General features: G+C 65.2%; 60 protein-coding genes (2 of these 60 only partly in view). 49 read left to right on the top strand and 11 right to left on the bottom strand.

Features of this window, described 5'->3' with window-relative positions:
• Positions 1-234 carry the final stretch of a MerR family transcriptional regulator gene (locus CH293_RS15680; RefSeq protein ID WP_094720734.1) on the top strand. The gene continues 546 nt to the left of window position 1, outside the view, so the window shows 234 of its 780 coding nt (coding positions 547-780); its start codon lies off the left edge, out of view; it ends in the stop codon at positions 232-234.
• A gap of 1 nt (position 235) precedes the next feature.
• Positions 236-1,261, top strand: a complete 1,026-nt coding sequence (locus tag CH293_RS15685) for an alpha/beta fold hydrolase (protein ID WP_037114100.1) — start codon at positions 236-238, stop codon at positions 1,259-1,261.
• Positions 1,262-1,274: 13 nt separating this feature from the next.
• Here the strand turns inward: CH293_RS15685 and purU are convergent, their stop codons facing one another.
• The gene (purU, locus tag CH293_RS15690; RefSeq protein ID WP_094720735.1) at positions 1,275-2,162 is read right to left on the bottom strand and encodes a formyltetrahydrofolate deformylase; all 888 of its coding nucleotides are present in this window, start codon (positions 2,160-2,162) and stop codon (positions 1,275-1,277) included.
• 12 nt (positions 2,163-2,174) lie between these two features.
• The gene (locus tag CH293_RS15695) at positions 2,175-3,005 is read right to left on the bottom strand and encodes a class I SAM-dependent methyltransferase (protein WP_094720736.1); all 831 of its coding nucleotides are present in this window, start codon (positions 3,003-3,005) and stop codon (positions 2,175-2,177) included.
• A 45-nt stretch (positions 3,006-3,050) separates the two neighbouring features.
• Between CH293_RS15695 and deoC the strand changes: the two genes are divergently transcribed.
• On the top strand, positions 3,051-3,713 hold the full coding sequence (deoC, locus tag CH293_RS15700; RefSeq protein ID WP_094720787.1) for a deoxyribose-phosphate aldolase: 663 nt from the start codon (positions 3,051-3,053) through the stop codon (positions 3,711-3,713).
• A 32-nt stretch (positions 3,714-3,745) separates the two neighbouring features.
• Here the strand turns inward: deoC and CH293_RS15705 are convergent, their stop codons facing one another.
• The gene (locus CH293_RS15705; protein WP_037114106.1) at positions 3,746-4,480 is read right to left on the bottom strand and encodes a DUF2993 domain-containing protein; all 735 of its coding nucleotides are present in this window, start codon (positions 4,478-4,480) and stop codon (positions 3,746-3,748) included.
• A gap of 132 nt (positions 4,481-4,612) precedes the next feature.
• Between CH293_RS15705 and CH293_RS15710 the strand changes: the two genes are divergently transcribed.
• Positions 4,613-5,200, top strand: coding sequence for a type IV toxin-antitoxin system AbiEi family antitoxin (locus tag CH293_RS15710; RefSeq protein ID WP_037114109.1), 588 nt, complete (start codon positions 4,613-4,615; stop codon positions 5,198-5,200).
• On the opposite strand, the gene CH293_RS15715 is transcribed toward CH293_RS15710, so the two are convergent.
• The 3 genes from CH293_RS15715 to CH293_RS15725 all read right to left on the bottom strand — a co-directional run bounded on the left by CH293_RS15715 (position 5,197) and on the right by CH293_RS15725 (position 7,132).
• Complete coding sequence (locus tag CH293_RS15715; RefSeq protein ID WP_094720737.1) at positions 5,197-5,898, bottom strand: class I SAM-dependent methyltransferase; 702 nt, start codon at positions 5,896-5,898, stop codon at positions 5,197-5,199. The genes CH293_RS15710 and CH293_RS15715 overlap by 4 nt on opposite strands.
• A gap of 208 nt (positions 5,899-6,106) precedes the next feature.
• Complete coding sequence (locus tag CH293_RS15720; protein ID WP_020112541.1) at positions 6,107-6,610, bottom strand: DUF2505 domain-containing protein; 504 nt, start codon at positions 6,608-6,610, stop codon at positions 6,107-6,109.
• Positions 6,611-6,625: 15 nt separating this feature from the next.
• Positions 6,626-7,132 (bottom strand): DUF2505 domain-containing protein, encoded by a 507-nt coding sequence (locus CH293_RS15725; protein ID WP_037114115.1) that lies wholly within the window; start codon positions 7,130-7,132, stop codon positions 6,626-6,628.
• 56 nt (positions 7,133-7,188) lie between these two features.
• Here CH293_RS15725 and CH293_RS15730 point away from each other — a divergent pair, with 56 nt between their 5' ends.
• The 3 genes from CH293_RS15730 to CH293_RS15740 all read left to right on the top strand — a co-directional run bounded on the left by CH293_RS15730 (position 7,189) and on the right by CH293_RS15740 (position 11,161).
• Positions 7,189-8,205, top strand: coding sequence for a UDP-N-acetylmuramate dehydrogenase (locus CH293_RS15730; RefSeq protein ID WP_037114117.1), 1,017 nt, complete (start codon positions 7,189-7,191; stop codon positions 8,203-8,205).
• 70 nt (positions 8,206-8,275) lie between these two features.
• Entirely contained in the window at positions 8,276-9,826 is a 1,551-nt protein-coding gene (locus CH293_RS15735; RefSeq protein WP_037114119.1) for an MBL fold metallo-hydrolase, read from the top strand.
• A 138-nt stretch (positions 9,827-9,964) separates the two neighbouring features.
• The gene (locus CH293_RS15740) at positions 9,965-11,161 is read left to right on the top strand and encodes an Ig-like domain-containing protein (protein ID WP_170945251.1); all 1,197 of its coding nucleotides are present in this window, start codon (positions 9,965-9,967) and stop codon (positions 11,159-11,161) included.
• Between the two features lie 61 nt (positions 11,162-11,222).
• Here the strand turns inward: CH293_RS15740 and CH293_RS15745 are convergent, their stop codons facing one another.
• Positions 11,223-11,978 (bottom strand): SDR family NAD(P)-dependent oxidoreductase, encoded by a 756-nt coding sequence (locus CH293_RS15745; protein WP_037114121.1) that lies wholly within the window; start codon positions 11,976-11,978, stop codon positions 11,223-11,225.
• A 373-nt stretch (positions 11,979-12,351) separates the two neighbouring features.
• Here CH293_RS15745 and CH293_RS15750 point away from each other — a divergent pair, with 373 nt between their 5' ends.
• The 17 genes from CH293_RS15750 to CH293_RS15830 all read left to right on the top strand — a co-directional run bounded on the left by CH293_RS15750 (position 12,352) and on the right by CH293_RS15830 (position 32,900).
• Complete coding sequence (locus tag CH293_RS15750; RefSeq protein ID WP_255122875.1) at positions 12,352-13,593, top strand: ROK family transcriptional regulator; 1,242 nt, start codon at positions 12,352-12,354, stop codon at positions 13,591-13,593.
• Between the two features lie 33 nt (positions 13,594-13,626).
• Positions 13,627-14,499, top strand: coding sequence for an alpha/beta fold hydrolase (locus CH293_RS15755; RefSeq protein WP_037114123.1), 873 nt, complete (start codon positions 13,627-13,629; stop codon positions 14,497-14,499).
• A 34-nt stretch (positions 14,500-14,533) separates the two neighbouring features.
• The gene (gene mshA / locus CH293_RS15760) at positions 14,534-15,859 is read left to right on the top strand and encodes a D-inositol-3-phosphate glycosyltransferase (RefSeq protein WP_037114380.1); all 1,326 of its coding nucleotides are present in this window, start codon (positions 14,534-14,536) and stop codon (positions 15,857-15,859) included.
• Positions 15,856-16,353, top strand: coding sequence for a YbjN domain-containing protein (locus CH293_RS15765; protein WP_037114124.1), 498 nt, complete (start codon positions 15,856-15,858; stop codon positions 16,351-16,353). Before mshA ends, CH293_RS15765 begins: the two co-directional genes overlap by 4 nt.
• A 34-nt stretch (positions 16,354-16,387) precedes the next feature.
• A complete protein-coding gene (locus tag CH293_RS15770; RefSeq protein WP_094720738.1) occupies positions 16,388-17,830 on the top strand; it encodes a nucleobase:cation symporter-2 family protein in 1,443 nt (480 codons plus the stop codon).
• A gap of 138 nt (positions 17,831-17,968) precedes the next feature.
• Complete coding sequence (locus CH293_RS15775) at positions 17,969-19,066, top strand: BMP family protein (protein WP_255122876.1); 1,098 nt, start codon at positions 17,969-17,971, stop codon at positions 19,064-19,066.
• A gap of 1 nt (position 19,067) precedes the next feature.
• Positions 19,068-20,570: an ABC transporter ATP-binding protein gene (locus CH293_RS15780; protein ID WP_094720740.1), complete on the top strand. Its 1,503-nt coding sequence runs from the start codon at positions 19,068-19,070 to the stop codon at positions 20,568-20,570.
• Positions 20,563-21,783 carry an ABC transporter permease gene (locus CH293_RS15785; protein WP_241483952.1) on the top strand — a complete coding sequence of 407 codons (1,221 nt, stop codon included), beginning with the start codon at positions 20,563-20,565 and terminating at the stop codon, positions 21,781-21,783. Before CH293_RS15780 ends, CH293_RS15785 begins: the two co-directional genes overlap by 8 nt.
• Positions 21,780-23,045 (top strand): ABC transporter permease, encoded by a 1,266-nt coding sequence (locus CH293_RS15790; protein WP_094720741.1) that lies wholly within the window; start codon positions 21,780-21,782, stop codon positions 23,043-23,045. Before CH293_RS15785 ends, CH293_RS15790 begins: the two co-directional genes overlap by 4 nt.
• Before the next feature lie 85 nt (positions 23,046-23,130).
• On the top strand, positions 23,131-24,720 hold the full coding sequence (locus CH293_RS15795) for an AMP-binding protein (RefSeq protein WP_037114135.1): 1,590 nt from the start codon (positions 23,131-23,133) through the stop codon (positions 24,718-24,720).
• A gap of 106 nt (positions 24,721-24,826) precedes the next feature.
• Positions 24,827-26,302, top strand: coding sequence for a carboxylesterase/lipase family protein (locus CH293_RS15800; RefSeq protein WP_094720742.1), 1,476 nt, complete (start codon positions 24,827-24,829; stop codon positions 26,300-26,302).
• A gap of 73 nt (positions 26,303-26,375) precedes the next feature.
• The gene (locus tag CH293_RS15805) at positions 26,376-27,818 is read left to right on the top strand and encodes a cytochrome ubiquinol oxidase subunit I (protein ID WP_037114384.1); all 1,443 of its coding nucleotides are present in this window, start codon (positions 26,376-26,378) and stop codon (positions 27,816-27,818) included.
• 9 nt (positions 27,819-27,827) lie between these two features.
• Positions 27,828-28,862: a cytochrome d ubiquinol oxidase subunit II gene (gene cydB / locus CH293_RS15810; RefSeq protein ID WP_037114142.1), complete on the top strand. Its 1,035-nt coding sequence runs from the start codon at positions 27,828-27,830 to the stop codon at positions 28,860-28,862.
• Positions 28,863-29,006: 144 nt separating this feature from the next.
• A complete protein-coding gene (locus CH293_RS15815) occupies positions 29,007-30,167 on the top strand; it encodes a low temperature requirement protein A (RefSeq protein ID WP_037114144.1) in 1,161 nt (386 codons plus the stop codon).
• Positions 30,164-30,919 (top strand): phosphoglyceromutase, encoded by a 756-nt coding sequence (locus tag CH293_RS15820; RefSeq protein ID WP_037114146.1) that lies wholly within the window; start codon positions 30,164-30,166, stop codon positions 30,917-30,919. The genes CH293_RS15815 and CH293_RS15820 overlap by 4 nt, the downstream gene beginning before the upstream one ends.
• Before the next feature lie 119 nt (positions 30,920-31,038).
• Positions 31,039-32,214, top strand: coding sequence for a cell wall metabolism sensor histidine kinase WalK (locus CH293_RS15825; protein WP_094720743.1), 1,176 nt, complete (start codon positions 31,039-31,041; stop codon positions 32,212-32,214).
• Positions 32,211-32,900 carry a response regulator transcription factor gene (locus tag CH293_RS15830; RefSeq protein ID WP_037114149.1) on the top strand — a complete coding sequence of 230 codons (690 nt, stop codon included), beginning with the start codon at positions 32,211-32,213 and terminating at the stop codon, positions 32,898-32,900. The genes CH293_RS15825 and CH293_RS15830 overlap by 4 nt, the downstream gene beginning before the upstream one ends.
• 61 nt (positions 32,901-32,961) lie before the next feature.
• On the opposite strand, the gene CH293_RS15835 is transcribed toward CH293_RS15830, so the two are convergent.
• Positions 32,962-33,762, bottom strand: coding sequence for a hypothetical protein (locus tag CH293_RS15835; protein WP_037114152.1), 801 nt, complete (start codon positions 33,760-33,762; stop codon positions 32,962-32,964).
• A gap of 33 nt (positions 33,763-33,795) precedes the next feature.
• Here CH293_RS15835 and CH293_RS15840 point away from each other — a divergent pair, with 33 nt between their 5' ends.
• The 10 genes from CH293_RS15840 to CH293_RS15885 all read left to right on the top strand — a co-directional run bounded on the left by CH293_RS15840 (position 33,796) and on the right by CH293_RS15885 (position 42,047).
• Positions 33,796-34,749 (top strand): Ppx/GppA phosphatase family protein, encoded by a 954-nt coding sequence (locus CH293_RS15840; RefSeq protein ID WP_094720744.1) that lies wholly within the window; start codon positions 33,796-33,798, stop codon positions 34,747-34,749.
• Positions 34,746-35,837, top strand: a complete 1,092-nt coding sequence (locus CH293_RS15845; protein ID WP_094720745.1) for a hypothetical protein — start codon at positions 34,746-34,748, stop codon at positions 35,835-35,837. Before CH293_RS15840 ends, CH293_RS15845 begins: the two co-directional genes overlap by 4 nt.
• Positions 35,838-35,848: 11 nt before the next feature.
• Positions 35,849-36,685 carry a sugar phosphate isomerase/epimerase gene (locus CH293_RS15850; protein WP_176460026.1) on the top strand — a complete coding sequence of 279 codons (837 nt, stop codon included), beginning with the start codon at positions 35,849-35,851 and terminating at the stop codon, positions 36,683-36,685.
• A gap of 39 nt (positions 36,686-36,724) precedes the next feature.
• A complete protein-coding gene (locus tag CH293_RS15855; RefSeq protein WP_094720746.1) occupies positions 36,725-37,555 on the top strand; it encodes a thioesterase family protein in 831 nt (276 codons plus the stop codon).
• A 40-nt stretch (positions 37,556-37,595) separates the two neighbouring features.
• The gene (proC, locus tag CH293_RS15860) at positions 37,596-38,411 is read left to right on the top strand and encodes a pyrroline-5-carboxylate reductase (protein ID WP_037114162.1); all 816 of its coding nucleotides are present in this window, start codon (positions 37,596-37,598) and stop codon (positions 38,409-38,411) included.
• A 127-nt stretch (positions 38,412-38,538) separates the two neighbouring features.
• Positions 38,539-38,775 carry a helix-turn-helix domain-containing protein gene (locus tag CH293_RS15865; protein ID WP_019666513.1) on the top strand — a complete coding sequence of 79 codons (237 nt, stop codon included), beginning with the start codon at positions 38,539-38,541 and terminating at the stop codon, positions 38,773-38,775.
• A gap of 285 nt (positions 38,776-39,060) precedes the next feature.
• A complete protein-coding gene (locus tag CH293_RS15870) occupies positions 39,061-39,162 on the top strand; it encodes an AURKAIP1/COX24 domain-containing protein (RefSeq protein ID WP_003402602.1) in 102 nt (33 codons plus the stop codon).
• A 145-nt stretch (positions 39,163-39,307) separates the two neighbouring features.
• Complete coding sequence (locus CH293_RS15875; RefSeq protein WP_170945252.1) at positions 39,308-40,420, top strand: NAD-dependent epimerase/dehydratase family protein; 1,113 nt, start codon at positions 39,308-39,310, stop codon at positions 40,418-40,420.
• Positions 40,417-41,541 (top strand): lysophospholipid acyltransferase family protein, encoded by a 1,125-nt coding sequence (locus CH293_RS15880; protein ID WP_037114168.1) that lies wholly within the window; start codon positions 40,417-40,419, stop codon positions 41,539-41,541. The genes CH293_RS15875 and CH293_RS15880 overlap by 4 nt, the downstream gene beginning before the upstream one ends.
• 17 nt (positions 41,542-41,558) lie before the next feature.
• On the top strand, positions 41,559-42,047 hold the full coding sequence (locus CH293_RS15885; RefSeq protein ID WP_037114170.1) for a GNAT family N-acetyltransferase: 489 nt from the start codon (positions 41,559-41,561) through the stop codon (positions 42,045-42,047).
• Positions 42,048-42,068: 21 nt separating this feature from the next.
• Here the strand turns inward: CH293_RS15885 and CH293_RS15890 are convergent, their stop codons facing one another.
• Positions 42,069-42,995, bottom strand: a complete 927-nt coding sequence (locus CH293_RS15890; RefSeq protein WP_241483961.1) for an HAD family phosphatase — start codon at positions 42,993-42,995, stop codon at positions 42,069-42,071.
• A 339-nt stretch (positions 42,996-43,334) separates the two neighbouring features.
• On the opposite strand from CH293_RS15890, the gene CH293_RS15895 reads away from it, so the two are divergent.
• From CH293_RS15895 to CH293_RS15955, 14 genes are all read left to right on the top strand, one after another.
• The gene (locus CH293_RS15895; RefSeq protein ID WP_094720747.1) at positions 43,335-43,607 is read left to right on the top strand and encodes a glutaredoxin family protein; all 273 of its coding nucleotides are present in this window, start codon (positions 43,335-43,337) and stop codon (positions 43,605-43,607) included.
• 187 nt (positions 43,608-43,794) lie between these two features.
• The gene (locus CH293_RS15900) at positions 43,795-44,712 is read left to right on the top strand and encodes a redox-sensing transcriptional repressor Rex (RefSeq protein WP_094720790.1); all 918 of its coding nucleotides are present in this window, start codon (positions 43,795-43,797) and stop codon (positions 44,710-44,712) included.
• A complete protein-coding gene (locus CH293_RS15905; protein WP_037114176.1) occupies positions 44,709-46,091 on the top strand; it encodes a glutamyl-tRNA reductase in 1,383 nt (460 codons plus the stop codon). The genes CH293_RS15900 and CH293_RS15905 overlap by 4 nt, the downstream gene beginning before the upstream one ends.
• A complete protein-coding gene (hemC, locus tag CH293_RS15910) occupies positions 46,088-47,083 on the top strand; it encodes a hydroxymethylbilane synthase (protein WP_094720748.1) in 996 nt (331 codons plus the stop codon). Before CH293_RS15905 ends, hemC begins: the two co-directional genes overlap by 4 nt.
• Positions 47,084-47,242: 159 nt before the next feature.
• Positions 47,243-48,805 (top strand): bifunctional uroporphyrinogen-III C-methyltransferase/uroporphyrinogen-III synthase, encoded by a 1,563-nt coding sequence (locus CH293_RS15915; protein ID WP_020112525.1) that lies wholly within the window; start codon positions 47,243-47,245, stop codon positions 48,803-48,805.
• A 5-nt stretch (positions 48,806-48,810) separates the two neighbouring features.
• On the top strand, positions 48,811-49,785 hold the full coding sequence (gene hemB / locus CH293_RS15920; protein WP_037114180.1) for a porphobilinogen synthase: 975 nt from the start codon (positions 48,811-48,813) through the stop codon (positions 49,783-49,785).
• Positions 49,782-50,390: a hypothetical protein gene (locus CH293_RS15925; RefSeq protein WP_037114183.1), complete on the top strand. Its 609-nt coding sequence runs from the start codon at positions 49,782-49,784 to the stop codon at positions 50,388-50,390. Before hemB ends, CH293_RS15925 begins: the two co-directional genes overlap by 4 nt.
• Before the next feature lie 299 nt (positions 50,391-50,689).
• Positions 50,690-50,848, top strand: a complete 159-nt coding sequence (locus CH293_RS28215; protein WP_170945253.1) for a hypothetical protein — start codon at positions 50,690-50,692, stop codon at positions 50,846-50,848.
• Positions 50,849-50,916: 68 nt separating this feature from the next.
• On the top strand, positions 50,917-51,351 hold the full coding sequence (locus CH293_RS15930; protein WP_094720749.1) for a hypothetical protein: 435 nt from the start codon (positions 50,917-50,919) through the stop codon (positions 51,349-51,351).
• Positions 51,344-51,823 (top strand): hypothetical protein, encoded by a 480-nt coding sequence (locus CH293_RS15935; protein ID WP_094720750.1) that lies wholly within the window; start codon positions 51,344-51,346, stop codon positions 51,821-51,823. The genes CH293_RS15930 and CH293_RS15935 overlap by 8 nt, the downstream gene beginning before the upstream one ends.
• Positions 51,820-52,059: a hypothetical protein gene (locus CH293_RS15940; protein WP_094720791.1), complete on the top strand. Its 240-nt coding sequence runs from the start codon at positions 51,820-51,822 to the stop codon at positions 52,057-52,059. The genes CH293_RS15935 and CH293_RS15940 overlap by 4 nt, the downstream gene beginning before the upstream one ends.
• A gap of 16 nt (positions 52,060-52,075) precedes the next feature.
• The gene (locus CH293_RS15945) at positions 52,076-52,357 is read left to right on the top strand and encodes a metal-sensitive transcriptional regulator (RefSeq protein WP_019666495.1); all 282 of its coding nucleotides are present in this window, start codon (positions 52,076-52,078) and stop codon (positions 52,355-52,357) included.
• A gap of 31 nt (positions 52,358-52,388) precedes the next feature.
• On the top strand, positions 52,389-52,592 hold the full coding sequence (locus CH293_RS15950) for a heavy-metal-associated domain-containing protein (RefSeq protein WP_255032869.1): 204 nt from the start codon (positions 52,389-52,391) through the stop codon (positions 52,590-52,592).
• Positions 52,593-52,667: 75 nt separating this feature from the next.
• Positions 52,668-53,846: a sorbosone dehydrogenase family protein gene (locus CH293_RS15955; protein WP_094720751.1), complete on the top strand. Its 1,179-nt coding sequence runs from the start codon at positions 52,668-52,670 to the stop codon at positions 53,844-53,846.
• 96 nt (positions 53,847-53,942) lie between these two features.
• Here CH293_RS15955 and CH293_RS15960 read toward each other — a convergent pair whose 3' ends face one another.
• Positions 53,943-55,907, bottom strand: a complete 1,965-nt coding sequence (locus tag CH293_RS15960; protein ID WP_037114191.1) for an acyl-CoA dehydrogenase — start codon at positions 55,905-55,907, stop codon at positions 53,943-53,945.
• Positions 55,908-55,937: 30 nt separating this feature from the next.
• Positions 55,938-56,144, bottom strand: coding sequence for a hypothetical protein (locus tag CH293_RS15965; protein WP_033188642.1), 207 nt, complete (start codon positions 56,142-56,144; stop codon positions 55,938-55,940).
• A gap of 83 nt (positions 56,145-56,227) precedes the next feature.
• On the opposite strand from CH293_RS15965, the gene CH293_RS15970 reads away from it, so the two are divergent.
• A protein-coding gene (locus CH293_RS15970; RefSeq protein ID WP_094720752.1) for an adenosylmethionine--8-amino-7-oxononanoate transaminase crosses the window boundary here: on the top strand, positions 56,228-57,098 show its 5' portion. The gene runs 395 nt beyond the window's last position; only the first 871 of its 1,266 coding nucleotides appear in the window; its start codon is at positions 56,228-56,230; the stop codon falls past the right edge of the window.

Consider the following 57,098-nt stretch of genomic DNA (forward strand, 5'->3'; position numbering starts at 1 on the left):
AAATTCGTCGGCGAGGGCAAGGATCCGTTCGACACCGACGCGCTGACCGTAGGGCAACTGGCAACGCTGATCGACAGGCTTCGACCGTTGACGCATCGCGTGGTCGGGGCGTTGTTCAGGGAAGCAATGGAACACCGAATCACGTTGACGATGGAAGAGATAGTCGCGCAGTTCAGCGCGGCAGGCGGTACTGCGTCGGAAGGCGGCGCGCTGTCGCAGACAGGGGAGGCTTGAAGTGGTTACACGCAAGGCAGTCGAGGCAGCGATTCTCGGAGTCGGAGGTCTCGCGGCAGTGGCCGGCATCGGCGCCCTCGTCCGTAGGAACCGCCACGCGAACAGCTTCGTTCGTGCGGCGGACAGTCGACCCGACGAACTGCTGCACCGTCCGACACACGTTCCTCGTACCGTCCCCGTCGTCACCGACGACGGCGCGCAACTGCACGTGCAGATCTACGGTGACCCCGACGCACAGCCGATCGTGTTCAGCCACGGTTGGACGTGCTCGGTGGACTACTGGACACCGCAGATCAACGCCTTCGCGGACAACTACAAAGTCATCGTCTACGACCAGCGTGGCCACGGACGCAGCGACGTCGGCACCAGGCCGCTCGGCCCCGACGTTCTCGCCGACGACCTCGCGGACGTTCTCGCCGCAACCGTCGACGAATCCGACAAAGCAGTACTGGTCGGCCACAGCATGGGCGGAATGTCGGTCATGGCCTGGGCGGGACGGTACCCCGAGCAGGTCGACCGTCTGGTGAGCGCAGTCCTGCTCGCCTCGACCGCCACCGACAGCCTGGTCCGTGAGACCACGGTGATCCCGCTCCCTCAGCGATTCCCGCGCGTGCCCGTGCCCGTCGGGCGGGTGGTCCTCAAATCCGCGGTCCCGCTACGACCGTCGTCGGTCACCCGCCACGCCATCAAGTACGTGTCGATGGCGCCGGGATCGACGCCTGCCGAGGTCGCGTTCTGCGAGAAGATCGTGCTCGAGTGTGCGCCGCGAACTCGCGGAATCTGGGGCGCTGCACTGACCGATCTCGACATCCACGAGGCGCTGAAGAACCTCAACGTGCCGACGACCGTGCTCGTGGGAACCGCGGATCGCCTCACTCCTCCCGTGCACGCGCGCAAACTGGCCGAAGCACTCGAGGCCCACGACCACCTCAGCGCCCTCGTCGAAATCCCCGGCATCGGCCACATGAGTTCGGTCGAGGCCATCGACGAGTTCAACGCCGAAGTGGCGCGCCTACGCAACTTGTGACGCCCGCGTAGAGCTAGCTGAAGACCACTGTCTTGCGGCCGTGCACCAGGACACGGTCCTCCAGATGCCACCGGAGGCCACGGGAGAGAACGAGCTTCTCGATGTCGCGGCCCTGACGCACCATGTCGGTGACCTCGTCGGAGTGGTCGACGCGGATGACGTCCTGTTCGATGATCGGGCCGGCGTCCAACTCGGCCGTCACGTAATGGCACGTCGCCCCGATCAGCTTCACGCCACGGGCGAACGCCTGGTGGTACGGCCGTGCGCCGACGAACGACGGCAGGAAGCTGTGGTGGATGTTCAGCGCACGGCCCGCCCAGTGCTCGCACAGCTCCTCCGGCAGCACCTGCATGAACCGCGCGAGAACGACGGCGTGGGGATCGTAGGAATCGACCAGTTCGCGAACCCGATCGAACGCCGGGCCGCGTTCGGCCGGGTCCTTCGCGAACTCGACGTGGTGGAACGTGATCCCGTGCGCTTTCGCCACCGGTTCCAGTGACTTGTGATTACCGATCACGGCCGAGATCTCGGCAGGTAGCTCGCCTCCCGCCGCGCGGCCCAGCAGATCGTGCAGGCAATGCGCTTCCTTGCTGACGAGAAGTACGACGCGCTTACGCTCGCCGGAATCCTGGAGCGTCCACTCCGTCTCGGGGCCGATGTCGTCGGCGACTTCCTGGAATCGTGCGCGCAGATCCTCGATGCTCATGTTCACCGACGACGCTCGGACGGCCTGGCGCGTGAAGAACCAGCCCGTGTCCGGATCGGCGTGATACGCGGCTTCGACGATCCAGCCGCCGACGTCCGCGAGGAACGTGGAAATCCTGGCAACGATGCCGGTGGTGTCGGGGCACCCGAGGGACAGAACGTAGCGACGGTCGTCGGCTACAGCAGCGGAACTCATGCCTCGATTCTCTCAGGCGGCCCTGACGCCGGTTGCGACCAGTGTGGTGGCGTCGACGAAATCGATACCGCGCTCGGTCAGCAGCTCGCCGAACTCTCGTCGGATCGCGAGTGTGGTGGACTCGTCGAAGTTGCTCAACGCACCACGAAAGCCGCTGCCCAACACGAAGTTCCACACGAACTCCTCGGTGGCGGGAACGTGACTGGACAGTTCCTGAACCTGTACGTCACTGCACCCCTCGGACTGCAGCCAGTCGGCCAAGGAGTCCGCTGTCTCCACCCGTCGGATGGGGTTGGTGTCGTAGTTGCTCCTCGACCGAGGACCGTTGTGCGCGACGTCCGGCGCGTAGCGGGCAACGACGTCGAAGAACGCGTTACCGAACGCCTCCACTGCTCCCTTGCGCCACACGGTGACGCCGACACGGCCGCCAGGTCGAACCAAGCGAACCAACCGCGCGAAGGAGATGTCCATGTCCGGAAGAAAGAAGATGCCGTAGGAACAGGACAACGCGTCGTACCCGTCCGGAACGGAACTCGGTGTCTCCCACACGGTGGCGTCGGCGCACACGAAGTCGATGTTGCGCAGCGCGACCGCCGTGGCCTTCACTCGCCCGATCTCGAGGAGGTCGTCGGCGAGATCGATGGCGTGGACGATGCCGTCCGGACCCACTGCCTGCGCTGCCGGCAGCGCCGACGCGCCCGTACCCGCGCAGACGTCGAGCACCGACTCCCCGGCCGTCAGTCCGAGCGCGAACGCCAACGACTGGCCCGCCGGACCCCAGACGAGCGGGGTGACGGAGTCGAAATCGGAACTCGTGGAATTGAAAGTGCCTGCAACGTTCATGACCGATGAGTTTATGTCGCTCAGGGGCTGTGGTTGGGTGGTCTCATGTCTCTTTCACGCGGAGCCCTCGCCCGGATGGTCGACCACACCCTGCTCAAGCCCGAAGCCACGCCCGAGGACGTGACCGCACTCATCGCCGAAGGGCTCGAACTCGGTGTCCTCGCAGTGTGTGTGTCGCCCTCGATGCTGCCGATCGAGGCCGACGGACTCGTCGTCGCCGCAGTCGCGGGATTTCCATCGGGCAAACATCATTCGCTCGTCAAGGGAGCGGAAGCGCGGCTCGCCGTCGACCAAGGTGCGCAGGAAATCGACATGGTCATCGACGTCGGAGCGGCTGTCGCCGGTGACTACAACGCTGTTCTGTCGGACATCCTGACTGTCCGCGAAGCGATCGGACCGACGGCTGTGCTCAAGGTGATCATCGAATCGGCAGCCCTGTCCGACGACGCGATCGTCGAAACCTGCCGCGTCGCGGAGAAAGCCGGAGCGAACTTCGTCAAGACCTCCACCGGCTTCCATCCGGCAGGCGGCGCCAGCGTCGAAGCAGTGCGGTTGATGGCGGAGACCGTCGGCGGACGACTCGGCGTCAAGGCCAGCGGCGGCATCCGTACGACGGACGCCGCCCTGGCGATGATCGACGCGGGCGCAACCCGATTGGGTCTCTCGGGTACGCGCGCCGTTCTGGCAGGAGTGGAGCCTGCGGAATGACCAGGTAGCAGGTGTGTAGGGGCCAGTTTCCGCTAAGCGAGCATTCCGCAGCCTTCGGGGGCCTCGACTGTCTGACCCTGTTGGGCGGCGGGAATCGAGTACTGCCCGCCCTGCAGGTTCAGTGCGATGCCGCTGTCGGTGACGGTCAACGACGTCGGCGTCATGTCCAGCGGGTACTGCTGGAGGCTGTCGGAGAGGACCCCGACGATGCTGTCGACGAGATCGGTCGGGATGCCGAGGCCGAGGATCGATGCGTCGACGGTCTGGACGTCGACGCGGTCACCGGTGACGGTGGGCTTCACCGTCAACTGCGCGAGGCCGCCCACGGCGAAGGACAGCGTGCCCGCCGCGGCGTCCGACGTGACACCCGAGACGAGGGCACCGATGCCCTGGGACTGCAGGGTGCGGGCGATCCCGTCGGTCGACCACGAGATGTCCGCGCTGGAGCTGCCGATGGTCCCGTTGCTGTCCGCGGTCTGCGCGAGGTCGACGTCCTCCACCTCGGCGTGGACGGTCATGCCCTCGGCGGGGCCGAAGCGGGCATCGTTCGAATCGAGCGTGACCGAAGAAACCTGCTTGTCGACGAGCGAGACGAGAATCGGCTTCCATCCGAGACCGACGTCCACCTGGCTACCGATCTCGGACTCCAGTTGGCCGGCGAGGCACGACTTGATCTGCTGCCGGAAATACAGTTCCCCGCCGAGCAACGCCGCGACGAGAACGAGTACGACGAGCACCGCGATCATGGGAGCTTTGCTTCGTGTCATTCGCCGCAGTCTTCCCGATGATTCTGAAAGTCCTCTGTGAATTACGGATACAAGCGTGGGAAAGATTGATCGACACGGAAGTAGTGCCGATTCTTTGTGATGTGCAACACAGATTGTCGTACGCTGGGGCGCATGAGCACGTTACGGCCGAGCACCGTCGAACTGCGTCGTCTGGCAGCACGCCAAGACGGATACTTCACCATCGAGCAGGCCGAGGCTCTGGGCTTCGAGGCCCCTGCAGTGGTCGCCAACATCGCCGTCGGCGACTGGACCAAAGTGGAGCGAAACCTGTGCCGGCTGACCGACTGGCCGCACAGCGACCTCGAACAGTTCGCCATGTGGTGCGCCTGGTTCGGTGGTGACGCTGTGATCTCTCACCAAAGCGCCGCCGAGCTACACGGATTCGGGCACCTGCACCCGCAGTTCGTGCACGTCTCCGCCTACACCAACCTGCGTCTGACCGACACGCGCCTCGCAGTACACCGACTGCAGCTGTCTCCGAAGGACTTCGAGTCCACCGGCACGTTCCGGATGACCACCCCGGTTCGAACTGTCCTCGACCTCGCCGCCGGAGGAATCTCCCAGATCACCCTCGACGAAGTGGTGGGCGACGCCGTCGCCATCGGCCGCGTCGACCCGGGAACCCTGTACGACGAAGCCGTCGGCGGACCGGAACGAGTGGCCGAACGCGTCGAGCTCGCCCTCTCGTCCTGCACCTAGGTCTCGGCGGGCGCCACAGCATCCCAGGGAACGGTCAGGATGTTGTCGCGTAGCCTGCGCCGCGGCGCCGTGGTGGGAAGACCCTCGGCGACCAACTGATCCAAGGCCGCCCGCCATCGCACTCGTGGGCCGAACGGTGCCAGCGGCGCCGCCGTCGACCACGCCCTGTCCGCGGCCCGCAGCACCGCATGAATGCGTTCACCCGGCACATTGCGGTGAATCAACGCCTTCGGCAGACGCTCCGCGATGTCCGACGGCGTCGCGACGGTGAACGGATCCCACGCCAACGTCAACGAGATCGGACCCTGCTGGCCGACGAGCACCCACGCGCACCGGCGGCCGAGTTCGTCGCACGTCCCGTCGACCAGGAGCCCGCCGGGTTCGAGCCTGGACAGGATGCGGGCCCAGGCGTCGGGAACAGCGTCCTCGGGGTACTGGCGCAGCACGTTGAACGCGCGCACCAGGTTCGGTCGCAGGCCGGCGAGCTCGAAGCCGCCGCGCGCGAACGTGACGTTCTCCTGTGATTCGACGACTCGCGCAGGATCGATCTCGAGGCCGGTGACCCGCAGGTCCGGCCGAACGGTACGAAGCCGGCGAGCAAGCTCGAGCGTCGTGTCCGGCCGTGCGCCGTACCCGAGGTCTACGACCAGGGGATCGGGTGCATCGGTCAGCACACGGCGTACGAGTGGGTCGTGCATCAGCCACCGATCACTGCGGCGGAGGCGGTTGATGCCGGTGGTGCCGCGAGTAATGGTGCCTTCAGGAGTGGAGCCTGCGGAACGACCCAGGTTGCCAGGAGTGGAGCCTGCGGAACGACCCGGTTGACCAGGAGTGGAGCCTGCCGAACGACCCGGTTGGCCAGGAGTGGAGCCTGCGGAACGACCCGGTTGACCAGGAGTGGAGCCTCTAGTTGTTCTGGGCAAGCCAGTCGGCGGTGACTTCGCCTTCGCCGCGCCAGAGGTCTCGGAGGTTGACGAGCATGAGCTGTTCCAGTTTTCCGCCGACGAAGGGAAGGAACACCTTGGCCTCGGAGGAGGTTCGCAGCGTCGAGCCCGTGTCGGTGGAGAAGAGGGAGGTGACGCCTTTGAGGCTGCCGGGGCCGGCGGGGATGGAGGCGTCGTATTTGCCTTCGGTGGTGTCCGAGTAGGGGTCGAAGTGCACGTTGCGGGTGATGACCATGTCCTTCTTCATGACCGTCTGCGCGATGTCCGGCAGTTCGGTCCTGGGAATGATGTGGTGCATCACGACGTCGATGCCTGCGTCGGAGACCTCGAAGCTCTTCAGCTCGTTGTGGGAGTACTTCTTCATCTCCTCGATGCGAGCGTCCCAGTGATCGCGGCTCGACAACGCCGCGTACACCTGCTCGGTGGAGTAGGTGAACCGGGCTGAGTAGTTCATTCGGCGCGCCATAACCGGAGAGGGTACCTATCCGAGGTTTTCTGCGATCCAGTTGCCCGTGAAGTCGTGCTCGTTGTCGATGAGCCCCAGTACCTGTTCGCTGATCATCGCTTCGATCTTGCTCCCGAAGAGAGGGATCTTGACCTCGGTGGTTCCGGACAGCGACATCGTCGACGACGTGTCGTCGCCTTCGAGGAGCGTGGTGCCGGAAATGGTTGCCGGAGCGCCGTCGACGGTGGCTCCGAACTTGCCCTCGGCGCGTCCGCCGCCGAGAGGACCCCACGACTCGGTGCGCTCGATGATCAGCGGGCCCTTCTTGAACGCAGTGACTGCAGCGGGCAGTTCCTCCTCGGGAACCGACTGCGTGATGACGACGCTGATGGTTCCGTTGATCGCGGTGACGCTCACCAACTGTGCGCCCGGGCCGCCGATCTGCTCGATGCGGTCCTTCCAGTACTGCTCGGACACGAGCGCGGCGTGCACCTTGTCGACGGGTGCGGGAACGGGCGCGCTGTGCGCGATGGGGCGAGGCATAGGCGGAGGGTACCGGTGGCTCCTGACATCCGCGTCGACCGGTACCCTGGACTCCCGTGCCTACCGCAATTTCCGAGCTCACCACCATGCGACTCGGTGGCCCGGCTCGCGAGTTCGCCGTCGCGACGACGTCCGACGAGCTCGTCTCTCTCGTGCGTGACGCCGATGCGTCGGGAACCCCGGTGCTGTTGGTCGGTGGCGGATCGAACCTCGTCGTCGGGGACCAGGGTTTCGACGGTCTGGTGATCAAGGTCGAAACGTCGGGAGTGCGCGTCGACGGTGATTCCATGTGGGTCGCTGCCGGTGAGCGGTGGGACTCCGTCGTCGCCGCGTCGTTGGACGAGGGTCTTGCCGGGATCGAAACCCTGTCCGGCATCCCTGGGTTGGCCGGTGCGACGCCGGTGCAGAACGTCGGTGCGTACGGCACGGTCACGTCCGACGTGCTGGAATCGCTGACGGTGTACGACCGCGAGACAGGCGAGACCGCCGTCTGGTCGCCGGACCGCTGCGGCTTCGGATTGCACCGTCAGTCGGTGTTCAAGCATTCGATGCGATACGTCATTCTCGACACGACGATGGGCCTGCGACGGTCCGCGTCCTCCGATCCTGTCCGCTACGCCGGTCTCGCCGACCGGCTCGGCGTCGACATCGGTGACACGGTCCCTGCGCTCGAGGTGAGAGAAGCAGTACTCGATCTGCGCGGCCAGAAGGGAATGGTGCTCGACGCGGAGGACCACGACACGTGGAGCGTCGGCTCGTTCTTCCTGAACCCGGTGCTGACGGAGATTCCCGCGTCGGCATCGAGGGCGCCGCAGTATCCGGACCCGTCGGGCATCAAGATCCATGCCGCCTGGTTGATCCAGAACGCCGGCTTCGCCCACGGCTACGGCACGGAGTTCGGCAACGGAACAGTGTCGCTGTCCACCAAGCACGTGCTGGCCGTCACCAACCGCGGCGGGGCGAGGACGTCGGACGTCATGGCGTTGGCGTCGCACATCCGTGACGGAGTGGAAGCCGAGTTCGGCATCACCTTGGTGCCGGAGTGCGATCTCGTCGGCTGCTCCTTGAGTTGACTCGGTAGCAGCATCGAGTCGGTAGCAGCGCCTACCATTGATTCTTCGTAGCAAGTTAAGGAGTAGTTCGTTGCAGGTCACAAGCGTCGGGCACGCGGGGTTCCACATTCGGACCGATGCAGGCACCATCCTGTGCGACCCGTGGGTCAATCCTGCCTACTTCACGTCGTGGTTCCCGTTCCCGGACAACACGCAGTTGGACTGGGACGAGCTCGGCAAGTGCGATTACCTCTACGTCTCGCACCTGCACAAGGACCACTTCGACCCCAAGAACCTCGCCGAGCACGTGGACAAGAACACCACCGTTCTGCTGCCGGACTACCCCGTGCCGGACCTCAAGCACGAGCTCGAGAAGCTCGGCTTCCACAAGTTCTTCGAGACGACCGACTCGGTCAAGCACCGCATTTCCGGCCCCAAGGGCGATCTCGACATCATGATCATCGCCCTGCGCGCACCCGCCGACGGCCCGATCGGTGACTCCGGCCTGGTCGTCTCCGACGGAGAGACCGTCGCGTTCAACATGAACGACGCCCGGCCCGTCGACCTCGACGTGTTGACGGAGGAATTCGGGCACGTCGACGTGCACATGCTGCAGTACTCGGGCGCGATCTGGTACCCGATGGTCTACGACATGGTCGAGCGCGCCAAGAAGTCGTTCGGTGAGCAGAAGCGTCAGCGTCAGATGGATCGTGCTCGCCAGTACATCGAGCAGATCGGCGCGACCTGGGTCATTCCGTCGGCAGGCCCGCCGTGTTTCCTCGACGACGAGCTCCGCTTCCTCAACGACGTGTACGAGGACCCGTCGAACATCTTCCCGGATCAGATGGTGTTCCTCGATCAGATGCGCCGCAACGGCCACGACAAGGGCCTGCTGCAGATCCCCGGCACCACGTCGACGTTCTCGGGCAGCGAGCTCGTCTCGCACGAGCACCCGATTCCCACCGAAGAAGCCGAAGCCATCTTCACCACCGGCAAGGCCCAGTACATCGAGGACTTCGCGCAGCGTCAGGCAGGCGTCATCGCCGCGGAGAAGGCAGCGTGGGCACCGGCCGAGGGCGAGCCACTGCTCGAGCCACTGCGAGAGCTGTTCGAGCCCATCATGATTCAAACGGACCAGATCTGCGACGGCATCGGGTACCCGGTGGCCCTGATGCTCGGCGCGGAAACCGTCGTACTCGATTTCCCCAAGCGCATCGTGCGTGAGCCTCTGCTCAAGGAGCGGTTCCGGTACAGCTTCACGATCTCACCGCAGCTCGTGCGGACGGCCGTGCGCGACAAGGAACCGGACTGGGTCAACTCGATCTTCCTGTCCACCAGGTTCCGCGCCCGACGCGTCGGCGGATACAACGAGTTCCTCTACACGTTCTTCAAGTGCCTCACCGACGAGCGCATCGCCTACGCCGACGGTTGGTTCGCCGAAGCGCACGACGACACCGCCACCATCGTCAAGGATGGATACGAGATCCAGCGTCGCTGTCCGCACCTGAAAGCGGACCTGTCGAAGTTCGGCATCGTCGAGGGCAACAAGCTGACCTGCAACCTGCACGGCTGGGACTGGAACCTCGATACCGGCCGGTGCCTCACGTCCAAGGGGCACGAACTCAGGTCGACGAAGCTCTGAGGTGCACGGATTGTCGAGGTGCACGGATTTGTCCAGGTGCACGGATTGTCCGAATTCCCTTGAGTATTCGGTGTGAATCTTCGCGCACCCCGGCTTTCGATGGTGGTCCATCGATTCGCCGCGAGTACGTTGGAATACGTGTATGAGCAGGTAGAACAGACAAAACGGACGCGGTTGTTGTGGCTGGTCACAGCGATCGTGGCGTTCGCGGCGCTCGTCGCGGGCTGCACCATCGGTGGCACCGATGGTTCCTCCGGGGGGTCCGAGCCGACCACCGAAGCAGCTCCCGTCGCCCAAGTGACGCAGAACCCCGCCGACGGAGCCGAGGACGTCAGCCCCGTCGCGCCGATCTCCGTGGCAGTGAAGAACGGGACCCTGGCCGACGTCACTCTCACCAACCCCGAGGGCAAGGTCGTCCAAGGCGCGCTGGCGCCGGACAAAGCGTCGTACTCCGTCACGGAGCCGCTGGGCTACGGCGTCTCGTACACCTGGGCGGGCAACGCCGTCGGAAGCGACGGCAAGTCCGTACCCGTCGAGGGCAGCTTCACGACGGTCACGCCGGACAGTCGCACGTCGGTGAGCACCAACATCGGCGACGGCCAGGAAGTGGGGATCGCGGCCCCGATCATCCTGCAGTTCGACTCCTCGATCGAGGACAAGGCCGCCGTCGAGAAGGCGTTGACGGTGACGACCAACCCGCCGACGCCGGGCGCGTGGGCGTGGTTCCCCGACGACAACGGCTCACGCGTCCACTGGCGCCCCACCGACTACTGGGCTCCCGGCACGACGGTGTCGGTGAAAGCGAACCTGTACGGGGTCGACTACGGCGGCGGTGCGTACGGCGCCGACGACGTGACACTCGACTTCACCATCGGTCGTAGCCAGATCGTCAAGGCGGAGGCGACGAGCCACCGCATGCAGGTCGTGCGCGACGGGCAAACCATCATGGACATTCCCGTCAGCTACGGCGAGGGAAACGAAGCGCGCAACGTCACGCGCAGCGGAGTGCACGTGGTGACCGAGAAGCACGAGGACTTCCTGATGTCGAACCCGCCGTTCTACGAGAACGTGCGCGAACGATGGGCCGTGCGGATCTCCAACAACGGTGAGTTCATCCACGCCAACCCGGAGACGACGGGTGTGCAGGGGGCGTCCAACGTCACCAACGGCTGTATCAACCTGTCGACGTCGGATGCGGAGCAGTATTTCGGTATCGCCATGTACGGCGATCCGGTAGAGGTGACGGGTACGTCCATCGATCTGTCGGCCGCCGACGGTGACCTCTACGACTGGGCGATCGACTGGCCGACGTGGGAGTCGATGTCCGCGCTGTGAGGCGCATCTTGTGTGAATGGAAATGTAGGCCAGTGCCTACATTTCCACTCGCACAGAGTTCTTATTTTCTGCTGAAGCGGCCTGGACCGGCCTGGTCACGCGGCTTGATGATGATCTGATCGAGGTTCACGTGCGACGGTCGTGATGCCACGAACCCGATGATCTCGGCGATGTCCTTGGCGACGAGCGGCGTGATGCCCTGGTAGACGGCGTCGGCCTTGTCCTCGTCTCCGTCGAAACGGACGAGCGAGAATTCGGTTTCCACGGCTCCCGGCGCGATTTCCGTGAGCCGAACCGGCTGCCCCAGCAGCTCGCCGCGCAGCGTGCGATGCAGGACGGCCTGTGCATGCTTGGCGGAGGTGTATCCCGAGCCGTTGTCGTACGCCTCGAAGGCGGCCACCGACGTGATGGTGACCACAAGTCCGTCGCCGGACTCGATGAGTTTCGGTAGCAATGCCTTGGTGATACGCAGAGTGCCGAGCACGTTCGTCTCCCACATCCAGCGCCAGTCGTCCAGATCGGCATCGATGACGGGTGCAAGTCCCTTGGCGCCGCCCGCGTTGTTGATCAACACGTGCGCACGAGGGATCACAGCGGTGAATGCAGCTACCGAATCTTCGTCGGTGACATCGAGTTGCAGTGCGGTTCCGCCGATTTCGGATGCCAGCTTCTCGAGCCGGTCGACGCGTCGCGCACCGACGACGACGTGGTAGCCCTGCTCGGCGAGTTGGCGTGCGGTTGCCTCACCGATGCCGGAACTTGCGCCGGTGACTACGGCGATGCGGGCGTCGGACGGAATTTGTTCGGACAATGTCATGGCAGAAATTCTAGACTCCGGTCCTGCCACGGGCGGAGGGCAGCGGAAATCTTCCCCGTATTGGTGATCGGGCGGGGAAGTGCTACTTTTGCGTTCATGTCCGCCAGCCACACTCCTGCACTGCGCGTCACGTACGTGACCGCTGCTCTGGGTTCCCGGCTGCCGCTCCCTCGTGAACTGTGTTGTCGCAGCTTCTAGGCCTGTAGCTTTCTCGAGATCGCTCGTCGATTTCCGGCCGTATCGGCCGTTCTGCAGGCTTCGTTCGCTCGACTTTCTCCTTCTCCAGCACCTGTGTCACCCACGCTTCGTGTGGGTCTACTGCCGAGGACGAACCACAGTGTCACTTGCAACTTTGCCGGTAAATTCCACCACCGTGAACCTTCGTGGTTCACGACCCACCTCCGTGTCCCGTGCAGCGGGACGGGGTCGAGTTCAGGTCGTAGCGCCCGACCTTCGCGTCGCCGACAGTCCCGCCGCGTCGGTGCTCCGCGTAGCCTCCGCCGACGGGCCGCTCTCCCGCGACATTGCCGCTCGTGCAACAGGATTGAGTATCGCGACGGTCAACCGTCAGGTCTCCGCCCTGCTGAGTGCCGGGTTGCTGCGCGAACGTGCCGATCTGACGGCCTCCGGTGCGATCGGCCGGCCCCGCGTGCCGTTCGAGGTAAACCACGAGCCCTACGCCACCATCGGAATCCACGTTGGTGCCATCGTCACCGGAATCGTCGTCAGCGACCTGCGCGGTCGCATCCTGGGCGCCGTCGAGATCCCGACGCCGGGCGGTCCCGCCTCCGAAGCGTTGTCCGTGATCACCCGCAGCGCAGGCGCTTTCGCGGCGCGCTGGCACCGTCGAACGCCTCTCTGGGTGGGTGTCGCCCTCGGTGGTCGAGTCGACGGTGCGTCGGGCACGGTGGACCATCCGCGTCTCGGCTGGGAGAGCGCTCAGGTCGGCGCGATCGTCGGCGGCGGCCTGGGGTTGCCCGTCTCCGTGTCCGGTCACGTCGAGGCGATGGCGGGCTCCGAACTGCTCTTGACGCCGGCACGTGTCGACAACTCGACTGCCGGCACCAGCCTGTACTTCTACGCACGCGAGACCGCGGGGATCGCGTTGACGATCGACGGCCGGGTGCACACGCCCTCCACCGGTCCGGGTTCCATCGCTCATTTGCCCACCGGTTCGAACGTACTGTGCCAGTGCGGAAACCGCGGATGCCTCGAAGCGACCGTGAGCGACCGCGCGGTGCTGGCCATCGCCGTCGAGCGTGGAGTTCTCGCGGCAGGCTCAGGCGTCGCCGCGCTGTACCAGGCCGCCCACGACGGATCGGCGGCGGCGCAGCAGATCCTCGTCGAACGTGCGAAGGTGCTCGGTCGGACGGTCGGACTTCTGCGGGATCTGTTCAACCCCGATCGGGTGGTCCTCGGCGGACAGGCTTTCACCCAGTACGCCGCGGGTATTCCGTACGTCGCCGAGGCATTCGGCCAGACGTCGACGCTGCCGCGCAAGGACATTCGAATCTCCGGCTTCGGAAACAGGGTGCAGGAGTTCGCAGCGGCCGTGGTGTCCCTCAGCTCGGTCTACTCCGATCCGCTCGCGTCGATGCGCCGGGCTGCCGCGTAACTCGCGCTGCGCGCGGCCGGGCATGATGAGGGCATGACTGGATCGGTACGCCAAGCCACGAGCCGAATCGACACCACCACGGCCGGCACGAACATCGTCTATCGAGTGAGCGGCGACGAGTCGCACCGCCCGCTCGTCCTGCTGCACGGGTGGGCGCAGTCGTCCGCGTGCTGGGGGGACCGGGTGCTGACGACGCTGGCGGAGTCGTTCCGGGTGATCGCGGTGGACCTGCGGGGCCACGGTTACTCGGACGCTCCGAGCACGGGGTACGGCGAATCGGCCAACTGGGCGGCAGACGTGCACGCAGTGCTGATCGCCGAGGGAATCGATCAGGATGCGGTTCTGCTCGGCTGGTCCTACGGCGGCCTGGTGCTCTGCGACTATCTGGCCGCACACGGGACGGGCACGGTCGCGGGCATCGTGCTCGTCGGCGCGATCACCAGCATCGGCAGGGGGGAGGCCGGTGGTCGAGTCGGCAGCGCGATGCGCGCGGCAATCCCGGACGCGATGTCGGAGGAGCCGCGGACGGCCATCAAGGCGCTCGGTAGCTTCGGTCACGCACTCACAGGACCGATCGAGGGCGAAGCCCTGAAGGGGCCGACCGCGGGCAAAGGTGAGCAGGCTCAGGCCCTGTTCGGTGCAACGCTGTCGACGCCGCCCCGAGTGAGAGCGGCGCTGTTCGATCGGACTGTCTCGCACGACGACCTGCTCGCAGGCCTCGACGTACCCGCACTGGTCCTGCACGGCACCGCGGACACCGTCGTCGACGTCTCCGCTGGTGAGCATGCTGCGTCGCTGATTCCGGCGGCGACCGCGTCCTTCTGGGAGGGTGTCGACCACGGCCCGTTCGTCGCCGATCCCGACCGGTTTCTGGCCGAGGTGACGGCCTTCGTTCAGGGTCTGTGAACGAACGCGGCGCGGGAGAGTGCAAACTGGTGTGGTGAGTGGTCGCCAGTTGAATCGGGTTGCAGTGTTGTCGTTGCATACCTCGCCGTTGGCGCAGCCGGGCATGGGGGATGCGGGCGGGATGAACGTCTACGTGCTGCAGAGTGCCAAGGAGCTGGCGAAACGGGGCGTCGAGGTAGAGATCTTCACGCGTGCGACGTCGTCGGCGGACAAGCCACTCGAGGAGGCGGCACCGGGTGTTCTGGTGCGCAACATCGTGGCAGGGCCGTTCGAGGGACTCGACAAACAGGATCTCCCGACGCAGCTGTGCGCATTCGCGGCAGGCGTCCTTCGTGAAGAGGCGCGGCACGACGCCGGCTACTACGATCTGGTCCACTCGCACTACTGGTTGTCCGGCCAGGTCGGCTGGCTGGCCCGCGATCGCTGGGGTGTGCCGCTGGTCCACACGGCACATACTCTCGCCGCCGTCAAGAACGCGTCGTTGGCAGCGGGGGATTCTCCGGAACCGGCCGCGCGGCAGATCGGCGAGCAACAGGTGGTCGCCGAGGCGGACAGGCTGATCGCCAACACCGGTGAAGAAGCGAAGCAGCTGATCGAGATCTACCACGCGTCGCCTCGGTCGATCGACGTCGTCGCGCCCGGCGCGGACCTCGGCCGGTACCGACCCGGTGACAAAGCCGCTGCGCGAGCACAGTTCGGTATCGATCCGTCGGAAACCGTGGTCGCCTTCGTCGGCCGAATCCAGCCGCTCAAGGCCCCGGACGTCTTGCTGCGCGCGGCAGCGGAACTGCTGGCCTCTCGACCGAGCCTACCGCTCCGGGTACTCGTGGTCGGCGGGCCGTCCGGCAGCGGACTGGACCGTCCCGACAGTTTGATCGAACTTGCGGCAGAACTGGGGATTTCGGCGAGAGTGACGTTCCTGCCGCCGCAGCCGTCCGAGAAACTCGTCCAGGTCTACCGTGCTGCCGACGTCGTGGCCGTGCCGAGCTACAACGAATCGTTCGGACTCGTCGCGATCGAAGCTCAAGCCAGCGGAACCCCGGTGATCGCAGCGGACGTCGGCGGGCTCGGGGTCGCCGTCAGGTCCGGGGAGACGGGTGTGCTCGTGCAAGGGCACCGAACCGCGGAGTGGGCGCGAGCTCTCGGCGCGATGCTCGCAGACCGAGATGGCTTGGCGCGCATGGCATCGGCGGCACCGGACCACGCCGCGAACTTCTCGTGGGAACACACCGCGGAAGGCCTGCTGGACAGTTATCGTGCAGCACAATTCCACTTCGACCGTCACGAGGCCCCGAGCGAGTTCTCGCCGCGGCGCGTACGCGGACTGTCGAAGCTACGAAGGGCGGGGGCAACGGCATGAGCGAGCTGATCGAGCTGATCGATTCGGTACTGAGCGAGCGCGAGCTCGAGTACCAACGCAAGGGGGACAACGCGTTCGTCGTCGAGCTGCCCGGTGAGCGGAAGCTGAAGACGACCACGATCCTCACTGTCGGGCACCACGGCGTGCGGATAGAGGCGTTCGTCTGCCGCAAACCGGACGAGAACTTCGAGGGTGTCTACAAATACCTGCTGCGGCGAAATCGACGGCTCTACGGAGTGCACTACACGCTCGACAAGGTAGGGGACATCTACCTCGTCGGTCGGTTGTCGACTCATGCTGTGACGGGCGAGGAAATCGACCGGATACTCGGCCAGGTGCTCGAAGCCGCCGACGGAGATTTCAATGTCCTGCTCGAACTGGGCTTCGCCGAATCCATCAAACGCGAGTGGGCCTGGCGTGTGTCCAGGGGCGAGTCGTTGGCGAACCTGAAGGCCTTCGAGCACCTGGTTACACCGCCGAAACTCGATACTTGATCGGACGTAACGGAGCGTTCGTACGCTCCGTTACATGACCAGGCCAGAGGACGCCACGCCGCCGGTACTCCAGATGTTCGGGTACGGCATGCAACACATTCTCTCGATGTTCGGCGGCGTCATCGCAGTGCCGATCATCGTCGGTGGTGCGGCGGGTCTCTCCGGCTCCGACCAGGCGTTGCTCATCTCCTGCGCTCTGTTCGTCAGCGGTATCGCGACCGTTCTGCAAACGGTCGGTGTGCCGTTCTTCGGTTCGCAACTGCCGCTCGTGCAGGGCATTTCGTTCGCCGCCGTCTCCACGATGCTGACCATCATCGTCGGCGCGGAGAGCGGCGAGGCAGGCCTGCGAACCGTCCTGGGCTCGGTGATCGTCGCCGCTCTGATCGGCCTCGCCGTCGCACCCTTCTTCTCCAAAGTGGTGAGGTTCTTTCCGCCCATCGTGACCGGATCGATCATCACGGTCATCGGCCTCTCGCTGATGCCCGTCGCGGCCCGATGGATCACCGGCCAGGAAATGGTCGGCGGCGTACCGAATCCGGAGTACCTCGACGTCGGCAACATCGGACTGGCGATGTTCACTCTGCTCGTGGTGCTGATCCTGACGAAGACCCCCACGGTGTCGCGACTGTCGATTCTGCTCGGACTTCTCGTGGGCACGATCGCCGCGTTCGCCTTCGGGAAAGCGGATTTCGACGGTGTCGGCGACGCGGACATCGTGGCATTGCCGACGCCGTTCGCGTTCGGCAGCCCCATCTTCGCCGTCGGCGCGATCATCTCGATGACCATCGTGATCCTCGTGATCATGGTGGAGACCACCGCCGACATCCTCGCCGTCGGCGAGGTCGTGGGCACCGACGTCGACACCCGGCGCGTCGGCGACGGTCTGCGGGCGGACATGCTGTCCTCGGCGATCGCCCCGGTCTTCAACTCGTTCCCCGCCACCGCGTTCGCACAGAACGTCGGCCTCGTCGCGATGTCCGGAGTGAAGAGTCGATTCGTCGTCGCGGTGGGCGGTGGAGTGCTTGCGGTGCTGGGGCTTTCGCCGATTCTGGCCGCGATCGTCGGCGTGATTCCACTTCCCGTTCTCGGCGGCGCGGGCATCGCGCTGTTCGGTACCGTCGCGGCGAGCGGTGTTCGCACCCTCGGCAAGGTGAACTACGACAACAACAACAATCTCGTCATCGTCGCGGTGACGCTGGCGTTCGGACTGATTCCCGTTGTGGCGAGCGATTTCTGGGACGAGTTCCCGGACTGGTTCGCCACTGTGTTCCACTCCGGCATCAGCGCCGCGAGCATTGTCGCGGTGATACTCAATCTCTTCTTCAACGTATTCAGACCCGGGAAGCCCGAGGACCCCTCGATCGTCGCTGCGGGCCCCGCCGTCATGGTGCGCGACGACGAAGCCGACGTCCCGAGAGACCGTGACGGGAGCAGCGTCGACGGCAGAAAACCGAACCCGCGGGACCCGGAGACGTAAGGCGCGAAATCATGCGGGTAACCCGGGCGAGTAGTAGCGTCCGCAATCAGACAAACTAGCCACACACCGATCGCGTGTTCACGAGACCCGCGAACACGCAGCAGCGCCACCGTGCTGCACCGAACACTGGAGGAAGTTTTGACCGTCGTTCCCCGCTCACACACCCGCAGACTGGTATTCGGGGGAGTCGCGTCGCTCGGTGCGGTCGCACTCGTCGCTGGATGTGGCTCCGCCCCCGAGGACAGTGGATCGGATTCCGGTGGCACGGCCGCGGGCGACTTCAAGCCCTGCATGGTGTCCGACGCAGGTGGCTTCGACGACAAGTCGTTCAACCAGCTCAGCTTCGAGGGCTTGACCAACGCCTCCGAAGAGCTCGGTGTCGAGCCCATCACCGTCGAATCGGCGTCGCCGACGGACTACAACCCCAACCTCAACAACCTGATCGACCAGGGATGTTCGCTGATCCTGACCGTCGGATTCGACCTCGCCGACGCCACCAAGTCCGCCGCCGAAGCGAACACCGACATCGACTTCGCGATCATCGACGATTCCAGCATCGACCTGCCGAACGTCAAACCGCTGACCTACGACGCGGCCCAGGGCGGATTCCTCGCCGGCTACGCCGCTGCGAGCTTCTCCAAGACCGGTGTCGTCGGTACCTTCGGTGGCTCGCAGCTGCCCACCGTCACCATCTTCATGGACGGATTCGCCGACGGCGTCAACTACTTCAACGAGCAGAAGAACGGCAACGTTCGCGTCATCGGCTGGGACGTCCCGGCCCAGAACGGCTCGTTCACCGGCGGTTTCGAAGCCAATGCCGTCGCCAAGAACACCGCACAGGGCCTCATCGACCAGAACGCGGACGTCATCTTCCCCGTGGGCGGACCGATCTACCAGAGCGCGGCACAGGCCATCCGTGACTCCTCGCGTCCCATCGCTCTGATCGGGGCCGACGCGGACGTCTACGTGTCCGACCCGTCCGTCGGTGACCTGCTCCTCACGTCGGTCACCAAGGGCCTGCAGACCAGCGTCGACGAAATCGTCGCCTCCTCGGGTGACGGATCGTTCGACAACGCACCCTACGTCGGCACGCTCGAGAACGACGGTGTCGGCATCGCGCCGTTCCACGACTTCGAGTCACAGGTCGACCCGGCACTGCAGGGCGAACTCGACACCATCAAGGCAGGCATCACCGACGGCTCCATCACCGTCGAGTCCCCGTCCTCGCCCAAGTGACGTGAAACTAGAATTACAGGGCATCACGAAGAGGTTCGGCTCGCTCGTCGCGAACGATTCCATCGACCTCGTCGTCGAGCCGGGGGAGATCGTCTGCCTGCTCGGTGAGAACGGGGCGGGCAAGTCGACCCTGATGAATGTTCTCAGCGGCCTGTATCGCGCCGAGGAAGGCAAAATTCTGCTCGACGGCGTCGAGCAGAATTTCGCCGGCCCGGGCGAAGCGATGACCGCCGGGATCGGCATGGTGCATCAGCACTTCATGCTGATCCCGGTGTTCACGGTCGCCGAGAACATCATTCTCGGCCACGAGACCACCAAGTCCGGCGGCAGGCTCGATCTCGACGCGGCGCGAAAGCTGGTGCGGGAGATCTCGTCGCGTTTCGGTTTCGACCTCGACCCGGACGCCAGGATCGACGAACTCCCCGTCGGCGTGCAGCAGCGCGTCGAGATCATCAAGGCGCTCAGCCGCGACGCCAAGGTGTTGGTGTTCGACGAGCCGACGGCCGTGCTGACGCCGCAGGAAACCGACGATCTCATGCGCATCATGCGTGAGCTGGCCGAATCCGGCACGGCGATCGTGTTCATCACCCACAAGCTGCGGGAGGTACGCGAGGTCGCAGATCGGATCACCGTCATCCGGCTCGGCAAGGTCGTGGGCGAGGCGGAACCGACGGCGACCAACGCCGAACTCGCCGCGATGATGGTGGGCCGCGACGTGCAGCTGACCGTGTCGAAGGAACCGGCCCAGCCCGGGGACGCAGCACTCGTCGTGAAGAACCTGACGGTCTTCGACGGATCCGGCCAGAAGGTCGTCGACGATGTCAGTCTCGAAGTCCACCGAGGTGAGATCCTCGCCGTCGCCGGTGTGCAGGGCAACGGGCAGAGCGAATTCGTCGAGGCACTGCTGGGAGCGCGTGAGCAGATCAGCGGCGAGATCGAGCTCGACGGCCGGTCACTCGTCGGCGCATCCGTGCACGACGTACTCGGCGCAGGCGTCGGCTTCGTGCCCGAGGACCGCACGGTCTACGGACTCGTCGGCGAGTTCTCGATTGCGGAGAACCTCATGCTGGACAGATCGACGGGGGAGCCGTTCGTGCGTCGCGGCGCCATCCGACGCGAGTATCTGGACACGTTCGCCGCCGAGAAGGTCGAGGAGTTCGACGTCCGGACGCCGGGAATCGACACACGCGTCGGGCGGCTGTCCGGCGGTAATCAGCAGAAGGTCGTGCTCGCGCGTGAGCTGAGCCGAGACCTCCGGCTGTTCGTCGCGTCGCAGCCGACACGAGGTATCGACGTCGGCTCGATCGAGTTCGTGCACAAGCGGATCGTCGCGACACGGGACTCCGGTGTGCCGGTGATCGTCGTCTCCAGCGAACTCGACGAAGTCGCGGCGCTCGCCGATCGAATTGCAGTCATGTACCGCGGGACCATCGTCGGCATCGTGCCCGCCGACACGTCCCGCGAAGTTCTAGGTGTGATGATGGGTGGAGAGAAGCATGGCTGAAACGCCTGCACCGTCGCGGTCCCATGTGGTTCTGCGGCAGATATTCACCGGAAGCGCGATCATTTCCGTGCTCGCCGTGTTCATGGCGGTGATCGTCGGAGCAGTGCTGATCGCCGTCACCGACGATCAGGTGCAGGAGACCGCCGGGTACTTCTTCTCCCGGCCGTCGGACATGCTGGTGGCGGTCTGGGACGCAGTGTCGGGGGCGTACTCGTCACTGTTCCAGGGGTCGGTGTACAACTTCCGGCGACCCGGATTCGAGAACGGCATCCGGCCGCTCATGGAGACACTGACCTTCGCGACGCCGTTGATCGTCGCCGGTCTCGGTGTGGCACTTGCCTTCCGAGTCGGCATGTTCAACATCGGTGGCCGCGGCCAGATGCTCATCGCGGCGGCATGTGCCGGGTGGGTCGGGTTCTCGCTACAGCTTCCAGCGGGGATTCACCTGATCCTGGCGATCCTCGCGGGTGTCGTCGGCGGCGCGGTGTGGGGCGGTATCGCCGGAGTGCTGAAGGCGCGCACCGGTGCCCACGAAGTGATCGTCACGATCATGCTCAACTACGTCGCGTTCTACCTCGTCGCATACCTGTTGCGCACACCGGGCGCACTGCAGGCTCCCGGCCAGAACAACCCCAAGACCGCCGCGATGGAATCGACGGCGGTCTTCCCCAAATTGTTCGGTGACCGCTACTCGCTGCATCTGGGTTTCGTCCTCGTCGTCGTGGTGACCGTCGCGGTCTGGTGGCTTCTCGAACGGTCGTCGTTGGGGTTCCGCTTCCGGGCCGTCGGCGAGAACCCGCATGCGTCGAGGATCGCCGGCATCGACGTCAACCGCATGTATCTGTACGCGATGGTGATGTCCGGAGCACTGGTCGGCTTGGCAGGTGTCGCACAGGTTCTGGGGACGGTCACCACCGGCTTCGGCGCGGACATCGACGCCGGTATCGGCTTCGACGCCATCACCGTGGCCTTGCTCGGTCGGTCCAAACCGTGGGGAGTGTTCTTCGCCGGCATACTGTTCGGCGCCTTCAAGGCCGGCGGATTCGCGATGCAGGCGGCCGAGGGCATCCCCATCGACATCGTCCTCGTCGTGCAATCGGTCATCGTTCTGTTCATCGCGGCGCCTCCGCTGGTGCGAGCTGTCTTCCGATTACCGCCACCGGGGGCCGAGACCGCGGCTCGCGCCGACACCGCGAAGGTGGGAGCACTGTGACCACCCTCGACACTGCGCCGGAAGTACTGACGCCGAAGCGAAGCTGGAAGGTACCGGGCGTCCTCGGTGCAGCGACTCTGCTCGGGCTGATCCTGTTCGTCCTGCGCGGCAAATCAGGTACGACCACCTTCGGCCTCGCCAGCGAGAACGACTTCTTCGCGCTCCCGGCAGTGGGAGTCCCGACCGGGGCGACCGGAATTCTCGTCGTCGTGGCGTTGGCTGCGATTCTCGCGTTCGCCGTGTGGAACGTACTGCGCCGCAAGACAACACCGTTGTGGGTCCTCGCAGTCTTCGCGGTGCTGTTCGTGATCGGGTTCCTGACGTGGGCCGCCGCAGGAGCGACGGTGCCCGTACCCGGCCTGCTCATCGGGGCCGTCGCGCTCAGCACGCCACTGATCTTCGGCGCGATGGGCGGCGTCATCTCCGAACGCGTCGGCGTCGTCAACATCGCCATCGAAGGCCAGCTTCTGTCCGGCGCCTTCGTCAGCGCCGTCGTCGCGTCGATCACCGGATCCGCCTACGTGGCCCTACTCGCCGCACTGCTCGCCGGAGCGTTGACCGCGGCACTGCTCGCGATGTTCTCCATCAAGTACTTCGTCAACCAGGTCATCGTCGGCGTCGTGCTGAACGTTCTGGTCGTGGGACTGACGAGCTTTTTGTACTCGGTGGTGCTGACGAAGAACCCCGAGACCCTCAACTCGCCGCCGCGGTTCGGGCGCATCGAGATTCCACTGCTGTCCCAGATCCCCGTGATCGGTCCGGTGTTGTTCCGCCAGACCCTGATCGTCTACATGATGTACGTCGTCGTCGCGCTGGTGTGGTTCGGTCTGTTCCACACCAAGTGGGGTCTGCGCCTGCGCGCCGTCGGTGAACATCCTCAGGCGGCCGACACCGTCGGTATCGATGTCGCGCGCACCCGGTTCTGGAACGTCTGCCTCGCCGGAGCCATCGCCGGCCTCGGCGGCGCCTACTTCACGCTCGGATCGGTGGGCGCATTCGGCAAGGAAATGACCGCCGGTGCCGGCTACATCGCGTTGGCTGCAGTCATTTTCGGCCGTTGGGACCCGATACGCGCAACTCTGGCTGCCCTGCTGTTCGGCTTCGCGTCGAACTTGCAGAACGTGCTCGGCATCATCGGGTCACCCGTGCCCAGCGAGTTCATGCTGATGCTGCCCTACGTGGTGACAATCTTCGCCGTTGCCGGTCTCGTCGGGCACGTTCGTGGACCCGCGGCCGCAGGTAAGCCCTATGTGAAGTCCTGACTCCCGAGTAGGGTGCCTGCGTCACTGTGACCACGTTCACTGTAGGATTTCGGACATCTTGCCGATGCGTGTTCGAAGGAGAGTCATGAGCTTCAACAGCCCCTTTCCGGACGTGGAGATCCCGAATCTCAGTGTCTACGACTATCTGTTCGGGTCCATCTCGGACGCCGACCTGGAAAAGCCGGCACTGATCGACGGCGCCTCCGGTGACGTCACCACGTACCAGGCTCTGATCGGTCAGATCAACGGCATCGCAGGCGCGCTCGCCGCACGCGGTCTCGAGGTGGGCGACGTCGTCGGCCTGCATTCGCCCAACGTGCCCGCGTTCGCCGCGGTCCTCCACGGCATCCTGCGCGCAGGCGGAACCGCGACCACGATCAACGCGCTGTACACCGCCGAGGACATCGCCAAGCAGCTCACCGGGTCCGGTGCGAAGTTCCTGTTCACCGTCTCGCCGCTGTACCCGCAGGCCAAGGCCGCCGCGGAGAAGGTCGGTATCGACGACGACCACGTCATCGTTCTCGACGGCGCCGAAGGCCACCCGAATCTGCGGGATCTGCTGACCCAGGGCGCACCCGCGCCCGACGTGACGTTCGACCCCGCCACCCAGGTCGCAGTGCTGCCGTATTCGTCCGGGACGACGGGTGTGCCCAAGGGCGTCATCCTCACACACCGCAACCTCGTCGCCAACGTCGCGCAGATGGAACCCCGCGTCGGCATCGACACCGACGACGCGATCCTCGCACTGCTGCCGTTCTTCCACATCTACGGCCTCACAGTGCTTCTCAACATCGCACTGAAATTGCGTGCACGACTGGTCACCATGCCCAAGTTCGACCTCGTCGAGTTCCTGCGCATCATCCAGGACAACAAGCTGACCTACCTCTTCATCGCGCCCCCCGTCGCCGTTGCACTCGCCAAGCATCCCTTGGTGGACCAGTACGACCTCTCCAGCGTGCACACCATCTTCTCCGGCGCCGCCCCGCTCGACGAAGAGCTCGGCAAGGCCGTCGCGGCTCGATTGAACACGCGCATCCGTCAGGGTTACGGAATGAGCGAACTCAGCCCGGTCAGCCACGCCATCCCGTTCGACCGCGACGACATGCCGCTCAGCTCCGTCGGCCTCCCGCTGGCCAACACCGTCAACAAGCTCGTCGACCCCGAGACCCTCGAGGAAATCGACATTCCGGCAGAAGGACGGTCCAAGCCGGGCGAACTGTGGGTGAAGGGGCCGAACGTCATGGCCGGCTACCTCAACAACCCGACCGCTACCGCCGAGACCCTCGACGACGACGGCTACCTGCACACCGGCGACATCGCAGTCGTCGACTCCGAGGGCGTCGTCTACATCGTGGACAGGCTCAAGGAACTCATCAAGTACAAGGGCTACCAGGTTCCGCCCGCCGAGCTCGAAGCACTGCTGCTCACCCACCCCGAGATCGCCGACGCCGCCGTCATCGGCGTACTCGACGACGAGGGCGAGGAAGTGCCGAAGGCCTTCGTCGTACTGCAGGCGAACGCGTCGATCGACGAGGACGGTGTCATCGCCTTCGTCTCCGAACGTGTGTCCCCGCACAAGAAGGTCCGCAAGGTCCAGTTCATCGACACGGTCCCGAAGTCCGCCGCGGGCAAGATCCTGCGCAAGGACCTGAGGGCTGCAGAAGCAGCACAGTAAGGACCCTCCGGGAGTGGTGTGACAATCACGTGCTCAGCAGTCGGATTCCCGCCTGCGTCGGACGGAATTGTCACACCACACCCGGTAGTTCGGGTAGTAAAGAAGTATGGACGTCACAGTCGACATCGCTCAGGGCACGGTTCGCGGTCAACAGAGCGGACCGGTCACTTCCTTTCTCGGAATTCCCTACGCCGAAGCGCCGTTCGGTGCACGCAGGTTCCAGGCACCCAGCGCGCCGCCGTCGTGGAGTGGTGTCCGAGATGCCGTGACGTTCGGCGCCACGGCCCCCAAGATCGGGTACCGACCGCCCGTCAGTGAAATACTCACCGAGCCAGTGGTTCCCGGTGAGGAATGCCTGAACGTGAACGTGTGGACACCCGACGTGTCCGCGTCGGGACTGCCGGTGTTCGTCTGGATTCACGGCGGTGCATTCGTCAACGGAAGCAACGCCGTGCCCATCTACGACGGCTCGGCGTTCGCGCGAGACGGCATCGTCGTCGTCACCGTCAACTACCGTCTCGGCGCCGACGGATTCGCGCGAATCGACGGAGCGCCTGCCAACCGAGGCATGCTGGACCAGGTCGCCGCACTGAGGTGGGTGCGCGACAACATCGCTGCCTTCGGCGGAGACCCGAACGCGGTGACCGTTGCCGGTGAATCGGCAGGGGCGATGAGCGTCGGGACCCTGATGTCGATGCCGTCGGCGGACGGGCTGTTCCGGCGCGCGATACTGCAGAGCGGCGCGGGATACCACGTCATCACCGAGGCTACGGCCACGAAAGTAGCCGAGGCGCTTGCTGATTCGCTGGGCGTGCAACCGAATGTGGACGGTTTCGGGTCCGTGCCGGTGGAGGCGTTCGTCGATGCTCAGCGAGAGCTCGGCGACCGCGTCACGGCCGAGGCGCCGACGGGAGCGTGGGGTGAACTGGCGTTCAACATGATGCCCTTCGAGCCCTACATCGACGGCGACGTCGTTCCCGACGTTCCGCACCGGAGAATCGCCGCAGGCGCGGGCTCGGAGATCGACGTTCTGATCGGCACCACCAGCGAAGAGTTCGCGTTCTTCCTGGTTCCGGCCGGTGTCGTCGGGTACGTGGACGAGGCGCGGGTCCAAGCGGCGATCGGCGCATACGGCGCCGACGTCGAGCAGGCACTCGACGTCTATCGGGCGCAGCTGCCCGATGCGTCACCCGGCGAACTGCTCATCGCGGTGGTCACCGACTGGTTCTTCCGCATCCCCGCCGTACGGGTCGCGGAGACCCGCGGCGGAAACGCATTCGTCTACGAGTTCACGTGGCGATCCACGCTCTTCGACGGCGCCCTCGGGGCATGTCATGCCCTGGAGATACCGTTCGTGTTCGACCTGCTGGACAAGCCGGAGACAGCGCGCATCACCGGAGCGAACCCACCCCAGAAGGTGGCCGACGAGATGCACCGAGCCTGGGTCGACTTCGTGCTCGACGGTTCGCCCGGCTGGGCTCGGTACGGGGCGGATCGATCGGTGATGATGTTCGGCGACCGGACCGGAGTGGTCGACGACCCCCGTGCGTCGACGAGAGAAGTCTGGGCCGGGGTGCGCTGACGAGGTCTCGTTTCACAGGTGAGGCGTCGAAAACGGGTCTATAGTCACCACCAACCTGCGGGCTGGAGTGGCGATGGACGCTTTGGATCTTTCGAGGTGGCAGTTCGGAATCACGACTGTCTATCACTTCGTGCTGGTGCCGCTGACCATCGGTCTCGCGCCGATGGTCGCGATCATGCAGACGATGTGGATGATCACGAAGAAGGACGCCTGGTACCGGCTCACCAAGTTCTTCGGCAAGCTGTTGCTGATCAACTTCGCGCTCGGCGTCGCCACCGGCATCGTGCAGGAGTTCCAGTTCGGGATGAACTGGAGCGAGTACTCGCGGTTCGTCGGCGACGTCTTCGGGGCTCCGCTGGCGATGGAAGGTCTTGTCGCGTTCTTCCTCGAATCCACGTTCCTCGGACTGTGGATCTTCGGCTGGGAACGACTGCCTCGGGGCGTCCACCTCGCGACCATCTGGCTCGTCGCGATCGGTGTGAACGCGTCGGGATACTTCATCGTCGTCGCGAACTCGTTCATGCAGCATCCCGTCGGCGCGGAGTACAACGCCGAGTCCGGCCGGGCGCAGCTGACCTCGATCGGTGACCTGCTGTCGAACAACACTGCGCTGGTTGCCTACCCACATGTCATCGCAGGCGCATTCCTGACGGCCGGAACCTTCGTCGCCGGTATCTCCGGCTGGTGGATGGTGCGAACCATGCGTCGGGGCCGTGAACAGGACGCTCGTGAACTGTTCCGTCCGGCAGCACGTCTCGCGCTGCTGGTGATGATCGTGGCAGGCGTCGCCGTGGCGTGGACGGGGGACTCGCAAGGCAAGCTGATGTTCGTGCAACAGCCGATGAAGATGGCGTCGGCGGAATCGTTGTGCAACACCGAGACCGACCCCGACTTCTCGGTCCTGACGATCGGTACACACAACAACTGCGACAGTGTGACATCGGTGATCGAATTACCCTTCGTGCTTCCGTTTCTCGCGGAAGGGAAGTTCTCCGGAGTGACACTGCAAGGCGTCAACCAGTTACAGGAGCAGTACGAGCAGGAATTCGGACCGGGCAATTACACGCCCAACCTCTTCGTCACGTACTGGTCGTTCCGAATGATGATCGGGCTCGCCGCCGGATCAGCCGCGCTGGCGCTCGCCGGGCTGTGGGTCACGAGGCGCGGGCGGGTGCCCGATCAGCGCTGGTACTCGTGGCTGGCGTTGATCGCCATACCCATGCCGTTCCTCGCCAACAGCGCCGGCTGGATCTTCACCGAGATGGGCCGACAACCGTGGATGGTGCACCCCAATCCGACCGGCGTGGACATGATCCGGTTGACCGTCGACCAAGGTGTATCGAACCATTCGGCTGCGACGGTATGGATCTCGATCGTCACTTTCACCCTGCTCTACGGGGCACTGGGCGTCGTGTGGCTGAAGCTGATGATCCGATACGCGAAGGAAGGCCCCATGGATCACGACAGAACGCCGCCGGATCCCGCTGAACCGAAGCAACTCTCGTTCGAGTACTAGGAGTCGACGATGGCCGAGATGTGGTTCGTGATCGTCGCAGTACTCTTCGTCGGCTACTTTCTGCTCGAGGGCTTCGACTTCGGCGTCGGAATGCTGATGCCGATCGTCGGACGACGCACCGACATCCCGCCGGACGTTCGACGCCGGGTCGCACTGAACACCATCGGACCGGTGTGGGACGGCAACGAAGTCTGGCTGATCACCGCGGGCGGCGCCCTGTTCGCAGCCTTCCCGGACTGGTACGCAACCCTGTTCTCCGGCTTCTACCTTCCGCTGCTGCTGATCCTGGTGGCCCTGATCCTGCGGATCGTCGCGATCGAATGGCGCGCGAAGATCGACGACGACAACTGGCGCCGACGATGCGACTGGGGGATCGTCTTCGGGTCATGGGTTCCGGCCGTGCTGTGGGGCGTCGCCTTCGCCAACATCGTGCGCGGGGTCGAGATCGATGCGCAGAAGCAGGTGGTGTCCAGCCTCTTCGATCTGCTGAATCCGTACGCCCTGTTGGGCGGCGTCACCACCGCTGTGGTGTTCGCACTCCACGGCGCGGTGTTCCTCGCACTGAAATCGGCCGACGAGATCCGCGAGGACGCAGTCGCCATCGCAGCCAGGCTCGCGATACCTGCCGTGCCGATTGCCGGAGCCTTCGTACTCTGGACCCAGATCGCGTACGGCAAGGGATGGACCTGGATCCTCGTCGGCCTCGCCGCGGCAGCTCTTCTGGGTGTCGTGGTCTTCACCCGAGACGAGAAGGAAGGGCGTGCCTTCGCGCTCACGTCGATCGCCGTCGTCAGTACCGTGACACTGCTGTTCGCGTCGCTGTTCCCGAACGTCATGCCGTCGACCCTCGACCCGGCCTACAACCTGACCATCGCGAACGCGTCGTCCAGCCCGTACACGCTGACCGTGATGACCTGGGTCGCCGCCTTCATGACGCCCGTCGTGATCCTGTACCAGGCATGGACGTACTGGGTCTTCCGTCAGCGCATCTCCAGCACCGCCATCGGGCAGTCCCACGGATTGAAATGGGCGGGGCGGAGCTGACATTTGTTTCGGCAGAAGGGGTGCCAGGTAAGGACTTTCGCCCGAAATGTCCGATAAACGTGTGCAGCACAAGACAATTCGGTCTGCTTTGGCCTATCGTCGACGCCTGTGAACCAACCGACGAGTAAGTTCAGGCTCAACCCCATGCGCCCGCGTGACGCAGCAGAACCGCATCGCGCCGCGAGTCCGCTGGAGTTGTTCTTCGACCTGGTGTTCGTGGTCGCCGTCAGTATCGCGGCGGTTCAGCTGCATCACGCGTTGACCGAGAACCACGTCCTCGACGGTATTGCCAGCTACCTCATGGTGTTCTTCGCCATCTGGTGGGCATGGATGAACTTCACCTGGTTCGCGACGTCGTTCGACACCGACGATTGGCTGTATCGCGTACTGACGGTGGTGCAGATGGCGGGCGTGCTCGTGCTTGCCGCAGGAATCGAACCGGCGTTCACCGACAAGGACTTCACGATTCCGGTGCTGGGCTACGTCGTCATGCGTATCGCGATGGTGGCGCAGTGGATTCGAGCGTCGAGGGCGCCCGAGCATCGGAAGACGGCGTTGATCTACGCGTCCGGTATCACGGCCGTTCAAGTGCTGTGGGTTCTGTGGCTGCTGGTCCCGCAGAGTCCGGTGCAGATCGTTCTGTTCGTGGTGTTCGCGGCACTGGAGATCTCGATTCCCGTCGTCGCCGAGAAGTCCGGCGGCACAACGCCGTGGCACCCGCATCACATCACCGAGCGATACGGACTGTTCACGCTCATCCTTCTCGGCGAATCACTTCTCGCGTCGGCCAACGCCATCATCGAAGCTCTCCACGACGAGACCGCGCTCGCGCCACTCATCTCCATCTCGGTGCTGACGCTCGTGGTCACAGCCGGACTGTGGTGGATCTACTTCTGGCCGCCGCATCACCGTGCGATCGGTGGATTCGGCACGTCACTGACCTACGGCTACATGCACTACTTCATCTTCGCCGCGGCCGGCGCGTTCTCTGCAGGCATCGAAGTGGAGATCGACGTGCTGACCCATCACAGCGAACTCGGCGACGTCGCCGCATCGTTCACCGTGACGGTGCCCATCGCAGTGTTCGTCCTCGGCATCTGGTTCATCGCGATCAAGGACAACGCGGATCGCGTCGTCAACACCGTCGTTCCCGTCGGCGCCCTCCTGGTCCTCCTCGACCCGGTCATTCCCATCCCGATCACGCTGACGGCCGTCGTGATGGCGGTGATCGTGGCGGTGCTCGTCGTACACCGTCCTGTCGACGCGGCGCGCCACGAAACCGGGCATGAGAAACTCTCCTCATGAGTATCGGAACCTTGATTCTGCTCCGCCACGGCGAGAGTGAATGGAATGCGTCGAACCAGTTCACCGGGTGGCAGGACGTTCGCCTCACCGACAAGGGCGAAGCAGAGGGCAAGCGCGCAGGTGAGCTGCTGAAGGACGCAGGCGTGCTCCCCGACGTGCTGTACACCTCGCTGCTGCGTCGCGCGATCAGTACCGCGAACATCGCCCTCGACGCCGCGGACCGGCACTGGATCCCCGTCGTCCGTGACTGGAAACTCAACGAACGTCACTACGGCGCGCTGCAGGGACTGAACAAGGCCGAGACGAAGGACAAGTACGGCGACGAGCAGTTCATGCTGTGGCGTCGCAGCTACGACACCCCGCCGCCGCCCATCGAGGTAGGCAGCGAATTCAGCCAGGACAGCGATCCCCGATACGCAGACCTCGACAGCGTTCCACTCACCGAGTGCCTGAAGGACGTCGTCGACCGGCTCATCCCGTACTTCGAAGACGTCATCGTCGCCGAGCTGAAGGCAGGCAAGACCGTACTCGTAGCCGCGCACGGCAACTCCCTGCGCGCTCTGGTGAAGTACCTCGACGAGATCTCCGACGCCGACATCGCCGGCCTGAACATCCCGACGGGCATTCCCCTGCAGTACGACTTCGTGGACGGTAAGGGCAAGCTGGTCCCGTCGAACCCGGGCGGAACATACCTCGACCCCGAAGCCGCCGCCGCAGGAGCCGCCGCGGTCGCCAATCAGGGCGGCAAGTAGGGCCCCGGTCCGAAACAGCAGGTGAACGATCGAAGAACACTGCCGACGAGGACTATGACGACCAGGGAAATGCCTGCACCCTGCGTATGTGAGGTGTCCATCGAACGTACGATTCCGGTGTGAGTGTTGCATCGGCCGTACTGCTGGCTATCGCCACGGCCTTCGTCGGATATCTCGTCGGCGGTGTTCTGATCCCCTATCTCGCGACACGTCACTCCGAACGAGCACGCGCAACGTCGGGACTGACGATGTCGCAGGTACTGGATCTGATCATCCTGGCGTCGGAAAGCGGCATCGCAGTCGTCGACCGGTTCCACGACGTGGTCCTGTCCAACCCACGGGCCGAGGAGCTCGGTCTGGTGCGTAACCGCCTCATCGACGACCGTGCATGGGAAGCCGCGCAGAAAGTCCTCGCCGACGGCCACCCCGTCGAAGTCGACATCAGCTCCAAGGACGCCCGCACCACCACCAGCCGAGATCGCATGGCCGTGCGGTGTGTGGCTCGGATGCTGAGCAAGGAAGACCAACGCTTCGTCGTGCTGTTCGCCGACGACGATTCCGAACAGGTTCGGATGGAAGCGACCCGTAGGGACTTCGTCGCCAACGTCTCTCACGAACTCAAGACGCCCGTCGGCGCCATGAGCCTGCTGGCCGAGGCACTGCTCGAGTCCGCCGACGACCCCGATTCGGTCCGCCATTTCGGTGGAAAGGTCGTGGCGGAGTCGAAGCGCCTCGGCAACATGGTGACGGAATTGATCGCACTGTCACGCCTCCAAGGCGCCGAGAAGTTGCCCGACCTCGAAGTCGTCGACGTCGACACCGTAGTCAACGAGGCCCTCGATCGGTCGAAGATCGCCGCCGAGAACGCCGGAATCACCGTCACCACCGACCATCCCAGCGGCCTCGAAGTGCTGGGGGATCAGGCATTGCTGGTGACGGCGCTCGCCAACCTGATCCAGAACGCCATCGCGTACTCGTCCGACGGATCACCCGTATCGGTGTCGAGGGCACTGCGAAGCAGCTGCGTCGCCTTCGCGGTCACCGACCGCGGAATCGGCATCGCGAAAGAAGACCAGGAGCGGGTCTTCGAACGATTCTTCCGCGTCGACAAAGCTCGGTCGCGGGCAACAGGAGGCACAGGTCTCGGCCTGGCCATCGCCAAACACGTCGCAGCCAACCACAACGGGAGCATCTCGCTGTGGAGCAAGCTCGGCACCGGATCGACTTTCACTCTGCAGATCCCTGCCTATTTCGAAGAAGACGACCTCACGTCGTTAGAAGGAGAAGAACAGTGACCAACGTCTTGATCGTCGAGGACGAGGAATCGTTGGCCGACCCTCTGGCCTTTCTCCTGCGCAAAGAAGGATTCGAGGCCACCGTCGTCGGCGACGGACCCTCCGCACTGGCCGAGTTCGACAAGGCCGGCGCCGACATCGTGCTGCTCGACCTGATGCTGCCGGGAATGAGCGGCACCGACGTGTGCAAGCAACTGCGTGCACGGTCCGGCGTACCCGTGATCATGGTGACCGCTCGCGACAGCGAGATCGACAAGGTCGTCGGACTCGAACTGGGGGCGGACGACTATGTCACCAAACCGTATTCGGCTCGTGAACTGATCGCCCGCATCCGCGCAGTACTGCGCCGGGGCAGCGACGCAGACCTCGACGGCGCCGCGGACACCGGTGTGCTCGAGGCAGGCCCGGTTCGCATGGACGTGGAACGGCACGTCGTCCTGGTGAACTCGGAACAGATCACGTTGCCGCTCAAGGAATTCGATCTGTTGGAGTACCTGCTCCGCAACTCCGGTCGGGTCCTCACCCGCGGCCAGTTGATCGACCGGGTGTGGGGCGCGGACTACGTCGGAGACACCAAGACCCTCGACGTGCACGTCAAGAGATTGCGGTCGAAGATCGAGAACGACCCTGCCAAGCCGGAGCACCTCGTGACCGTCCGGGGCCTGGGCTACAAGCTCGAAGGCTAGATCCTCGTGTGAGTGGAAATGTGGGCCAGAGCCTACATTTCCACTCACATAGGGGAGGGGCCTACTTGGTCCGCTGCGCCTCACGAGTCGCCGGGTGCACCGCGATGAGACCGAGGCCGCGGCGCCGCTTGCACAGCGACGCCAACTCGTCGTACGCGGGCTTGCCGAGCAGTTCGGTCAGTTCGGGCTTGTACGACTCGAACACCTGCTTGCTCCCGACGTGCGCGTCGGGTGAACCCGAGCAGTACCAGGACAGGTCGTGCCCACCCTCGCCCCATCCGCGCCGGTCGTACTCGCCGATGGTCGTCTTCAGGATCTCGGTTCCGTCGGGACGCGTCACCCAGTCCTGAGTACGGCGAATCGGCAACTGCCAGCACACATCCGGCTTGACCTCCAGCGGCTCGATGCCTTTGCGCAGTGCCATCGAGTGCAGTGCGCATCCGATGCCGCCGGCGAACCCCGGACGGTTCTGGAAGATGCACGCACCCTTGTATCGACGCGTGCGCAGCGACTGCTCGTCCTCGAGATCGTCGTATTCGACGTATCCCTTCTTTCCGAGCCCCTTGTCCCTGAACTGCCAGTCCTCGGCCGTCAGCATCTTCACCGACGCGTCGAGTTTCTTCTTGTCATCGTCGTCGGACAGAAACGCCCCGTGCGAACAGCAGCCGTCGTCCGGTCGCCCGGCCACGGTTCCCTGGCAGGCGGGAGTGCCGAACACGCACGTCCAGTTGGACAGCAACCACGTCAGGTCGGCCGCGATGATGTGTTCGGGGTTGTCCGGATCGGGGAATTCCACCCACTCGCGAGGGAAATCCAGGTCCACTTCTGCAGCGAAGGTGTGCTGCTTACTACCTGCTGTCACAAGTGTCGACGGTAGACCCAGTACCGTGGTCCTGTGCGATTAGGGGTGCTCGACGTCGGAAGCAACACGGTGCATCTGTTGGTGGTTGATGCGCACCGCGGTGGTCACCCCACACCGATGAGCTCGTCGAAGGCAACGCTGCGGCTGTCCGAGAACACCGACGCCGACGGCAACATCACCCGCGAAGGCGCGGACCGGCTGGTCAACGAGGTAGGAGACTTCGCCTCGATCGCGACGAAGTCAGGGTGCGAAGAACTCATGGCCTTCGCCACGTCGGCCGTGCGTGACGCACACAACAGCGACGATGTTCTGGCACGCGTTCAGCGTGAAACCGGCGTCGTGCTGCAGACGTTGTCCGGCGTCGACGAAGCCCGTCTGACGTTCCTCGCAGTCCGCCGCTGGTACGGGTGGAGCGCCGGACGCATCCTGAACCTCGACATCGGCGGAGGATCGCTGGAACTGACATCGGGAACCGACGAGGACCCCGACGTCGCGTTCTCCCTTCAACTCGGCGCAGGCCGCTTGACCAGGGATTGGCTCGACGGTGACCCGCCGGGCAAGCGCCGCGTCGCCGTCCTCCGCGACTGGCTCGACGCCGAGCTCGCTACTCCGGCGAAGGAACTGCTGGCCGCCGGCGAACCTGATCGTTCCGTCGGAACATCGAAGACGTTCCGCTCCCTCGCCCGGCTGACCGGAGCGGCGCCGTCGGCAGCAGGTCCGCGAGTCACCCGGACGCTGACGGCGAACGGTCTCAGGCAACTCATAGCCTTCATAACGAGGATGACTGCATCCGACCGTGCAGAATTGGAAGGAGTCAGCGCCGACCGATCACCGCAATTGGTGGCCGGGGCGTTGGTAGCAGAAGCGAGTATGCGAGCACTGTCGGTCGAGCAGATCGAGATATGCCCGTGGGCGCTGAGGGAAGGTTTGATTTTGCGGAAGCTGGACACCGAAACGGACGGCGATCTGGTGGTGCGGTCGACATGAGCGAGAACAACACCGATCCGGAGGACACCGGACAGATCTCCGTTGCCGAACTACTCGCTCGCAACGGCCAGAAGTCGACGTCGTCGAGCACCGGTGGACGCCGTCGACGCGGCGTCAAGGGCGGCATCTCCGTAGCGGAACTGACCGGCGAGATTCCCGTCGTCCGCGCCGAGCCCGCTTCCGACGAGGCCCCGGTCATCGCCACGGACTCGAAGCAGGTGCCTGCGCAGGCCCCGGCGCCGGTCCGCAAGCGCGAGGCCGACGAACCGGAACCCGAGTTGCTGTCCGGGTCGACGACGGCAGCCGGCGACCTGATGAACCGAGCTCACGACGAAGCCGACGAACGGCGACCGTACGGCTCGACGGCGTCGCAGCGCCCGGTGCCCGCGACGGGTCGACGCACGCCCGACGAGACCTCGCGCAACACCGCGGGGAAGCAGACCACAGGATTCGTGGCCCGCCCCCGTCCGTCGCGCCCGGAGCCGTCCGCCGCTGGACCTGCGGATGCAGAACCGAAGACCGACGTCACACCCAAGCCTGCTGTGCCCCCGAAGGCGGCAGGCCCGGCAGCCCCGTCGAGCCCAGCGACGCGTGCGTTCGCTCGACGTGACGATGCAGACGAGAAAGCGCTCGCCGAGGAGGAGACGACGCAGACTCCTGACCTCGTGAAGAAGGTCGCTGCGCTCGCCGACACCGAGGACGCTCCCGCCAAGGACAGCACGGCCGAGGACAGCACGGCCAAGGACACCACAACCGAGGACAGGGACGCCTCGGCCGAGAGCGTGGAGGAGAAGGACGAGCCGCAGCCGAGAGCCGAGAAGAAGGACGCCGCCAAACAATGGCTCGGGCTCGCGGGCCAGGGAGTGGTGGCAGTAGTCGTCGGCGCGCTGTTGTTCAAGGGATTCGAGCGGCTGTGGGACGTGCTGCCATGGGTGGCGCTCGTCCTCGCGGTTCTGGTGATCGTCGGTCTCGTCGCCGTCGTGCGGATCCTGCGCCGCACCGACGACCTGGTCAGCATGGTGATAGCCGTTGTGGTCGGCGTGTTCGTGACACTCGGTCCGTTGGCGTTTCAACTGAGTACTGGCTGACAGGCCCTCGGGTGTCGGGCGTAGCTGTCGGGTTGTCCACTGCTTCGGTGTATCCGCAGAACACCGAAGCTGCGTTTCGATACGCCGCCGAGTTGGGTTACGACGGCATCGAGCTGATGGTCTGGGCCGAGTCGGTGAGCCAGGACGCCGAGGCCGTGCGGGCGTTGACCCGCAAGTACAGCGTCCCGGTCCTGGCGATTCATGCTCCGTGCCTGCTCATCTCGCAACGCGTGTGGGGAGCGGACCCGGTGGCGAAGCTCGAGCGTTCGGTGCGAACGGCCGAGCAGTTGGGTGCGGCTACCGTCGTCGTTCATCCGCCGTTCCGGTGGCAGAAGAAGTACGCCGAGGGCTTCGGTGACCAGGTCGCCGAGCTGGAATCCGCGTCCGACGTCGTGGTGGCCGTGGAGAACATGTTTCCCATGCGCGCGGACCGATTCTTCGGGCGCAAGGAAGGCTCGGCGGCCAGGCTCCGCAAGCGTGGTGGGCCAGGGGCTGCGGTGTCGGCGTTCGCGCCCTCGTACGATCCGACGGATTCCGGCCACGCGCACTACACCCTCGACCTGTCGCACACCGCGACTGCAGGCACCGACGCCGTCGACATGATGAACCGGATGGGCGACGGGCTCGCACACCTGCATCTCGCCGACGGTCGGGGCGCGTCGATCGACGAGCATCTGATCCCCGGTCACGGTGATCAGCCGTGCGCACAGGTCTGTGCAGAGCTGGTTCGCCGGGGCTTCCGCGGCCAGGCGGTGATCGAGATCAACACTCAGAACGCACGAACTCTGCCGGAACGAGCGTCGATGCTCGGCCAGGCCCTCGCGTTCGCACGCCGCCACCTGGCGTGAGCGCACCAGTACCACCCGATTCGAAAGGCACATCACCCGATGAGCAGCCCCTTCGCCGCGGCGACGACGTTGACCCCGCTGGAGACATCCGAGTTCGAGGGCAGCTACGGCGCGGTCATCGATTCGATCTGGACGATCGGGCCGAAGGTGCACGGAGGCACGATGCTGGCTATGTGCGCAGCCGCAGCGAAGGCGCAGCTGGGGGACGAAGGAGTCCAGCCACTCGCCGTCAGTGTCAGCTACCTCAGCGCACCCGACCCTGGTGAGGTGCACCTGACCGCCGTACTTCGCAAGAGAGGAAAGCAGGTCTCGCACGTCGACGTCGAGTTGACACAGGGCGGACGGGCCGCGGTTCGTGCGGTTGTCACCCTGGGACGGCCGAACACCGATACTCCCCGGCACACAGTGGAATCGTCGCTGGCGTCGATGCCTGCCGCGCCGCCGCCGGAGACGGAAGCAATCGGGGGCGAGCATCCGATGGCGTCGATCGTGCACCTCGCGCAGGGCTGCGAGATGCGGATCGATCCGACGTCGGCGCATTTCCTCACTGGCAAACAGGGCGAACCCGAAGTTCGCATGTGGGTCAGGCCCCGGTCCGGCGACGAGAACGACGTGGACACCGCAGCCCTGTTCGCACTCATGACGGGCGACATCTGCGCGCCCGTGACGATGAACCGAGGGATGTTCGGCTGGGCGCCGACTGTGCAGTTGACGACCTACCTGCGCAAGCAGCCTGCGCCGGGATGGCTCCGAGTCGCGGCGAGCAGCACCGTCATCGGCGGAACGTGGTTCGAGGAGGATCACCTGGTGCTCGACGAGACGGGCGACGTCGTCGTGCAGAGCAGGCAGTTGGCGATGGTGCCCCGGTAGCGTTCGGCGACGCCCGGGCCGCAATCTACGCTTGTCATCCATGACGAGAATTGCAGTAATCGGAGGCGGGCGGATCGGCGAGGCGCTGATCGCCGGACTGCTCGAAGCAGGACACGCAGTCCGCGACCTGGTGGTCGCCGAGAAGTTCGAGGCCCGGGCGGCCGAGCTCGCGTCCACCTTCGGAATCCTCACGACCTCGATCTCGGAGGCGTCGGAGAACGCGGACGTCATCGTTCTCGCCGTGAAGCCCGGTGACGTCGACGGCGTGATCACCGAGGTCGCGAAGATCGACCTGGACGGCGAGCGTGAACAGCTGATCGTGTCCTTGGCCGCCGGAGTCCCGACGTCGAAGTTCGAACCGAAACTGCCCGCAGGTTTTCCCGTCGTCCGAGTCATGCCGAACACACCGATGCTCGTCGGCGAGGGCGTCAGTGTCCTCGCGCCCGGCCGGTACGCCAAGACCGAACACCTCGAGCTGGTCGAGAAGATCCTGTCCTCGGTGGGCAAGGTCGTAGTGGTGAAGGAGAATCAGCTCGACGCGGTGACCGCGGTGTCCGGTTCGGGGCCGGCGTACTTCTTTCTCGTCGCCGAGGCGATGATCGACGCCGGTGTCGGCTTGGGGCTTCCGCGCGATGTCGCGTCGGCGCTCGTCGTGCAGACGATGGTCGGATCAGGCGCGATGTTGGATCGCTCCGACGACACCCCGACCGAGTTGCGTTACGCGGTGACCTCACCAGGGGGAACGACGGCGGCAGCGGTGCGCCGGCTCGAGGAGGGGGGCCTGCGGACCGCGTTTTTCGACGCGTTGTCCGCAGCCAACGATCGTGCAGCTGAGATGGGCGTCACACCAGAATAAAAAATCAGTTCCCTACACCCGTCGCAGTAACCCCATTGGTCACGTTAAGCTCACAGGTAGCACGTGCGTGTCTGTTCGGCAGGAGGGGAAGCCTGCCGCGCGAGACGTGCCGGAGGTAAGTGGATTGATGGTGCCTGCAAACAAGCCGGTCAAGAGTGCGTCCCAGGACGGGCAGTCAGCTGTCGCTGGAACGCAGTTCCTCACGGTCGCGGAAGTCGCGACCCTGATGAGGGTGTCGAAAATGACTGTGTACCGATTGGTGCACGGCGGAGAATTGCCTGCTGTGCGAGTGGGTCGATCGTTCCGTGTGCATGCCAAGGCTGTGCACGATTACCTCGAGACCTCGTACTTCGACGCAGGCTGAACGGCCCGAGAGTCGTCGGCGGTACACCTCGCCGAGCCGGTTTCGTGGAACAAGGTCCACCCCGGTAAGGTGAGGTTTCGTCGTGGTCGAGTAACATCGACACTCGTGCCAGGAGCTTCAAGAGCTTCGTCGGTTGCATCGAGCTTCGGCAAACGAGGCCCGAGCGCCAGCTTGGGGATCGACGGCTCGGTCCGCGGTAATTGGGCGGATGGGTTCGAGGCTGCCAGGTAGGCGTACGCAACTTGCGTGCGCGAAACGCTAGAGAAGAACGTGAGGACACCCGCCATGGGTTCAGTGATCAAGAAGCGTCGCAAGCGCATGTCGAAGAAGAAGCACCGCAAGCTGCTTCGCCGTACCCGCGTTCAGCGCAGGAAACTCGGCAAGTAAATCTCGTCTCGACGGGCCCGTCACCTCGAAGGAGGTGTCGGGCCTTTCGTGTTTCGTGGGACTGCTCGTTGCGTTTTCCACTGTCCTCGCATCTTCCGCGGATTCCAGTAGGCTTGCCGCCAGCGGTAATCAATCGGGGGTGTGAGTGACTTCGAACGAGCGAGGCGTCGCGGCGCCGAAGGTAGTGCTGGTCACCGGCGCGAGCCGCTTCCTCGGCGGATATCTCGTCACCAGGCTTGCGCAGAACCCGGCTGTCGAGCGCGTCATCGCCGTCGACGCACAGTCCCCGAGCAAAGACCTGTTGCGTCGCATGGGCCGCGCGGAATTCGTGCGCGCCGACATCCGCAACCCGCTGATCGGCAAGGTCCTCCGGAACGCGAACGTGGACACGGTGGTGCATGCCGCGACCGTCACCAAACCGCCTCGCTCGGGTGGTCGCGCCACGATGAAGGATCTGAACGTCATCGGTGCCATGCAGCTGTTCGCGGTGTGCCAGAAGTCCCCATCCGTGCAGAAGGTGGTCCTGCGGTCCTCGTCCTCGGTATACGGGTGCAGTGCGAAGGATCCGGTGAAGTTCACCGAGGAGATGAGCGCCAGGCGGCCGCCGTCCGGAGCATTCGCCCGGGACACGATCGACATCGAGGGCTACATCCGCGGCCTCGGTCGACGCCGCCCGGACATCGCCGTGTCGATCCTGCGGATGGCTCCGCTGATCGGTCCACGACTGAACGGTTCCATCTCGCGGTACATGACGTCTCCGATCATCCCCAGCATCATCGGCCGTGACGCGAGGATGCAGTTGCTGCACGAGGAGGACGCACTCGCGGCGCTCGAACGAGCCACCGTCAGTGGTCCCGCGGGCACCTTCAACGTCGGCGCAGACGGCACCATCATGTTGTCGCAGGCCATCAGACGCGCAGGCCGCATCGAGGTACCCGTCCCGTTCGCGCTGTTCAAGAGTGTCGGCCGCGCCCTCATGGGATCGATGATGCGGGAGTTCACAACCGAGCAGTTGGACTACTTCCACTTCGGGTGCGGACTCGACACCACTCGTATGCGATCGGACCTCGGATTCGAGCCTCGATGGACTACGGTTCAGGCATTCGACGATTTCGTTCGAGGCGCGGCGCTACGGCCGGTACTTCGCACGGAATGGGTCGATTCGGTGGAACAGCACGCACTCCGCGCAGTCGACGGCGGCGCGGCGGTCACCAAGGCAGCACTGACGGCTGTGTCGGGTTCGGGACGGGAGGGGTGAACGAGGTGGCGAAGGTAATTCCGCTGCACGGCACCGGTTCCGGACGTGACGGCGCCGGTCGGCAGCGAGCAGCGCGCGCACGTGCCGACAACAACCGTGCCGACAACAACCGTGCCGACAACAACCGTGCCGATACCGGTGCGGCGAGCAGTCGCAGCAGGCACCCGTCGTCGTACGCCGAGCCGACACCGCCGATCCCGCTGCTCACCCCGACCGAACCCGACATCGAACCCGCCGCGGGGGCGGGGGCCGAGTCGTCGCAGATCGACGACGCCAAGGCGAAGATCGTCGACACCATCTCGGAGACAGCGGAATTCGTGCGCCGCCGCCTTGCCGGCGATTACACCGTCGACGAGTTCGGATACGATCCGCATTTCGCCGACGCCGTCTGGCTGCCGCTGCTGCGACCTCTGTTCGACAAATGGTTCCGCGTCGAGATCAAGGGAATCGAGAACATCCCCGACGACGGTGGCGCGCTTGTCGTCGCCAACCACGCAGGTGTCATTCCCGTCGACGCGCTGATGACGTCGGTTGCCGTCCGCGACCACCATCCCGCGCACCGCCCACTGCGAATGTTGGCCGCCGACATGGCGTTCGAGATGCCGGGCGTCGGAACCATCGCTCGAAAAGCAGGCCACACGCTCGCCTGCAACCCGGACGCGGAACGTCTGCTTCGAATGGGCGAGGTCGCTGCGGTGTTCCCCGAGGGGTTCAAGGGCATCGGCAAGCCGTTCAGCGAGCGGTACAAGCTGCAGCGGTTCGGTCGCGGCGGATTCGTGTCCGCCGCGCTGAAAACCGGCGCGCCGATCATTCCGTGCTCCATCGTCGGTTCGGAGGAGATCTATCCGAAGATCGGCGACATCACGCCTCTCGCACGTCTGATGGGTATGCCGTACTTCCCGGTCACGCCGTTCTTCCCGCATCTCGGGCCGCTCGGTCTCGTTCCGTTGCCGTCGAAGTGGTACATCGAATTCGGCAAGCCCATCTACACCGACTCGTACGACGCGCAGGCCTCGGAGGACCCGATGGTGCTGTTCGAACTCACCGACCACGTCCGCGAAACCATCCAGCACACCCTGTACCGACTGCTGGCCAAGCGCCGCAATGTCTTTCTCGGGTAGGCAGTAACCTCGCCGGTGTGCTGATCAGAGACACCGTCACCGAAGATCTCCCGTCGATACTCGACATCCACAACGACGCCATCCGGAACACGACGGCGATCTGGGACGAAACGGAGGTCGGTCTCGACGAACGGATGGACTGGCTCGACGGCCGACTCCGCGCCGGATACCCCGTGCTCACCGCAGTCGTCGACGGCGCAGTCGCGGGCTACGCGTCGTACGCGCAGTGGCGCCCGAAGAGCGGATACCGCCTCACCGTCGAACACTCGGTGTACGTCGGGGGCGACTTCCATCGTCGCGGAATCGCCAGCGCCTTGATGACGGAGTTGATCGCAAGGGCATCGGCCGCGGGAATTCATGCGCTCGTCGGGGTCATCGAATCACGTAACACCACATCGATAGCGCTGCACGAGAAATTCGGATTCGTCACCGTCGGACAGATGCCCGAGGTCGGCATCAAGTTCGACCGCTGGCTCGATCTCACCTTGATGCAGTTGACGCTCTAGCGCCTGCTCGGGTTCGGTACCTCAGGCTCGGCGGCGACCGATGACCGCGGCGAGTCCTCCGCCGACGGCACCGAGGGCGAGGGCCGTGGGAACGCCGATCTTGGCCGCCTTGCGGCCCGTGCGGAAGTCGCGGATCTCCCAGCCCCGATTCTTCGCCAGCTCGCGCAGATCCGCATCGGGATTGACCGCAACCGCCGTTCCGACGAGCGAGAGCATCGGCACGTCGTTGTGACTGTCGGAGTACGCGGTACACCGCTTGAGGTTGAGGCCCTCGCGAACGGCCAGGGTGCGGACGGCGTGAGCCTTGCCGAGACCGTGCAAGATGTCGCCGACGAGCCTGCCGGTGAATATTCCGTCGTTGCTCTCGGCCACAGTTCCCAGAGCGCCCGTGAGACCGAGGCGTTCGGCGATGATCTGGGCCAGCTCGAGCGGGGTCGCGGTCACCAGCCACACCTGCTGGCCGGCGTCGAGGTGCATCTGGGCGAGTGCCGCGGTGCCGGGCCAGATCTTGTCCGCGATCAGCTCGTCGTAGATCTCCTCGCCGAGGAGACGCAACTCCGCGGTGGAGCGACCTTTGATGAAGGACAGCGCTTTCTCGCGGCCGCTCGCGACGTCGTCGCTGTTCTCCTTGCCGCTGACCCTGAACTTGACCTGCTGCCATGCGAACTGCGCGAGGTCACTGCTGGTGAAGTACTTGCGCGCCGCGAGCCCGCGCGCGAAGTGAATGATCGACGCGCCCTGGACCATCGTGTTGTCGACGTCGAAGAACGCTGCCGCGGTGAGATCGAGCGGAACCGAACCGCCCGCCTCGGCCTGCAGGGCAATCGCGGCATCGGCGCTGGCCTCGCCTGCAACATTCGCACGCACCTGTGCATCGGACGGGCCGAGTGGATTACGGAGGCGCCGCTTGCGGCGCTTGTCCTCGTGCGGGTGCTCGGTGTCGACCATGACCTCGTCGGGCACCTCGGTGATGGGGAGGTCGGGCGTCTCGGCGTTCGTGTCCGGTTCGCTGCTCTCGAGCGGGCCGTCAGGAGTACTTCCAGGCGTCTCGGAACCCCCGTTGCTCATCACGCGCACCTCCATGTTCGAGCACTGCCCCAAACCCTAGTCCGTAGCCCACCGCGGGTAATCAGTCGCACTCACTCACCCCACCGAGGACCTGCAGGCTTCACCCCTATGCGACCGGGTCGTTCCTGCAGGCTCCACTCCTGTGCGACCGGGTCGTTCCTGCAGGCTCCACTCCTATGTGACCTTCGTCTCTCCGCCGTGGGTGAGAGGGTGGACGGTATGACTACAGCTGGTCCCACCGTGGTTCTTCTCACCCGAGCCGGATGTCACACATGCGTGGCCGCCTTCGAGCAACTGGTCGCCGTGTGCGACGAATTCGGGGTGACCCCGACGGCCATCGACGTCGACGAAGCCGCGAAAACCTCCCCTGACCTGCGCGCGGAGTACGGCGACCGCGTCCCCGTGGTGCTGCTCGACGGCCGCGAACACAGTTACTGGGAGGTCGACGAACCACGTCTACGTGCCGACCTCGCAGCCAGAAGGACACCCTAAGAACGGGCCGTCGGTGCTCGCTTTGCAGGTGAGAGCCCCTCTAGCACGGATGCAGCGACTTTGTTCATTCGTTCACAAGCAGTTACCGTGGTGTCGGCGCAGGAATGGAACTGCGTGCAGTTTCTGGTGAGTGAAGCCCGCGGATCAGCGTGAAGACCGGCCGTCGCAGCCGATCGGACGAGGAGCCATGAACGTGACCGAAGAGCGCCCGGCCATGCCGGCTGGTGTCGACCGGTCACCTGGCGTCGATCCAGCCCGATCGGGCACTGCCGAACGGGTCATCCCACAGGCTACGGTGACGCGATTGGCCACCTACTTGCGGGTCCTCGGAATCCTCGCCGACGACGGCGTCCTGATCGTTTCGAGTGAAGAACTCGCCACCGCCGCCGGAGTCGGATCGGCCAAACTTCGCAAGGATCTGTCCTTTCTCGGGCCCAACGGTGTCCGCGGGGTCGGCTACGACGTTCTACGACTACGCGCCAAGATCGAGACCGCTCTGGGACTGGACCGCGGGCACAAGGTAGTGCTCGTCGGCATCGGAAACCTCGGTGAGGCCCTCGCTCGATACGGCGGATTCGGCCGTCGCGGCTTCTCCATGGTGGGTCTGTTCGACCGCAACCCCGAGCGGGTCGGCCTCGACATCGACGGACTGCGCGTCCAGCACGTCGACCAGCTCGAGACGAAGTGCCGCGAACTGGAAGCGACCATCGGAGTCATCGCAACGCCCGACGATTCGGCCCAGGACGTGGCGTCGGCGTTCGTCGCAGGCGGAGTCCAGAGCATCCTCAGCTTCTCGCCGGTGACGCTGGACGTCCCCGGCGCAGTGGAGGTCCGCCGCGTGGACCTGGCCGTCGAGATGCAGGTCCTGTCGTTCAACAGCTCCCGCAACGACGCATCCACCTCTCGCGAAGACGCAACCACCTCTCGCGAAGACGCAACCACACGGACAGCCACGCTGTCGGCAGCGCCGCGGCTCGGCAGAAGCAGAGGCCCCCGCGTCACGCCCGGTTCTCTGGCAAGTACGGCGCAATCCGCGCTCGGTACCCCGGTAAGTAGTTCGGCAAGCAGTAGCTTTACACAGAACGGATCGGTGATTACACCGTGAGTGTCCTCCTCGTCGGGATTTCGCATCGAAGCGCTCCCGTCGCAGTTCTCGAGCGTGTCGCCATCACGGACACCGACCGTCCGAAGTTGACGGACAAGCTCATGGCCAGCGGAAACATATCCGAGGTCATGGTCGTGTCGACGTGCAACCGCGTCGAGGTCTACGCCGTCGTCGACGCCTTCCACGGTGCGCTCGCATCGGTGGGGGAGATCCTCGCCGAGCACTCCGGCCTGATGGTTCCCGAGCTGACCAAACACGCCTACGTTCGCTACAGCGAAGCCGCTGTGGAGCACCTGTTCGCCGTCGCCAGCGGACTGGACTCGATGGTCATCGGCGAACAGCAGATCCTGGGTCAGATCCGCGCCGCGTACGCGGCATCCGATGCCTCGCAGGCGTCGGGTCGCGTCCTGCACGAACTGGCCCAACAGGCACTGCGAGTCGGCAAGCGTGTGCACTCCGAAACCGGGATCGACGCCGCGGGCGCATCCGTCGTGTCGGTGGCGCTCGATCGCGCTGCTGCGCTCTTCGGCGGCAGCCTCGAAGGCCGTACCGCCGTCGTGCTGGGCGCAGGTGCCATGGGCGGGCTGTCGGTGGCGCATCTCGGTCGGGCCGGAATCGGCTCGCTCGTCGTCGTCAACCGCACTCGTGAGCGCGCGGACCACCTGGCCGAGACCGCGGTGTCGGCCGGTGTCGCAGCAACTTCCGTCGACCTCGACGACCTCGCCTCCGCGCTCGCCGACGCAGACGTGCTCGTCACCTGTACCGGGGCGGTCGGCGCCGTCGTCTCGCTCGCGGACGCCCACCACGCGCTCGCGCAGCGAGAAGCCGGTCGACCGCTCGCCGTGTGCGACCTGGGACTGCCCCGCGACGTGGATCCAGCAGTCGCAGGACTCCCCGGAGTCAGCGTGTTCGACATGGAGTCGCTGCAACGCGATCCTGCCGCAGGTGCGGCCTCGTCGGACGCGTCGGCGGCCCGCGAAATCGTGTCCTCCGAACTTTCCGGCTATCTGGCCGGCCAGCGACTCGCCGAGGTGACACCGACGGTGACCGCACTGCGCCAGCGCGCGGCGGAGGTCGTCGAAGGCGAGCTCATGCGTCTCGAATCGAGACTGCCCGGCTTGGACTCACCGCAGCGCGACGAGGTCGCGAGGACGGTGCGCCGCGTCGTCGACAAGCTTCTTCACTCTCCGACGGTCCGGGTCAAGCAACTCGCCACGACCCCGGGCGGGGACTCCTACGCGGCTGCTCTTCGCGAACTGTTCGAGCTGAGCCCGGGCACGGTCGAGGCCGTCGCGAGCCCGATCGAGATCAACGGAATGGAACTCGTGGACGATTTCACTGCCAGCCGCACCGATGGTCGGAAGGGACAGTCGGAGTGAGCCAGAGTGAAAAGAACGTCGTTCGGATCGGAACGAGAGGGTCTCTGCTCGCCACGACGCAGGCCGAGACGGTCCGTCAGGGCTTGATCGCTGCAGGCCTCGACGCCGAACTCGTCATCGTCAAGACCGCAGGCGATCTGTCCGCGGCCCCGGTGCAGACCATCGGCGTCGGAGTGTTCACCGCCGCGCTGCGCGAGGCACTCACCGACGGCAAGGTCGACATCGCGGTTCACTCCTACAAGGATCTGCCGACCGCTCCCGACGAGCGCTTCGTCATCGCGGCCATCCCACCCCGTGAGGATCCGCGTGATGCCCTCGTCGCACGCGACGGCCTCGTTCTCGGCGAATTGCCCGCAGGCGCGAGGATCGGAACTTCGGCGCCGCGTCGCGCAGCGCAGCTTCGAGCTCTCGGTCAGGGACTCGACGTTCAGCCGCTTCGCGGAAACCTCGACACCCGCATCGGCAAGGTCGCCTCGGGTGAACTCGACGCCGTCGTCGTGGCGCGTGCCGGACTGGCCCGCATCGGCCGCCTGGACGTCGTCACCGAGGCTCTCGACCCGGTCCAGATGCTTCCCGCGCCCGCTCAAGGTGCCCTCGCCGTCGAATGTCGGTCCGCCGACGTCGACCTCATCGAGGTGGTCCGCACACTGGACGACGCCAACGCGCGAGCATCCGTCGCGGCGGAGCGTGGACTGTTGGCCGAGCTGGAAGCGGGATGCACGGCTCCCGTCGGAGCCATCGCCGAGGTCGTCGAATCGATCGACGAGGACGGACGAGTGTTCGACGAGTTGTCGGTTCGTGGATGTGTCGCGGCGATCGACGGCAGTGACAGCATCCGAGCGTCCATCGTCGGCGCAGTGTCCGGTGCCGAGGAACTCGGCCGCGACCTCGCCCGCGAACTCCTGGACCTCGGCGCCCGGGATCTCGTCGCGGTGACCGAGCCTGCACCCCCAGCCGGTTCCGCCGCTACCGGGGGAGTCGATCGTGTCTAGGTCCATCACGGCTCCGACACGCGGACGAGCCAAACGCAGGGCCCCTCGGCCACCTGTGCGCGGCGGCGCGATAGCGACCGCGCGACTGATACCGAAACGGGGCCCGGCAACCCCGCTCGAACTGCATTACCCACACAAGACAGCACTGGAGAACAACCGATGAGCCCAGTCCGCAAGAATGCAAACGGACGGATCCTGTTCGTGGGATCGGGGCCGGGAGATCCGGCTCTGCTCACAGTCCGCGCACGCGAAGTGCTCGGCGCAGCCGAACTCGCCTTCACCGATCCCGACGTCGACAAGGGCGTCGTCGCGTTGGTCGGCAACGACCTGCCACGTGACCCGGAGACCGGAGAGAACGGCGTCGACGTCCGTCCCGCCCTCGGTGAGCCCGCCGAGGTCGCCAAGACTCTGCTTGCCGAGGCCAAGAACGGCCACGACGTGGTTCGTCTGGTGTCGGGTGATCCGTTGACGACCGATTCGGTCATCGCCGAGGTCGCTGCCGTCGCTCGCACTCACGTTCAGTTCGAAGTCCTGCCGGGTCTTCCGTCCGGATCCGCTGTTCCCAGCTACGCGGGCATGGCCTTGGGCTCCGGTCACACCGAAGCCGACGTTCGCGGCGAAGTCGACTGGGCCGCTCTGGCGGCAGCTCCCGGCCCGCTGGTTCTGCATGCGACGTCCGGCCACCTCGCGGAAACTGCGAGTGCGCTGACCGAGCACGGGCTCGCCCCGCAGACACCTGCCGCGATCACCGTTCGCGGTACGACCCGTCAGCAGCGGACCGTCGAGGCCACCCTCGCGACGCTCAACGACGCGGGCAGCGAACTCGTCGGCTCGCTCGTCGTGACCGTCGGAAAGGTCGTGTCCGGCCGAAACAAGATGTCCTGGTGGGAATCTCGGGCGCTGTACGGGTGGACCGTGCTGGTGCCTCGGACGAAGGATCAGGCCGGTGAGATGAGCGATCGGCTCGTCACGCACGGTGCGATCCCGATCGAGGTTCCGACCATCGCCGTCGAGCCGCCGCGCAGCCCCGCGCAGATGGAACGCTCGGTGAAGGGTCTCGTCGACGGCCGCTACCAGTGGGTCGTCTTCACCTCCACCAACGCCGTCCGCGCAGTGTGGGAGAAGTTCGAGGAGTTCGGTCTGGACGCTCGCGCGTTCTCGGGCGTCAAGATCGCCTGCGTCGGTGAAGCGACCGCGGACAAGGTCCGCTCGTTCGGAATCAATCCGGAACTGCTGCCGTCGGGTGACCAGTCCTCGCTCGGCCTGCTCGAGGATTTCCCGCCGTACGACGAGGTGTTCGACCCGGTCAACCGAGTTCTGTTGCCGCGCGCGGACATTGCCACCGAGACCCTGGCCGAGGGCCTGCGCGAACGTGGCTGGGAGATCGACGACGTCACCGCCTACCGCACGGTGCGTGCGGCGCCGCCGCCCGCCGAGACTCGCGAGATGATCAAGACCGGTGGGTTCGACGCCGTGTGCTTCACATCGAGCTCCACGGTCCGCAATCTCGTCGGTATCGCCGGAAAGCCGCATGCGCGCACGCTCGTCGCGTGCATCGGACCCAAGACGGCCGAGACGGCGGTGGAATTCGGTCTGCGCGTCGACGTGCAGCCGGAGACGGCGCAGGTCGGTCCGCTCATCGAAGCGCTCGCCGAGCACGCAGCTCGGTTGCGCGCGGAAGGTGCACTGCCTCCTCCTCGCAAGAAGTCCCGTAGGCGCTGAGGCCGATGTTTCCCGTAGACCGTCCCCGCAGGCTCAGACGTACCCCGGCGCTCCGGCGCCTGGTCGCCGAAACGTCGCTGCAGCCACGGCACCTGGTGCTGCCGATGTTCGTCGCCGACGGTATCGCCGAGCCTCGTGAGATCTCGTCGATGCCTGGGGTCTTCCAGCACACGCTCGACTCACTGAGCAAGGCCGCGGAGGAGGCCGTCGCGGCAGGCGTCGGGGGCGTCATGTTGTTCGGCGTGCCGAAGGCGGAGGACAAGGACGCAGAGGGTTCCGGCGCGAGCGATCCGGACGGCATTCTCAATCGCGGTCTGAGGCGGCTGAAGTCGGATCTGGGCGACGCGACGGTCATCATGGCCGACACGTGCCTCGACGAGTTCACCGACCACGGTCACTGCGGAGTCCTCACCGAGGACGGTGCGGTCGACAACGATGCGACGCTGACGCGCTACGTGGACATGGCGCTGTCGCAGGCCGATGCAGGGGCTCACCTACTCGGACCGAGCGGAATGATGGATGGGCAGGTCGGCGTCATCCGTGAGGCCCTCGACGCCGCCGGGCACCGCGAGATCGGCCAACTGGCGTACTCGGCCAAGTACGCGTCGGCGTTCTACGGTCCCTTCCGTGAGGCTGTCGGCTCGTCGCTGCAGGGCGATCGCCGCACCTATCAGCAGGACTCGGCGAACCGCCGCGAGGCCGTGCACGAGGTGGAGTTGGACTTGAACGAGGGCGCGGACATGGTGATGGTCAAGCCTGCAATGTCCTACCTCGACATTCTGCGCGACGTCGCGAACATGTCCACCGTTCCGGTTGCGGCGTACCAGATCTCCGGCGAGTATTCGATGATCACCGCGGCCGCCCAGAACGGGTGGATCGACCGCGACGCGGCAATTCTGGAGTCGTTGACCAGCATCCGCCGGGCAGGCGCGGACGTGGTGCTGACCTACTGGGCGACGGAAGCGGCGGGCTGGCTGTGAGTAATGACGGACAACGCCCGCCGGAGCCCGATTGGGCACGCTGGGAAGCCGAACACGGCCCCGTCGGATTCGACGCCACCCCGCCGCAGCAGCCCGAACGGCCCGCGGCCCGCAGTTCGGCTCCTCTGGACATCGAGACGTCTCGGCACCTGTGGTGGGGTGTGACCGCACTCGGGTTGATCAGCTTGATCCTGACCCTGATGATGGTGAACTCCGATCGCACGCCGTTCGCCCAGCAACTGGTCGACGACGTCGCGAGACAGGATCCGTCGCTGCCGCTGACGCTCGAATCCGCGGAAAGCTACCTGACCGGCGCCCTGGTGTTGATGGCTGTCATCGGCATCGCGTTCGCAGGACTGTTCCTGTACTGGGTGAACAAGATGCGACTCGGACGGCTCTGGGCGCGAACCGTGCTCACCGTCATCGGAACCGTCACGGTGGTGCTGGCCGTCCCGCAACTGTTCGCCTTCGGTGTCGACGGTGGAGCCATGCAGATCCTCATGAGCGTCGCGGGCATTCTGCAGGGCGTCCTGGCGGGCGGGGCGGTCTATCTGATGCATCGCAAGGACTCGCAGGCGTACTTCCTGGCCGCGCGGAAGCGCTGACACTCGGCAGACACTCCGCGTGTCACACCAGCCACACGCGTAACATGTGACTACGATCACGCGATGGGGGAACCCGTCGAGTAGATCGGACATGTCATGGCCCTATCCGAAGTTCCCGAGCCCGAGCGCGGCCGTCCGTTGTGGGCGCTCCTCGGTCTGCTCACTGCAGTCTCGGTAGCCGTGCTGATCGTCAGTATGGGGTTCAGTGCCGGCTGACCTGGTGATTAGGGTGAGCACCCGCCCGAGTGTACGGTGACAATTGTCACTGCAGAGGCCGCGCGCCAGGATGAGGTGAACCCATGGTTCAGGCAAGTTCGAGGCGGATCGCCCCACCCGCCGAGCACACGATTCCCGTCGAACACGGTGTCACTCGAGAGCTCTTCCTGATCGCGCTCGTGGTTGCGCTGGGCGTCCTCGCGTCGGTCGCAATCGTCATTCCTGCGCTCGTCTCGCACTGACAATTCCGCGCGGCAGACTCGGCCGACCCACTGTGGTTCGTTCACGCGCAACCGGGCACTATGAAGTCGTGAATTCGGACAGGACCGCACGCCCGCGCGTCGTCACCGCCGCATACCTGCTATGGCTGATCGCTGCGGTACTGCTCGTCTTCGTCGCATTGATCACACTGACCGTGCCGGTGGACCCACTGCGCACCTCGCTCGCCGACGAGGGCAACACACCCGCTCAGATCGATTCCTACCTCGGCACCCTTCGTCTTCTCGGTGCAGGCTGCGGACTCCTGGGCCTCGTGCTCGGATTCCTCGCCGGACCCGTGCGCGCCGGACACGCCAGGATGCGGGCCGTGTCCGTCCTCCTGTCGCTGGTCACCGTCCTGCTACTCCTCGTGGTGGTTTTCGGGTTCGGCCTGTTCTCCGAACTTCTCGCAGTCGCCCTCGTCCTGATCGCGGCCTGTGTGGTGATCTACCGGCCGTCGGCGACACCGTGGTTCGCCCATGACTGACTCGAACGACGACGCGCTGTTCGAAGAGCCGGGTGCTCGGTGGCGATCGCTGCTGTGGGGGCCTGTTTTCTGCGCTGCGGTGTTGGTGTTCGAGTTGCTGACGGGTCCTGTTGTCCACTGGGTTGCGCTCGCGGTGGTTGCCGTCGTGCTGATGGGCTTCACGTACGTGCAGGTCAGCGCGGCTCGCCGCCATGTCAGCGTGGCACTCACGGCGACAGAGCTTCGCCAGGGCACCGAAAGGCTGTCCATAGCGGACATCGCCGTCGTCTTTCCGGCGCCCGAGTACGCCGCGGGCGAGTACGAGCCGAAGAAGTGGGAGACGGCCCGGGTGCTGGGTGAACTCACCGGCATCCCTCGCCGACGCCACGGCGTCGGGCTGCGGCTGGTGGGAGGCGGCCTGGTTCAGGCCTGGGCGAAGGACGACGACGGCTTACGTGAGGCCCTGGAAGAAGTGGTGGTGTGCGACCGATGAGATCCGCGGTGGAGGTTCTCGGTGCCCTGCTGTTGTTCGCGGCGGCCGTCGTGTGTTGGAACCTCGGCGCGACGGAACATCTGTTCGCGGCCACGGACGAGGGCGGGCCGGAGTTCGTGGCGGTTCGATACTCCGGTTCCTGGATAGCAGCAGGTGCCGCCTGCGTGACCGTCGCGTCTCTACTGCTGGTCGACGCAGTCAGAGTTCGGTTCCCGGGTCGTTCCCATACCCGGTAGGGGTATCATCGACGGCATGAGTAGTTACACGAGCGAGCAGGACGATCTGCTGAAGCGGCTACGTCGAATCGAAGGTCAGATCGCCGGCATCTCGCGCATGGTGGCCGAGGATCGGTACTGCATCGATGTACTGACCCAGGTCTCGGCGGCAACCAAAGCGCTGCAGTCCGTCTCGCTCAAGCTGCTCGACGCGCACCTCGCGGGGTGCGTCGTCGAGGCTGCCAAACGTGGCGGTCCCGACGCGGACGCGAAGGTGAAAGAGGCATCGGACGCCATCGCACGACTCGTTCGGTCCTGAAGTCGCAGCCAACGGAAAGAAGGTTTCGAGCGTGGAGAACAGTTACATCGTCGAAGGAATGACCTGCCAGCACTGTGCCGCTTCGGTTTCGGAGGAGATTTCCGAGATCGGTGGCGTGACCGGAGTGACGGTGGACGTGGCGTCGGGCAAAGTGGTGGTGACCAGTGATGCTGCGCTGGAGCGAGATTCGATCGCCGGTGCTGTCAGCGAAGCGGGCTACCGTCTCGTGTCGTAGAAATGTCCGGTTTACCGGCCGTGGTTCGTGGTACAGGTCATAGATCATCCCTGCTCGCTTTCGAGGAGACGATCTGTGAACAAGTTGCTGGCCGGTACCGGAATCCTGGTGACCAGTCTTTCTCTGACACTCGCGTGTTCGACGGGGGCAGTGGCTCAGCCCCCGGAAGGCGGCGTCGGGTTGACCGTCACCACCGAACTCGACGGGCTCGCCCGGCCGTGGGACGTCGTCCAGGCCCCCGACGGGACGATCCTCACCGGTGAACGCAGCGGAAGATTCGTCGTCAAGCGTGCGGACGGATCGGTCGGTGAACTGGCGGCGGACCTCGACGACCTCTACGCCCAGGGTGAGACCGGGCTGATGGGAATCGAACTCGCCCAGGACTTCCAGGACTCGCGGGCGCTGTTCACGTGCCAGGGCGTCGAGGGAGCCGGCGTCGACACCGGAAGCGCGGCGCCCGGTAGCTCGCAGGGTGGAAGCGGCAATCACATCGCGGTCATCCGATGGACCGTCGACGAAGCATGGACGACGTTGACGCGAGACCGCGCCATCATCGACGACATTCCCGTTTCGTCCAGTGGCAGGCACGGCGGCTGCCGGATCCTGGCCGCACCGGACGGAACCCTGTACGTGGGCACCGGAGACACAGCGTCCCCGTCGGTGCCGCAGGATCCGAACTCGCTGGGTGGCAAGGTGCTCCACGTCGATGCAACCGACGGCACCGCCGCAGCGGATGCACCCGGCCGCGTCTACACGCTCGGGCATCGCAACGTTCAGGGTCTCGCATTCCAACCCGGCACCGGCCGCCTGTACGAGGTGGAACAAGGCTCCACCCGCGACGACGAACTGAACCTACTGGTCGCGGGCGGAAACTACGGCTGGAAGCCGGATCGGAACCCGTTGATCTACGACGAGTCGGTCCCGATGACCGACACCGAGCGCGTCCCCGACGCCATCGAAGCAGTCTGGAGCTCGGGCGAGTCGACCATCGCGACCCCCGGACTGACCTTCGTCGACGGTGCGGCATGGGGCGACTGGTCCGGCGCGGCTGTCATCTCCAGCCAGCAGGGCGAGAAACTGGTGTTCCTGAAACTCGGCGCCGACGGAATCTCCGTCGAGCAGGAAGTGGACGCGCTCGAAGGCGAGTGGGGGCGCCTCCGCTCCCTGACCTCCACAGGCGACGGGTCGTTCCTGCTCACCACCGACAACGGCTCGGGTGACCGAATCCTCCGCGTCACACCGGCCGGAGCCTGACCCGCCGGCTCCCGGAGGCCCCCGTTTTCGAGACCGAACGTGCCGTTCAGTCACTTGAAGTGACTGAACGGCACGTTCGCTCCGGTGCGGAGGTGCTCAGGCCTTGCTGGGGTTCGAAGCGGACTCCTCGTCGCTACCGGCCTGGGGGTGGCCGAGCATGGCTGCGCCGAGGAGCTGTTCGGGAACGCCGAAGCCTTCGACGAGTTCGAGGGCGTGCGGACGGAGGGTGCGGCAGCGCTCGTTGATGCCGCGGGTGACGGCTTTGGAGCGTTCGGTGGAGAGGTAGCGGTGTTCGATGAACCACGCCTTGTCTTCCTCGATGACCGACAGCGCGTAGAGGTCGCAGACCTGCTCGAGTAGTTCCTTGGCTGCCTCGTCCTCGCAGGAAGAGATGCCGGCGACGAAGGCTTCGAGGATGATGCGATCGATGTGCGCGCTGGCTGCGTGCAGCACGTGGTCCTGAACCGCGTTGAAGGCGTCGAACGCGCTCGTTTCCTTCGATTTGCTCTGCAGCCTGCGAGCGACGGTGGAGAGCAGGTAGTCCTCGCGGTCCTCGAACATCTTGACCTGGGTGCCGCGGTTGAACAGCGAGCCCTCTTCTTCGTTGTCCTGGCGGGTGTCGAGGATGGTCTGCATGATCGTCTGCGCCGCAGTGCGTTTGACGACGCGTTCGCCGGCGAACTCCGCGGCGAACCGCACCCATTCGACGGGGCTCATGGACTTGACGTCGTCGGCGTACGCGGTGAGCAGTTCCTTCGCCACGAGCTGGGTGAGCACGTGGTTGTCGCCTTCGAAGGTGGTGAACACGTCGGTGTCGGCCTTGAGTGAGATCAGCCTGTTCTCTGCGAGATAGCCTGCGCCGCCGCATGCTTCGCGTGCTTCCTGGATCGCTCTGGTGGCGTGCCAGGTGTTGGAAGCCTTGAGTCCGGCGGCTCGGGATTCCAGTTCACGCTGCTCTTCGGCGTCGGGGTTGTCCGAGGTCTGCAGCTCGTGCATTTTTGCGACGAGTTCGTTCTGCGCGAACTGCAGCGCGTAGGACTTCGCGATCAACGGGAACAACCGGCGCTGGTGCACGAGGTAGTCCATGATGAGCACCTCGTCGTCGGACTTCGGTGCCGAGAACTGCCTGCGCTGCAGCGCATATCGCGTAGCGATGTCGAGTGCCACCCGAGCGGCAGCAGCCGCGGACCCGCCGACCGTGACACGGCCACGAATCAGTGTTCCGAGCATGGTGAAGAAGCGTCGGCTCGGGTTCTCGATGGGCGAGGAGTACGTGCCGTCGGAGGAGACGTCCGCGTACTTGTTCAGCAGGTTGTCCCGCGGAATGCGGACGTTGTCGAACATGATGCGGCCGTTGTCGACACCGGGCAGTCCGCCCTTGTACTGACAGTCCGAGGTGGTGATGCCGGGGAGATCGTTGCCGTCCTCGTCTCGCAACGGGACGAAGAAGCAGTGGACGCCGTGTCCTTCGGGTTCCTCACCCGGGCCCGCGGTGATCAGCTGCGCGAACACTGCTGCCACCGTTGCTGTTTCGGCTGCACCGCCGATGTAGTCCTTGCGGGACGACGGTGTGGGGGAGTGGACGACGAACTCGTCGGTCTCACGGTCGTAGGTCGCCGTGGTCTCGAGCGACTGCACGTCGCTGCCGTGACCGGTCTCGGTCATCGCGAAGCATCCGAGCAAGTCGAGGTCGATGAGGCGTCGCACGTAGGCGTCGTGGTGACGCTCGGTGCCCAGGTTCTCGATGGCCCCGCCGAAGAGCCCCCACTGGACTCCGGCCTTGACCATCAGCGACAGGTCCGACATCGCGAGCATCTCGATCATCGTGACAGCGGCTCCGACGTCTCCGGTGCCTCCGTGTTCTTTCTTGAAACCATCGTCCGCAGCGCCGTGCTGGGCCAGCAGCTTGAGCTGCTCCAGCGCTTTGGTGCGCGCGATCACGGTGTTGGGGGTGTAGTGAGGACGGAATTCGTCGCGAACCAGTTGAGCGCGCGCTTCGTTCTTCACGTCGCGCCAACGGCCGTCCAATGTGTTACGCAGATGCTCCGAAGTGGTTGCCATACTCGACGGTAACCTACGGATCCGGCTTGCTCAGGCAGGCCACAGATATTCGCGGCCGAACTTGCGCAGCCGAGACCAGAACTTGCTCCGCCCGTACGGACCGTCGCCGAAGACCGAGGCGCCGTTGTCCTCGAGCGCACGTGTGACGAGAGGGCTGTACCCGTCGAACTCGCGGATCAGGTGCTCGCGGAACCCGTCGGGCCACGAGTACCTGGCTGGTTCGTGTTGTGCCTCCATGCAGGCGAGTGTAATGCAGGCGTAACACGGGTGTTACATGTTCCACATGCTCGGCTTCGCCCCGAACGAGAACGGACTTCAGCTTGGACGCAGCACAGATCGCCGGAATCGACGCGCAGCACGTGTGGCATCCCTACGGGGGATTTCCATCCACGACGTCGCCGCTCGTCGTCGCGGGCGCATCGGGCGTGCGGTTGACGCTCGCCGACGGGCGCGAACTGGTCGATGGGATGAGTTCGTGGTGGGCGGCGGTGCACGGGTATCGCCATCCGGTGCTCGACGCAGCCGCGCACGCCCAGATCGACCGGATGAGTCACGTGATGTTCGGCGGGCTCACGCACGAACCCGCGGCGCGGTTGGCCGAGCTTCTCGTGAGCATCGCCCCGGACGGCCTCGACAAGGTCTTCTTCGCCGACTCCGGTTCGGTGTCCGTCGAAGTCGCAGTCAAGATGTGCGTGCAGTATTGGCGCGGGCGCGGCAAGCCGTCGAAGAACCGGCTGCTGACCTGGCGCGGCGGCTACCACGGCGACACGTTCGCGCCGATGAGTATCTGCGATCCCGACGGCGGGATGCACTCACTGTGGTCCGGCGTCCTCACCCGGCAGATCTTCGCGCCCGCCCCGCCGAGGCAGTTCGACGCCGGTTACGTCGCACAGTTCGAGGCCATCCTGTCGGCGAGGTCCGACGAGATCGCGGCCATCGTCGTCGAGCCGCTCGTGCAGGGCGCGGGAGGCATGCGTTTCCACGACCGGCGGTATCTCACCGAGCTTCGCCGGATGGCCGACGAGCACGACGTACTGCTGGTGTTCGACGAGATAGCCACCGGATTCGGGCGTACCGGTGAGTTGTTCGCCGCCGATCACGTTGCGGTCGCTCCCGACGTGATGTGTGTGGGCAAGGCGTTGACCGGCGGGTACATGACACTGGCGGCGACACTGACGACATCGCACGTCG

Origin of the sequence: Rhodococcus sp. 14-2470-1b (assembly GCF_002259415.1) — a bacterium.
Taxonomy (GTDB): Bacteria; Actinomycetota; Actinomycetes; order Mycobacteriales; family Mycobacteriaceae; genus Rhodococcoides.

Excerpts from the sequence above, each read along its gene's own strand:
- CH293_RS15795 (WP_037114135.1), top strand. The coding sequence starts at position 23,131 with ATGAGCTTCAACAGCCCCTTTCCGGACGTGGAGATCCCGAATCTCAGT.
- CH293_RS15800 (WP_094720742.1), top strand. The coding sequence starts at position 24,827 with ATGGACGTCACAGTCGACATCGCTCAGGGCACGGTTCGCGGTCAACAG.
- CH293_RS15710 (WP_037114109.1), top strand. The coding sequence starts at position 4,613 with ATGAGCACGTTACGGCCGAGCACCGTCGAACTGCGTCGTCTGGCAGCA.
- CH293_RS15890 (WP_241483961.1), bottom strand. The coding sequence starts at position 42,995 with ATGGTCGACACCGAGCACCCGCACGAGGACAAGCGCCGCAAGCGGCGC.
- CH293_RS15865 (WP_019666513.1), top strand. The coding sequence starts at position 38,539 with ATGGTGCCTGCAAACAAGCCGGTCAAGAGTGCGTCCCAGGACGGGCAG.
- CH293_RS15945 (WP_019666495.1), top strand. The coding sequence starts at position 52,076 with ATGAGTAGTTACACGAGCGAGCAGGACGATCTGCTGAAGCGGCTACGT.
- CH293_RS15915 (WP_020112525.1), top strand. The coding sequence starts at position 47,243 with ATGAGCCCAGTCCGCAAGAATGCAAACGGACGGATCCTGTTCGTGGGA.
- cydB (WP_037114142.1), top strand. The coding sequence starts at position 27,828 with ATGGCCGAGATGTGGTTCGTGATCGTCGCAGTACTCTTCGTCGGCTAC.
- CH293_RS28215 (WP_170945253.1), top strand. The coding sequence starts at position 50,690 with ATGGTTCAGGCAAGTTCGAGGCGGATCGCCCCACCCGCCGAGCACACG.
- CH293_RS15935 (WP_094720750.1), top strand. The coding sequence starts at position 51,344 with ATGACTGACTCGAACGACGACGCGCTGTTCGAAGAGCCGGGTGCTCGG.
- CH293_RS15765 (WP_037114124.1), top strand. The coding sequence starts at position 15,856 with ATGAGCGAGCTGATCGAGCTGATCGATTCGGTACTGAGCGAGCGCGAG.
- CH293_RS15720 (WP_020112541.1), bottom strand. The coding sequence starts at position 6,610 with ATGGCGCGCCGAATGAACTACTCAGCCCGGTTCACCTACTCCACCGAG.
- CH293_RS15870 (WP_003402602.1), top strand. The coding sequence starts at position 39,061 with ATGGGTTCAGTGATCAAGAAGCGTCGCAAGCGCATGTCGAAGAAGAAG.
- CH293_RS15855 (WP_094720746.1), top strand. The coding sequence starts at position 36,725 with ATGAGCAGCCCCTTCGCCGCGGCGACGACGTTGACCCCGCTGGAGACA.
- hemB (WP_037114180.1), top strand. The coding sequence starts at position 48,811 with ATGTTTCCCGTAGACCGTCCCCGCAGGCTCAGACGTACCCCGGCGCTC.
- CH293_RS15815 (WP_037114144.1), top strand. The coding sequence starts at position 29,007 with ATGCGCCCGCGTGACGCAGCAGAACCGCATCGCGCCGCGAGTCCGCTG.
- CH293_RS15755 (WP_037114123.1), top strand. The coding sequence starts at position 13,627 with ATGACTGGATCGGTACGCCAAGCCACGAGCCGAATCGACACCACCACG.
- CH293_RS15965 (WP_033188642.1), bottom strand. The coding sequence starts at position 56,144 with ATGGAGGCACAACACGAACCAGCCAGGTACTCGTGGCCCGACGGGTTC.
- CH293_RS15960 (WP_037114191.1), bottom strand. The coding sequence starts at position 55,907 with ATGGCAACCACTTCGGAGCATCTGCGTAACACATTGGACGGCCGTTGG.
- CH293_RS15820 (WP_037114146.1), top strand. The coding sequence starts at position 30,164 with ATGAGTATCGGAACCTTGATTCTGCTCCGCCACGGCGAGAGTGAATGG.
- CH293_RS15695 (WP_094720736.1), bottom strand. The coding sequence starts at position 3,005 with ATGAACGTTGCAGGCACTTTCAATTCCACGAGTTCCGATTTCGACTCC.
- CH293_RS15940 (WP_094720791.1), top strand. The coding sequence starts at position 51,820 with ATGAGATCCGCGGTGGAGGTTCTCGGTGCCCTGCTGTTGTTCGCGGCG.
- CH293_RS15785 (WP_241483952.1), top strand. The coding sequence starts at position 20,563 with ATGGCTGAAACGCCTGCACCGTCGCGGTCCCATGTGGTTCTGCGGCAG.
- CH293_RS15745 (WP_037114121.1), bottom strand. The coding sequence starts at position 11,978 with ATGACATTGTCCGAACAAATTCCGTCCGACGCCCGCATCGCCGTAGTC.
- proC (WP_037114162.1), top strand. The coding sequence starts at position 37,596 with ATGACGAGAATTGCAGTAATCGGAGGCGGGCGGATCGGCGAGGCGCTG.
- CH293_RS15725 (WP_037114115.1), bottom strand. The coding sequence starts at position 7,132 with ATGCCTCGCCCCATCGCGCACAGCGCGCCCGTTCCCGCACCCGTCGAC.
- deoC (WP_094720787.1), top strand. The coding sequence starts at position 3,051 with ATGTCTCTTTCACGCGGAGCCCTCGCCCGGATGGTCGACCACACCCTG.
- CH293_RS15895 (WP_094720747.1), top strand. The coding sequence starts at position 43,335 with ATGACTACAGCTGGTCCCACCGTGGTTCTTCTCACCCGAGCCGGATGT.
- purU (WP_094720735.1), bottom strand. The coding sequence starts at position 2,162 with ATGAGTTCCGCTGCTGTAGCCGACGACCGTCGCTACGTTCTGTCCCTC.
- CH293_RS15845 (WP_094720745.1), top strand. The coding sequence starts at position 34,746 with ATGAGCGAGAACAACACCGATCCGGAGGACACCGGACAGATCTCCGTT.
- CH293_RS15770 (WP_094720738.1), top strand. The coding sequence starts at position 16,388 with ATGACCAGGCCAGAGGACGCCACGCCGCCGGTACTCCAGATGTTCGGG.
- CH293_RS15805 (WP_037114384.1), top strand. The coding sequence starts at position 26,376 with ATGGACGCTTTGGATCTTTCGAGGTGGCAGTTCGGAATCACGACTGTC.
- CH293_RS15900 (WP_094720790.1), top strand. The coding sequence starts at position 43,795 with ATGAACGTGACCGAAGAGCGCCCGGCCATGCCGGCTGGTGTCGACCGG.
- CH293_RS15715 (WP_094720737.1), bottom strand. The coding sequence starts at position 5,898 with ATGCACGACCCACTCGTACGCCGTGTGCTGACCGATGCACCCGATCCC.
- CH293_RS15705 (WP_037114106.1), bottom strand. The coding sequence starts at position 4,480 with ATGACACGAAGCAAAGCTCCCATGATCGCGGTGCTCGTCGTACTCGTT.